This is a genomic window from Microbacterium sp. TPU 3598, from assembly GCF_002356155.1.
Classification (GTDB): domain Bacteria; phylum Actinomycetota; class Actinomycetes; order Actinomycetales; family Microbacteriaceae; genus Microbacterium; species Microbacterium maritypicum_A.
In genome coordinates, this window is record NZ_AP017975.1 from 742812 (window position 1) to 798303 (window position 55492).

Annotated in this window: 61 protein-coding genes and 2 tRNA genes (2 of these 63 only partly in view); 51 read left to right on the forward strand and 12 right to left on the reverse strand. The window is 68.2% G+C overall.

Going from position 1 to position 55492, the window contains the following annotated elements:
* The 4 genes from MST3598_RS03350 to MST3598_RS03365 all read left to right on the forward strand — a co-directional run.
* Positions 1 to 6, forward strand: partial view of a glycoside hydrolase family 13 protein gene (locus tag MST3598_RS03350; protein ID WP_036271684.1) — the 3' portion only. Its footprint begins 1638 nt before the window's first position; 6 of the gene's 1644 nt are visible here — the last part of the coding sequence; its start codon lies beyond the left edge, outside the window; the stop codon is at positions 4 to 6.
* Positions 7 to 114: 108 nt separating this feature from the next.
* The gene (locus tag MST3598_RS03355; protein WP_231924917.1) at positions 115 to 1416 is read left to right on the forward strand and encodes an extracellular solute-binding protein; all 1302 of its coding nucleotides are present in this window, start codon (positions 115 to 117) and stop codon (positions 1414 to 1416) included.
* A gap of 6 nt (positions 1417 to 1422) precedes the next feature.
* Entirely contained in the window at positions 1423 to 2388 is a 966-nt protein-coding gene (locus MST3598_RS03360) for a carbohydrate ABC transporter permease (RefSeq protein ID WP_029259677.1), read from the forward strand.
* Positions 2385 to 3332 carry a carbohydrate ABC transporter permease gene (locus MST3598_RS03365; RefSeq protein WP_029259678.1) on the forward strand — a complete coding sequence of 316 codons (948 nt, stop codon included), beginning with the start codon at positions 2385 to 2387 and terminating at the stop codon, positions 3330 to 3332. The genes MST3598_RS03360 and MST3598_RS03365 overlap by 4 nt, the downstream gene beginning before the upstream one ends.
* Here MST3598_RS03365 and MST3598_RS03370 read toward each other — a convergent pair.
* Positions 3329 to 3913 (reverse strand): TetR/AcrR family transcriptional regulator, encoded by a 585-nt coding sequence (locus MST3598_RS03370; RefSeq protein ID WP_029259679.1) that lies wholly within the window; start codon positions 3911 to 3913, stop codon positions 3329 to 3331. The two genes, MST3598_RS03365 and MST3598_RS03370, sit on opposite strands and share 4 nt — an antisense overlap.
* Before the next feature lie 94 nt (positions 3914 to 4007).
* Between MST3598_RS03370 and MST3598_RS03375 the strand changes: the two genes are divergently transcribed.
* Positions 4008 to 6293 carry a glycoside hydrolase family 3 C-terminal domain-containing protein gene (locus tag MST3598_RS03375; protein WP_029259680.1) on the forward strand — a complete coding sequence of 762 codons (2286 nt, stop codon included), beginning with the start codon at positions 4008 to 4010 and terminating at the stop codon, positions 6291 to 6293.
* Between the two features lie 4 nt (positions 6294 to 6297).
* On the opposite strand, the gene MST3598_RS03380 is transcribed toward MST3598_RS03375, so the two are convergent.
* The 3 genes from MST3598_RS03380 to MST3598_RS03390 form a co-directional block, all read right to left on the reverse strand.
* Entirely contained in the window at positions 6298 to 8892 is a 2595-nt protein-coding gene (locus tag MST3598_RS03380) for an alpha-L-rhamnosidase (protein ID WP_096359403.1), read from the reverse strand.
* A gap of 83 nt (positions 8893 to 8975) precedes the next feature.
* Complete coding sequence (locus MST3598_RS03385) at positions 8976 to 10628, reverse strand: MFS transporter (protein ID WP_231494463.1); 1653 nt, start codon at positions 10626 to 10628, stop codon at positions 8976 to 8978.
* Positions 10629 to 10711: 83 nt separating this feature from the next.
* Positions 10712 to 11422, reverse strand: coding sequence for a potassium channel family protein (locus tag MST3598_RS03390; RefSeq protein ID WP_021198176.1), 711 nt, complete (start codon positions 11420 to 11422; stop codon positions 10712 to 10714).
* Positions 11423 to 11611: 189 nt separating this feature from the next.
* Here MST3598_RS03390 and MST3598_RS03395 point away from each other — a divergent pair.
* The 7 genes from MST3598_RS03395 to MST3598_RS03425 all read left to right on the forward strand — a co-directional run bounded on the left by MST3598_RS03395 (position 11612) and on the right by MST3598_RS03425 (position 16895).
* Positions 11612 to 11700: transfer RNA gene (locus tag MST3598_RS03395), tRNA-Ser, on the forward strand.
* 75 nt (positions 11701 to 11775) lie between these two features.
* Positions 11776 to 12450: a haloacid dehalogenase type II gene (locus tag MST3598_RS03400; RefSeq protein WP_029259684.1), complete on the forward strand. Its 675-nt coding sequence runs from the start codon at positions 11776 to 11778 to the stop codon at positions 12448 to 12450.
* A gap of 69 nt (positions 12451 to 12519) precedes the next feature.
* Positions 12520 to 14139: a sodium-dependent transporter gene (locus tag MST3598_RS03405; RefSeq protein ID WP_021198174.1), complete on the forward strand. Its 1620-nt coding sequence runs from the start codon at positions 12520 to 12522 to the stop codon at positions 14137 to 14139.
* A complete protein-coding gene (locus MST3598_RS03410) occupies positions 14136 to 14270 on the forward strand; it encodes a methionine/alanine import family NSS transporter small subunit (RefSeq protein WP_021198173.1) in 135 nt (44 codons plus the stop codon). Before MST3598_RS03405 ends, MST3598_RS03410 begins: the two co-directional genes overlap by 4 nt.
* Positions 14271 to 14398: 128 nt before the next feature.
* Entirely contained in the window at positions 14399 to 15265 is an 867-nt protein-coding gene (locus tag MST3598_RS03415; RefSeq protein ID WP_029259685.1) for an AraC family transcriptional regulator, read from the forward strand.
* 131 nt (positions 15266 to 15396) lie between these two features.
* Positions 15397 to 16032, forward strand: coding sequence for a GyrI-like domain-containing protein (locus tag MST3598_RS03420; RefSeq protein ID WP_029259686.1), 636 nt, complete (start codon positions 15397 to 15399; stop codon positions 16030 to 16032).
* Between the two features lie 62 nt (positions 16033 to 16094).
* Positions 16095 to 16895 carry a DUF1206 domain-containing protein gene (locus MST3598_RS03425; RefSeq protein WP_029259687.1) on the forward strand — a complete coding sequence of 267 codons (801 nt, stop codon included), beginning with the start codon at positions 16095 to 16097 and terminating at the stop codon, positions 16893 to 16895.
* Between the two features lie 32 nt (positions 16896 to 16927).
* Here the strand turns inward: MST3598_RS03425 and MST3598_RS03430 are convergent, their stop codons facing one another.
* Entirely contained in the window at positions 16928 to 17575 is a 648-nt protein-coding gene (locus MST3598_RS03430) for a LysE family translocator (protein ID WP_029259688.1), read from the reverse strand.
* A gap of 105 nt (positions 17576 to 17680) precedes the next feature.
* Entirely contained in the window at positions 17681 to 18073 is a 393-nt protein-coding gene (locus MST3598_RS03435; protein ID WP_021198168.1) for a nuclear transport factor 2 family protein, read from the reverse strand.
* A 91-nt stretch (positions 18074 to 18164) separates the two neighbouring features.
* Here MST3598_RS03435 and MST3598_RS03440 point away from each other — a divergent pair, with 91 nt between their 5' ends.
* From MST3598_RS03440 to MST3598_RS03475, 8 genes are all read left to right on the forward strand, one after another.
* A complete protein-coding gene (locus MST3598_RS03440; RefSeq protein ID WP_021198167.1) occupies positions 18165 to 18545 on the forward strand; it encodes a winged helix-turn-helix transcriptional regulator in 381 nt (126 codons plus the stop codon).
* A gap of 42 nt (positions 18546 to 18587) precedes the next feature.
* Entirely contained in the window at positions 18588 to 19895 is a 1308-nt protein-coding gene (locus tag MST3598_RS03445; protein ID WP_021198166.1) for an aminotransferase class V-fold PLP-dependent enzyme, read from the forward strand.
* Entirely contained in the window at positions 19892 to 20326 is a 435-nt protein-coding gene (gene sufU / locus MST3598_RS03450; protein ID WP_021198165.1) for a Fe-S cluster assembly sulfur transfer protein SufU, read from the forward strand. The genes MST3598_RS03445 and sufU overlap by 4 nt, the downstream gene beginning before the upstream one ends.
* A 16-nt stretch (positions 20327 to 20342) precedes the next feature.
* Positions 20343 to 21320, forward strand: coding sequence for a GNAT family N-acetyltransferase (locus MST3598_RS03455; RefSeq protein WP_051671111.1), 978 nt, complete (start codon positions 20343 to 20345; stop codon positions 21318 to 21320).
* A 59-nt stretch (positions 21321 to 21379) separates the two neighbouring features.
* Complete coding sequence (locus tag MST3598_RS03460) at positions 21380 to 22021, forward strand: NADPH-dependent F420 reductase (protein ID WP_096359407.1); 642 nt, start codon at positions 21380 to 21382, stop codon at positions 22019 to 22021.
* Between the two features lie 111 nt (positions 22022 to 22132).
* A complete protein-coding gene (locus tag MST3598_RS03465) occupies positions 22133 to 22798 on the forward strand; it encodes a GntR family transcriptional regulator (protein WP_029266074.1) in 666 nt (221 codons plus the stop codon).
* 108 nt (positions 22799 to 22906) lie between these two features.
* Positions 22907 to 23152 carry a hypothetical protein gene (locus MST3598_RS03470; protein ID WP_021198161.1) on the forward strand — a complete coding sequence of 82 codons (246 nt, stop codon included), beginning with the start codon at positions 22907 to 22909 and terminating at the stop codon, positions 23150 to 23152.
* Positions 23149 to 24012 (forward strand): hypothetical protein, encoded by an 864-nt coding sequence (locus MST3598_RS03475; protein ID WP_029259692.1) that lies wholly within the window; start codon positions 23149 to 23151, stop codon positions 24010 to 24012. The genes MST3598_RS03470 and MST3598_RS03475 overlap by 4 nt, the downstream gene beginning before the upstream one ends.
* 63 nt (positions 24013 to 24075) lie before the next feature.
* Here the strand turns inward: MST3598_RS03475 and MST3598_RS03480 are convergent, their stop codons facing one another.
* On the reverse strand, positions 24076 to 24915 hold the full coding sequence (locus MST3598_RS03480; RefSeq protein WP_029259693.1) for an SDR family NAD(P)-dependent oxidoreductase: 840 nt from the start codon (positions 24913 to 24915) through the stop codon (positions 24076 to 24078).
* Positions 24916 to 25045: 130 nt separating this feature from the next.
* Here MST3598_RS03480 and MST3598_RS03485 point away from each other — a divergent pair, with 130 nt between their 5' ends.
* Together MST3598_RS03485 and MST3598_RS03490 are read left to right on the forward strand one after the other, a co-directional pair.
* Positions 25046 to 25630: a hypothetical protein gene (locus tag MST3598_RS03485; RefSeq protein WP_029259694.1), complete on the forward strand. Its 585-nt coding sequence runs from the start codon at positions 25046 to 25048 to the stop codon at positions 25628 to 25630.
* 64 nt (positions 25631 to 25694) lie between these two features.
* A tRNA-Arg gene (locus MST3598_RS03490) sits at positions 25695 to 25767 on the forward strand.
* Here the strand turns inward: MST3598_RS03490 and MST3598_RS03495 are convergent.
* Entirely contained in the window at positions 25733 to 26044 is a 312-nt protein-coding gene (locus tag MST3598_RS03495) for a helix-turn-helix domain-containing protein (protein ID WP_096359409.1), read from the reverse strand. The two genes, MST3598_RS03490 and MST3598_RS03495, sit on opposite strands and share 35 nt — an antisense overlap.
* 609 nt (positions 26045 to 26653) lie before the next feature.
* Here MST3598_RS03495 and MST3598_RS03500 point away from each other — a divergent pair.
* From MST3598_RS03500 to MST3598_RS03590, 18 genes are all read left to right on the forward strand, one after another.
* Complete coding sequence (locus MST3598_RS03500; RefSeq protein ID WP_096359411.1) at positions 26654 to 26944, forward strand: hypothetical protein; 291 nt, start codon at positions 26654 to 26656, stop codon at positions 26942 to 26944.
* The gene (locus tag MST3598_RS03505) at positions 26941 to 27219 is read left to right on the forward strand and encodes a hypothetical protein (protein ID WP_096359413.1); all 279 of its coding nucleotides are present in this window, start codon (positions 26941 to 26943) and stop codon (positions 27217 to 27219) included. The genes MST3598_RS03500 and MST3598_RS03505 overlap by 4 nt, the downstream gene beginning before the upstream one ends.
* A complete protein-coding gene (locus MST3598_RS03510; protein WP_096359415.1) occupies positions 27216 to 27515 on the forward strand; it encodes a hypothetical protein in 300 nt (99 codons plus the stop codon). Before MST3598_RS03505 ends, MST3598_RS03510 begins: the two co-directional genes overlap by 4 nt.
* On the forward strand, positions 27512 to 27874 hold the full coding sequence (locus MST3598_RS03515) for a hypothetical protein (RefSeq protein WP_096359417.1): 363 nt from the start codon (positions 27512 to 27514) through the stop codon (positions 27872 to 27874). The genes MST3598_RS03510 and MST3598_RS03515 overlap by 4 nt, the downstream gene beginning before the upstream one ends.
* 64 nt (positions 27875 to 27938) lie before the next feature.
* The gene (locus MST3598_RS03520; protein ID WP_096359419.1) at positions 27939 to 29507 is read left to right on the forward strand and encodes a hypothetical protein; all 1569 of its coding nucleotides are present in this window, start codon (positions 27939 to 27941) and stop codon (positions 29505 to 29507) included.
* Positions 29508 to 29777: 270 nt separating this feature from the next.
* A complete protein-coding gene (locus tag MST3598_RS03530; RefSeq protein ID WP_096359423.1) occupies positions 29778 to 30872 on the forward strand; it encodes a hypothetical protein in 1095 nt (364 codons plus the stop codon).
* A 4-nt stretch (positions 30873 to 30876) separates the two neighbouring features.
* Entirely contained in the window at positions 30877 to 32802 is a 1926-nt protein-coding gene (locus MST3598_RS03535; protein WP_096359425.1) for a hypothetical protein, read from the forward strand.
* A gap of 2 nt (positions 32803 to 32804) precedes the next feature.
* Positions 32805 to 33230: a hypothetical protein gene (locus MST3598_RS03540; RefSeq protein WP_096359427.1), complete on the forward strand. Its 426-nt coding sequence runs from the start codon at positions 32805 to 32807 to the stop codon at positions 33228 to 33230.
* Positions 33220 to 33672: a hypothetical protein gene (locus MST3598_RS03545; protein ID WP_157749851.1), complete on the forward strand. Its 453-nt coding sequence runs from the start codon at positions 33220 to 33222 to the stop codon at positions 33670 to 33672. The genes MST3598_RS03540 and MST3598_RS03545 overlap by 11 nt, the downstream gene beginning before the upstream one ends.
* A gap of 4 nt (positions 33673 to 33676) precedes the next feature.
* Entirely contained in the window at positions 33677 to 34075 is a 399-nt protein-coding gene (locus tag MST3598_RS03550) for a hypothetical protein (protein WP_096359431.1), read from the forward strand.
* 3 nt (positions 34076 to 34078) lie between these two features.
* A complete protein-coding gene (locus MST3598_RS03555) occupies positions 34079 to 34558 on the forward strand; it encodes a hypothetical protein (RefSeq protein ID WP_096359433.1) in 480 nt (159 codons plus the stop codon).
* Positions 34559 to 34564: 6 nt separating this feature from the next.
* Entirely contained in the window at positions 34565 to 36244 is a 1680-nt protein-coding gene (locus MST3598_RS03560) for a hypothetical protein (RefSeq protein WP_096359435.1), read from the forward strand.
* Positions 36235 to 36603 carry a hypothetical protein gene (locus MST3598_RS03565; RefSeq protein WP_157749852.1) on the forward strand — a complete coding sequence of 123 codons (369 nt, stop codon included), beginning with the start codon at positions 36235 to 36237 and terminating at the stop codon, positions 36601 to 36603. Before MST3598_RS03560 ends, MST3598_RS03565 begins: the two co-directional genes overlap by 10 nt.
* Positions 36600 to 38312: a hypothetical protein gene (locus MST3598_RS03570; protein WP_096359439.1), complete on the forward strand. Its 1713-nt coding sequence runs from the start codon at positions 36600 to 36602 to the stop codon at positions 38310 to 38312. The genes MST3598_RS03565 and MST3598_RS03570 overlap by 4 nt, the downstream gene beginning before the upstream one ends.
* Positions 38312 to 39121 carry a hypothetical protein gene (locus MST3598_RS03575; protein WP_096359441.1) on the forward strand — a complete coding sequence of 270 codons (810 nt, stop codon included), beginning with the start codon at positions 38312 to 38314 and terminating at the stop codon, positions 39119 to 39121. Before MST3598_RS03570 ends, MST3598_RS03575 begins: the two co-directional genes overlap by 1 nt.
* Positions 39108 to 39740 carry a hypothetical protein gene (locus MST3598_RS03580; RefSeq protein ID WP_096359443.1) on the forward strand — a complete coding sequence of 211 codons (633 nt, stop codon included), beginning with the start codon at positions 39108 to 39110 and terminating at the stop codon, positions 39738 to 39740. The genes MST3598_RS03575 and MST3598_RS03580 overlap by 14 nt, the downstream gene beginning before the upstream one ends.
* Positions 39737 to 39949 carry a hypothetical protein gene (locus MST3598_RS03585; protein ID WP_096359445.1) on the forward strand — a complete coding sequence of 71 codons (213 nt, stop codon included), beginning with the start codon at positions 39737 to 39739 and terminating at the stop codon, positions 39947 to 39949. The genes MST3598_RS03580 and MST3598_RS03585 overlap by 4 nt, the downstream gene beginning before the upstream one ends.
* Before the next feature lie 13 nt (positions 39950 to 39962).
* Positions 39963 to 40187, forward strand: a complete 225-nt coding sequence (locus tag MST3598_RS03590) for a hypothetical protein (protein WP_096359447.1) — start codon at positions 39963 to 39965, stop codon at positions 40185 to 40187.
* A 145-nt stretch (positions 40188 to 40332) separates the two neighbouring features.
* Here the strand turns inward: MST3598_RS03590 and MST3598_RS18355 are convergent, their stop codons facing one another.
* Both MST3598_RS18355 and MST3598_RS03595 read right to left on the reverse strand, forming a co-directional pair.
* Positions 40333 to 40482: a hypothetical protein gene (locus MST3598_RS18355; RefSeq protein ID WP_157749853.1), complete on the reverse strand. Its 150-nt coding sequence runs from the start codon at positions 40480 to 40482 to the stop codon at positions 40333 to 40335.
* A 16-nt stretch (positions 40483 to 40498) separates the two neighbouring features.
* Positions 40499 to 41362, reverse strand: a complete 864-nt coding sequence (locus MST3598_RS03595; protein WP_096359449.1) for a tyrosine-type recombinase/integrase — start codon at positions 41360 to 41362, stop codon at positions 40499 to 40501.
* Positions 41363 to 42332: 970 nt separating this feature from the next.
* On the opposite strand from MST3598_RS03595, the gene MST3598_RS03610 reads away from it, so the two are divergent.
* From MST3598_RS03610 to MST3598_RS03625, 4 genes are read left to right on the forward strand one after another with little or no spacing between them, the layout of a single operon-like run.
* Positions 42333 to 43793, forward strand: a complete 1461-nt coding sequence (locus tag MST3598_RS03610) for a pyridoxal phosphate-dependent decarboxylase family protein (protein ID WP_021198157.1) — start codon at positions 42333 to 42335, stop codon at positions 43791 to 43793.
* Entirely contained in the window at positions 43790 to 45115 is a 1326-nt protein-coding gene (locus tag MST3598_RS03615; protein WP_036271672.1) for a lysine N(6)-hydroxylase/L-ornithine N(5)-oxygenase family protein, read from the forward strand. The genes MST3598_RS03610 and MST3598_RS03615 overlap by 4 nt, the downstream gene beginning before the upstream one ends.
* Entirely contained in the window at positions 45112 to 45693 is a 582-nt protein-coding gene (locus tag MST3598_RS03620) for a GNAT family N-acetyltransferase (RefSeq protein ID WP_081860145.1), read from the forward strand. Before MST3598_RS03615 ends, MST3598_RS03620 begins: the two co-directional genes overlap by 4 nt.
* The gene (locus MST3598_RS03625; RefSeq protein WP_081860146.1) at positions 45690 to 47477 is read left to right on the forward strand and encodes an IucA/IucC family protein; all 1788 of its coding nucleotides are present in this window, start codon (positions 45690 to 45692) and stop codon (positions 47475 to 47477) included. The genes MST3598_RS03620 and MST3598_RS03625 overlap by 4 nt, the downstream gene beginning before the upstream one ends.
* Positions 47478 to 47573: 96 nt before the next feature.
* On the opposite strand, the gene MST3598_RS03630 is transcribed toward MST3598_RS03625, so the two are convergent.
* A complete protein-coding gene (locus MST3598_RS03630) occupies positions 47574 to 48509 on the reverse strand; it encodes a LysR family transcriptional regulator (protein WP_021198155.1) in 936 nt (311 codons plus the stop codon).
* 71 nt (positions 48510 to 48580) lie between these two features.
* Between MST3598_RS03630 and MST3598_RS03635 the strand changes: the two genes are divergently transcribed.
* Positions 48581 to 50311, forward strand: coding sequence for an L-aspartate oxidase (locus MST3598_RS03635; RefSeq protein WP_021198154.1), 1731 nt, complete (start codon positions 48581 to 48583; stop codon positions 50309 to 50311).
* A gap of 102 nt (positions 50312 to 50413) precedes the next feature.
* Complete coding sequence (locus tag MST3598_RS03640) at positions 50414 to 51208, forward strand: APH(3'') family aminoglycoside O-phosphotransferase (protein WP_029259697.1); 795 nt, start codon at positions 50414 to 50416, stop codon at positions 51206 to 51208.
* A 14-nt stretch (positions 51209 to 51222) separates the two neighbouring features.
* Here the strand turns inward: MST3598_RS03640 and MST3598_RS03645 are convergent, their stop codons facing one another.
* On the reverse strand, positions 51223 to 51519 hold the full coding sequence (locus tag MST3598_RS03645) for a hypothetical protein (protein ID WP_029259698.1): 297 nt from the start codon (positions 51517 to 51519) through the stop codon (positions 51223 to 51225).
* 127 nt (positions 51520 to 51646) lie between these two features.
* Here MST3598_RS03645 and MST3598_RS03650 point away from each other — a divergent pair, with 127 nt between their 5' ends.
* The 5 genes from MST3598_RS03650 to MST3598_RS03670 form a co-directional block, all read left to right on the forward strand.
* Entirely contained in the window at positions 51647 to 53143 is a 1497-nt protein-coding gene (locus MST3598_RS03650; protein WP_029259699.1) for an L-serine ammonia-lyase, iron-sulfur-dependent, subunit alpha, read from the forward strand.
* Positions 53144 to 53211: 68 nt separating this feature from the next.
* On the forward strand, positions 53212 to 53964 hold the full coding sequence (locus MST3598_RS03655; RefSeq protein WP_029259700.1) for an AAA family ATPase: 753 nt from the start codon (positions 53212 to 53214) through the stop codon (positions 53962 to 53964).
* A gap of 42 nt (positions 53965 to 54006) precedes the next feature.
* Positions 54007 to 54603 (forward strand): TetR/AcrR family transcriptional regulator, encoded by a 597-nt coding sequence (locus MST3598_RS03660; protein ID WP_029259701.1) that lies wholly within the window; start codon positions 54007 to 54009, stop codon positions 54601 to 54603.
* Between the two features lie 71 nt (positions 54604 to 54674).
* Complete coding sequence (locus MST3598_RS03665) at positions 54675 to 55460, forward strand: ABC transporter ATP-binding protein (protein ID WP_036271673.1); 786 nt, start codon at positions 54675 to 54677, stop codon at positions 55458 to 55460.
* On the forward strand, positions 55457 to 55492 hold the start of the coding sequence (locus MST3598_RS03670; RefSeq protein ID WP_029259703.1) for an ABC transporter permease. It continues 699 nt past the right edge of the window; the window shows 36 of its 735 coding nt (coding positions 1-36); its start codon is at positions 55457 to 55459; the stop codon falls past the right edge of the window. The genes MST3598_RS03665 and MST3598_RS03670 overlap by 4 nt, the downstream gene beginning before the upstream one ends.

The window sequence follows — 55492 nt, forward strand, 5'->3', positions numbered from 1 at the left end:
AAGTAGCCCTGCACCACCCGATCAGCACCACATGGAAGGACAGACAATGAAGTCATCAACGAAGGCCATGGTCGCCGGCATCGCCGTGCTCGCGACAGTCGGCGCGCTCGCCGGCTGCACGTCCAGCGGCGACGGCGACAGCGGCGACGGACGCCTCGAGCTGCGTGTCGCGACGTTCCCCCGGGAGCGGACGCTGCCGCCTACGATGCGTTCGCCGCTCAGGAGAAGCAGTTCGAGAAGGAACACCCCGACATCGACATCATCGGCGTCGAGTACGAGTGGGAAGGCCCGACCTTCGCCGTGCAGCTCGCCGGCGGAAGCCTGCCCGACGTCTTCACCGTGCCGTTCACCGACTCGAAGACGCTGCTCGAGAACGGGCAGCTGATGGACGTGACCGACGCGATCGAGAAGCTCGGCTACACCGACAAGTTCAACCCGATCATCCTCGACGGTGTCACCGGCGCCGACGGCAAGATCTACGGCTTCCCGCGCCAGGCGTACGCCGCCGCGCTGCACTACAACCGCGACCTGTTCGAGCAGGCCGGGCTCGACCCCGACAACCCGCCGGAGACGTGGGACGAGATCCGCGAGGCCGCCAAGAAGATCACGGATGCCACGGGCAAGGCCGGGTATGCGCAGATGGCCATCAACAACACCGGCGGGTGGCAGCTCACCTCGCAGACCGTCGCCCGCGGCGGGCGCACCCAGACCGACAACGGGGATGGCACGGCCGAGTCGACGATCGACAACGATGCGACGAAGGCGTCGCTGCAGTTCCTGCACGACGTGAAGTGGGAGGACGGCTCGTTCGGATCGAAGGTCGACCTCGACTGGGGAACGATCAACCAGGAGTTCGCCGCCGGCAACATCGGAATGTACACGTCGGGTTCCGACATCTACACCGCCCTCGTGCGCGACTTCGGCATGGATTCGGACATCTACGGCATGACCGTCGTGCCCATGGAAGGCGACGACCCCGGCACGCTCGGCGGCGGTGACATCGCGGTGATCAGCCCCACGGTCGACGACGCGACGAAGGCGGCGGCGGTCACGTGGATCGATTGGTACTACATGCAGAAGCTGATGGACAAGGACGCGGCGGTGCTCGATGCGAAGACCCTGAACGAGTCCGGCCAGGCGGTGGGCACCCCGCTGCTCCCGGTGCTCAGCCGTGAGCTGTACGACGAGTCGCAGGTGTGGATCGCCGACTACATCAACGTCCCGGTCGAGCAGATGGCCCCGTTCAGCGACCGCATCTGGGACCAGACGCCGGTGGGTGAGCCGAAGGTGAAGACGCAGGAGGTGTACGCGCTCCTCGACACCGTCGTGCAGAAGGTCCTGACCGACCAGAACGCCGACATCGATGCCCTCCTGGCCCAGGCGCAGACCGACGCGCAGGCGAAGCTCGACGAGTAACGCTTCATGACGATGACGCTCTCTGAGCAGCGGGCGGCGGTGGAGGACTCTCCGCCGCCCGCTGTGCGCCCCTCCCGCGGCCGCTCGCCCCTCACCTGGTTCCGCGGCGGCGGGCTCGCGAACCTCCTGTTCGTGCTCCCCATGCTGTTCGTGTTCGTGTTCTTCTCCTGGTCCCCGATCGTGCAGTCGGTGATCATGAGCCTGCAGAAGACGAACCTGATCGTCTCCGAGTGGGTCGGATTCGACAACTACCTCGCCGTGATCGGTGACCCCGAACTCGGCCGCGCCGTGATCAACACGCTGTGGTTCGCCGTGCTCGCCCTGCTCTTCGGGTTCCCGCTGCCGCTTCTGATGGCCGTGCTGATGAGCGAGGTGCGCCGCGGCAAGGGCATCTACTCGGCGCTCGCCTACCTGCCCGTCGTGATCCCGCCGGTCGTCGCGGTGCTGCTGTGGAAGTTCTTCTACAGCGCCGACCCCTCGGGGGTGTTCAACACCGTCCTCGGATTCGTCGGCATCCCTCCACAGCCGTGGATCCAGGACGCCGTGCAGGCGATGCCCTCGCTCGTGCTCGAGGCCACGTGGGCAGGCGCCGGTGGGTCGATCATCATCTACCTCGCCGCGCTTCTGGGCGTGCCGCCCGAGCTCTACGACGCCGCGGAGGTCGACGGCGCCGGCATCTGGAAGAAGGTCTGGCACGTCACGCTGCCCCAGCTGCGCGGCATCCTCTTCATCATGCTGATCCTGCAGGTGATCGCCACCGCGCAGGTCTTCCTCGAGCCGTTCCTGTTCACCGGCGGTGGACCGGCCGGAGCAACCAAGACCGTGCTGCTGTACATCTACGACAAGGCCTTCCGCAACAGCCTGGGCGGCGACTACGGCGAGGCGACGGCCGTCTCGGTGCTGCTCGCGATCGTCCTCGCCCTCCTCTCCTGGCTGTACTTCAAGCTGACCGACCGTTGGAGCACGACGTGAGCCTCACCACCCGCCTCTCGACCAGTGCCGCGGAGAAAGCGGCGGAGAAGGCCGCCGATCGCGTCGGCGACCGCACCGTCATCTCCGACTCCGAACGTCGGCGGCCCGGCATCCGCATCGGGATGTCGCTCACACATGTCTTCCTCGCCGTCGGACTGGTGGTCGCCGGGCTCGGGCCGATCCTGTGGCTCGCGAAGTCGGCGATCACCCCCACCCAGGACACGCTGCAGCAGCCGTTCGCCCTGTGGCCGAACGGCATGGATTGGGAGAACCTGTCGACCGCGTGGAACGACATCCACATCGACCAGTACTTCTTCAACACGGTGATCATCGCCCTCGGCGCCTGGTTCGTGCAGCTGCTCATCGCGACGACCGGGGGCTACGCGCTGTCGGTGCTGCGCCCGAAGTACGCGCCGATCCTGAACGCCCTGGTGCTGGCGACGCTGTTCATCCCGGGCATCGTGCTGCTGGTGCCGCTCTACCTGACGATCGTGCATCCGCCGCTGCTCGGAGACGTGAGCCTGCTCAACAACTACCTCGCGGTCTGGTTGCCGATGGGCGCGAACGCGTTCAACATCCTGCTCGTGAAGCGGTTCTTCGATTCGCTCCCGCGGGAGGTGTTCGAGGCAGCGCGCACCGATGGCGCCGGACCTTTCCGGCTGTTCTGGTCGATCGTGCTGCCGATGTCGAAGCCGATCCTCGGCGTGGTCTCGGTGTTCGCGATCATCGCCGCGTGGAAGGACTACCTGTGGCCGATGCTCGTGCTGCCCGACCCTGCGGTGCAACCGTTGTCGGTGCGTCTCCCCGCCGTGCAGTCGCAGACCGAGCTCGACGTGTTCCTGGCGGCGCTGGCGATCGCGACCCTGATCCCGATCGCGATGTTCCTGATCTTCCAGTCGGTGTTCCTGCGCTCGGCCGGACTCGGGGGTGCCGTGAAGGGCTAGTCGACGGTCGGCGGCACTGGCGGATGCAGGGCGTCGATCAGGGCACCCATGATGCCGGGCATATCGACGGTCGGGTCGATCATCCATTGCAGCTGGAGCCCGTCGGACGCCGCCTGGATCACCCGCGCGAGCGTGTCCGGGTCGAGAGTGGAGCGTCTGCCGTCGGCGCCGAAGTTGTCGGCGATGGAGTCGCGCAGGCGCGCGCTCCGATCCAGGAAGTAGTCGTGGGCGGGGTGTTCCGGGTCGGCGGCGTCCACGGAGAGGCGTGAGAACAGGGCGACGAGACCCGGGACCTCGGTGTTGTGGCGGATCACGCCGATGAACGCGGCTCTGGCCTCGGCGTCGCTGAGCCCGGCGGGATCGAGGCCGTCGTGCTCGTCGCGCTTGCGGAGCACCTCGGTGAACAGCTCCTCCTTCGATCCGAAATAGTGCAGGAGAGCAGCGGGGGTGACGCCGACGACTTCGGCGATCTCCTTGAGGGACGCGTTCTGGTAACCCTTGCGTCCGATCACGTCGAGGGCGCTCTCGAGGATCTCCTCGCGTCGCGCCACGCCCTTCGCATACGAACCCCGTCGTGCCATGCTTCGACCCTAATCCTGAATGCCGTTTGAAATCTAATACTGAAGGGCATATGGTTTTCGCAAGGACATCGACGTCGCCCGCGAAAGGAACACCATGACCGAGATCTCGGCTTCCGACCTCACCCTCGAGGAGAAGGCGTCGCTCACCAGCGGTGCGGACTTCTGGACCACGAAGGCCATCGACCGCGCGGGCATCCCGTCGGTGATGATGACCGACGGTCCGCACGGCCTGCGCAAGCAGTCCGGTGCCACCGACCACCTCGGTCTCGCGAGCAGCGTCCCCGCCACCTGCTTCCCACCCGCCGTCGGCATCGGCTCGTCGTGGGATCCGGAGATCATTGAGCGCGTGGGCGCGGCGATCGGCGTCGAAGCCGCGATCGAGAACGTCGCCGTCGTGCTCGGCCCCGGCATCAACATCAAGCGCTCGCCGCTGTGCGGCCGCAACTTCGAGTACTTCTCGGAGGACCCGATCGTGTCCGGCGTCCTCGGCGCCGCCTCGGTCCGCGGTATCCAGTCGAAGGGCGTCGGCACCTCGCTCAAGCACTTCGCCGCGAACAACCAGGAGTTCGACCGCATGCGTGCGAGCTCCGACGTCGACCCCCGCCCGCTGCGTGAGATCTACCTGCGCGGGTTCGAACGCGTCGTGAAGGACGCCTCTCCGTGGACCGTCATGTGCTCGTACAACAAGCTCAACGGCGTCTGGACCTCGGAGGACCCGTGGCTGCTCACCAGCGTGCTGCGCGACGACTGGGGCTTCGACGGCCTTGTCGTCTCCGACTGGGGCGCCGTCAACGACCGCGTCGCCGGCGTCGCCGCAGGCCTCGACCTGGAGATGCCGGCGTCGGGAGGGCGCACGGATGCGCAGCTCGTCGCCGCCGTGCGTGCGGGTACGCTCGAGGAGAGCGTGCTCGACACCGCCGCGGGCCGCGCCACCGAGCTCGTGCGCAAGGCCGGGGAGCGCCCGGCCGTGGCAGGCCCGCTCGATGTCGATGCCCACCACGCACTCGCCCGCGAGGCGGCCGGTCGTTCCATCGTGCTGCTGAAGAACGAGGGTGCCCTGCTCCCGCTCGCCGTCGACCAGAAGATCGCCGTGATCGGCGCGTTCGCGACCGAGCCGCGGTTCCAGGGCGCGGGGTCTTCGCTGATCAACCCCACCCGCGTCGACAAGGCGCTCGATGAACTGCGTGCCGTGGTCGGCGAGAACGTCTCCTACGCCGCGGGCTTCGCCGTCGAAGGCGGCGCCATCGCGACATCCGGTCGGACTGCCGACGACCTGCGGGCAGAGGCCGTCGGCGTCGCCGAGGCGGCAGACGTGGCCGTGGTCTTCCTCGGCCTCCCCGCTGCCGAGGAGTCGGAGGGCTTCGACCGCGATCACATCGACCTGCCGGCGCCGCAGCTCGCCGTGCTCGACGCCGTGCTCGAGGTCAATCCCCGCGTCGTGGTCGTGCTGTCCAACGGCGGCGTGGTGGCCCTGCCCTTCGCCGACCGCGTGCCGGCCATCGTCGAGAGCTGGCTGCTCGGTCAGGCCGGCGGCAGCGCGGTGGCCGACGTGCTCTACGGCGCGGTGAACCCCTCGGGCAAGCTCACCGAGACCGTGCCGGTGCGGCTCGAGGACAACCCGTCATTCGGCAATTTCCCCGGCGAGTTCGGCCACGTGCGCTACGGCGAGGGTCTGCTGGTCGGCTACCGCTGGTACGACGCGAAGGGTCTCGAGGTGACCTTCCCGTTCGGCCACGGACTCTCTTACACGACGTTCGAGTACGGTCGTGCGACGGCCGAGGTCGGTGCTGACGGCGACATCGTCGTGCGCGTCGACGTCACCAACACCGGTGACCGTGACGGTCGCGAGGTCGTACAGGTCTACGTCGCCCCGGCTGCGTCGAGCGTGCAGCGCGCACCTCGTGAGCTCAAGGCCTTCTCCTCGGTCGCGCTCGCTGCCGGGGAGACCCGCACGGTCGAGCTCGTCGTGCGGCGCGAAGACCTCGCCTACTGGGACATCCGCGTCGACCGCTGGGTGGTCGAGGGCGGCGCCTATGCCGTCGATGTGGCCGCCTCCAGTCGCGACATCCGCTCGACCGCGTCGGTCGAGGTCTCGGGTGACGAGGTGCACCAGGAACTGACCATGAACTCCTCGATCGGCGACCTGATCTCGCACCCCGTCGCCGGCCCCATCGTGCAGCAGGCGCTGGGTGGCCTGATGGGCGGGCTCGGTGGCGACGCGGCCGCGGCGTCGATGATGCCGAACGACGAGGCGATGCAGAAGATGATGGCCTCCTTCCCGATCGGACGCCTGGCCGGATTCCCCGGGCTCCCTGTCGACTTCGAGCAGATCGAGCAGCTGATCGACGCGGCGAACGCAGGCGGTCCCGCCGCCGGCTGACGCGTCACGGATGCAGGGGCACGGTGCGCGTGTGCGCGCCGTGCCCGAGCTCCTCACGGACCGCGCCGGGCAGGTCGAGCTCGGCCGTCGCGCCGACCGGGACCACGAGGTCGACATGCAGCTCGTCCTCGCCCACGCGCCACGCGATCGAGGCGTCACCGTAGGACGTGCGCTGCATCGCCGCGGCATGGGTGAGCCCGCCACCGGGACGCGGTGCGAAGCGGATGCGACGGTATCCGGGCTCTGCGGGTGCGAGCCCGGCGACGCTGCGGTGCAACCAGTCGGCGACCGCTCCCAGCGCGTAGTGGTTGAACGAGGTCATGGTCCCGGGGTTCACGGTGCTGTCGGGGAGCATCGCATCCCACCGCTCCCAGACCGTGGTCGCGCCCTGCACGACCTGGTACAGCCAGGACGGGCATCCCTGCTCGAGAAGAAGGTCGTAGGCGGTATCCGCGTGGCCGGTCAGGGTGAGCGCGTCGCAGACGAGCGGCGTGCCCGCGAAGCCGGTCGCGATGCGGTTGTCCGCGGCATGCACGAGCGCGGCGAGGCGTGCCCCCGCGATCGCACGCTGCGTCTCGTCGGCGAGCAGGTCGAAGACGATGGCCAGGGCGTACGCAGTCTGGGCGTCGGAGGTCATCGTGCCGTCGGGTTTCACATACGCACCCCGGAAAGCGGCAGCGACCTCGGTGGCGAGCGTGCCGTAACGAGCCGCGTCCGCGGAGCGTCCGAGCACACGAGCCATATCGGCGACCGCTCGCGCCGACCGGGCGAAGTACGCCGTGGCGACGAGATACCGATCGGTGCGGGCATCGCCCGGATCCTGCGGGGGCGCCGCGGGATCGAGCCAGTCGCCGAGCTGGAACCCCTCGTTCCACAGGCGGTCGGGTCCGGCCAGTGATTCCACCTTGTCGACCCATCGGCGTGCGCTCTCGAACTGCGTCGCCAGAACGCCCTCGTCTCCGAAGCGCTGGTACAGGGTCCACGGCAGCAGCGTCGCCACATCTCCCCAGGCGGCGCCGGCGCGGATCGGAGACCACACCCTGTGCGACGGGATCACGGGCACGAACCACGGGACCGTGCCGTCGGGCAGCTGGTCGGCCTCCACGTCACGGAGCCATCCCGACAGCATCCCCGAGACGTCGAACAGCGTCGACGCGGTCGGGCCGAACACCTGCACATCGCCCGTCCACCCCACGCGCTCATCTCGCTGCGGGCAATCGGTGGGGATGTCGACGAAGTTGCCGCGCATGCCCCAGACCACGTTGCGGTGCAACTGCTCGACCAGGGGATCGGAGCACCTGAACCACCCGGTGCGCTCGAGGTCGGTGTGCAGCACACGGGCGATCAGAGCGCCGGCCGCGACATCCGCATCGAGGTCGCCCGGCCAGCCGGAGACCTCGGCGTATCGGAAGCCGTGGAATGTGAACCGCGGCTCCCACTCCTCGCCGCCGGGGCGTCCGGCGAGTGTGTAGGAGTCGCTGGAGCGTGCGCTGCGCAGCGGCCGCGTGTAGATCTCGCCTTCCTGCAGAACCTCCGCAGTGCGCAGCGTGACGGTCGTGCCGCGCGGACCGGTCACGCGGATGCGCACCCTTCCCACGAGGTTCTGCCCGAAGTCGAGGATGCGGGCGCCGCCGGGTGACGTGAGCACGGCGACGGGGGCGACCTCTTCGGTCACCCGGACGGGTGGCGCCGTCGGCGCGACCAGGGTGCGCGGATCGCGATCGCGCACCGCGACAGGCAGCCACTGCGCGTCGTCGAAGGCGGCGGTCGTCCACTCCGAGAGCTCCTCGCGCGCGTCGTAGTCCTCGCCGTCGTAGATGCCGGAGCGGAGGATGGGGGAGAGTGCGCCCTTCCATGAGTCGTCGGTCACGATCGTCTCGCGTCGTCCGTCGACATAGGTGATCTCCAGCTGGCCGAGGAACGAGAGATCGCTTCCGAACACGTTGCGGTACCCGCCGCGCCAGCCGAGACGTCCGCGGTACCAGCCGTCGCCGAGCCAGGCGCCGAGCGCGTTCTCTCCGTCGACGAGCAGGGCGGTCACGTCGTAGGTGTAGTACCGCAGCCGTTCGCGATAGACCGTCCACCCCGGCGACAGCGTGTCGGCGCCGACGCGCTCGCCGTTGATCTCGGGTTCGTACAGCCCGTGCGCGGTGGCGTAGAGCCGGGCGCGGGAGATCTCCCCGTCGAGCCGGAAGCTCCGCCGCACCAGGGTGGCGCGGCGGGCGTCGCTCTCCGGGTCCTCATCGAGGTCGAGCCCGACCGGCCGCGCCGACCAGTCGTCGGGGTGGAGGAGGCCGGCTTCCACCCAGGTCTGCGGGCTCTCGGCCGACCAGCGGCCGTCCGCACCCTGCACCGCCACGCGCACACCCACCCGCTCGCGGGAGTCGAGCGCACGAGTCGGCCAGGGAACCAGGACCTGCTCGGCGGACGTGACCTCGACGGTCTCCTCGGCGTCGTCGCGCACCACCGTGACGGCGTAGCGCTCCTGGCGCCAGCCGGCAGGTGCATCCGTGGTGGTCCAACTCAGGCGTGGTGCGCTCTCGCCGATGCCGAACGGTTCCCGGTGGTGCTCGATGCGGGGTGCGGAGACGGTCGTCATGGTCCTCATCCTCGCCGATCCCGATGACGATGGCGACGGCGACGGCGACGTTCGGACCGGCGTCTCCGCCGGGTCCGCACTGGTCAGCCGGCCTCCTGGTCGGCCGTCTCCTGGCCGTGCCGTCTGCGGACGGCGTTCGCGTGGGGTATCCCCTTCGAGAAGAAGAGCGACAGCAGACTGATGAGGATGAGCCCGAAGAACGCGATGCGCAGCGACGACAGCTGCGAATCGCGGTAGACCGTGGCGAGAGTGTCGGCGTCGGCATCGTCCAGCCCGGCCTTCTCCGCGATGGCGGCGACGTCGGCTGCGGGCACGATGGTGACTCCGTGCTGCGTGGCGCTCGCCACGGTCGCCTGGGTGGTGTCGGGCAGGTCGCTCGCCGCGACTCCCGAGGCGAACGAGGTCGACAGCGCACCGATGAGGATCGACCCGATCAGGGCCGTTCCGAGCGACGAGCCGAGGTTCTGGAACACGCCCTGAAGCCCGCCGACCTCGCTCGTCTCCTTCTCGGTCACGCTCGACATGTTCACGTTCCCGAGCTGCGAGGCGAGGAGTCCGAGGGCCGCTCCGGCGAGGAACATCCCGGTCGCGAAGAAGCCGCTGCGCAGGTCGCTGGTGGCGGAGCCGAGAAGGATGAGGGCGCTGACGACGAGTGTCAGCTGTCCGATGCGCACGATCGTCCGCGGAGACAAGAGGCGCGAGAGTCGGGTGCCCACGATCGAGAACAGCACGAGAGCGATGGAGAGGGGGAAGATCCGGATCCCGGTCTCCAGGGCATCGAGGCCGAGGGTCATCTGCAGATACACCGGCACCATGAAGAAGAGCCCGGCGGTCACGGTGTACTGCGCCCCGAGGACGGTGAGTCCGCTGCGGAGCGAGGTGATCGAGAACATCCCCACGTGGATGAGCGGCGACCGGCCGAGGCGTTCGAGCAGGCGCTGACGCGAGAAGAACAGGGCCAGGAGCACGACGCCGAGCACGATGAACCAGGCGGCGGGAGAGATGCCGAGAGGGGCGACCACGACGCCGCCGATCGTGGGCGGGTTCAGCGGCAGCACCCACCCCCACGTCTTGCTCTGCAGCATCCCGAACACCACCGCGACCAGCCCGACCGACGAGAGCGCGACGCTGAGGACGTCGATGCGCACGCTCTGCCGTGGCGTCGGGTCGGTGACGATCCGGGCGCACAGCACCACGCCGATCATGATGAGCACCTCGGCGGCGAACACGTAGCGCCAGTCGAAGTAGGTCGTGACGAATCCGCCGATCAGTGGTCCAGCCGCGACGGCGGCCCCGGAGACGGCACCGATGATCGCGAACGCCGTGATGCGCTCACGGCCGTGGTAGTTGTCGGCGACGAGGGCGGCGATCGCCGGGATGACGAGCACGGCACCCAGACCTTCGACGACCGACCAGCCGAGGAACAGGAACTGCACGTTCGGACTCACCGCCGTGATCAGCGACCCCACGGCATAGATGCACGATCCGATGACGAACGCCCTGCGGCGGCCCCACACGTCACCCAGCCTCGCCCCGAGCAGCATGAACGCCGCCATCGTGAGGGTGTAGAACGTGATGGCGCCCTGCATCGCGGCGACGGTGGTGTCGAGGTCGGACACCACCGTCGATATCGACACGTTCATCACGGTGCCGTCCAGCACCATCACGAACTGCGCGGAGCCGAGGACGGCGATGACGCCCCATCTCTTCATGGTGACTCCTTCGAGCCTGTTCATCGTGGCATCCGACGGGGCGATCTCCGTGCGGGCGTCACCCCTTCCGGATGAGGTCGGCGGGCGGCGGGCACGCCGTAAGGCACTCAGGCGGGCGTGCTCGATCTGCCTTTCGCGCTCGCGCCGCGCATGATCCGTGCGACCGCCGTGATCAGGAACAGCTGCCCGGTGATGCCCTCGGCGATGGCGATCCCCTGTCCGGTGGTGCCGACGGGGACCAGATTGCCGTATCCGGTCGTGGTCAGTGCGGTGAACGAGAAGAACAGCTGGTTGCCGAGCGAGTCGAGGCTCTCCTCGCCGAACATCGGGGTGGGGGAGATCTGCGAGATCAGGTTGTAGACGAAGGCGAAGAACATCCCGACCAGGATGTAGGCCGTGATCGCCGCCAGCAGCGCCTCCAGGTCGAGGCCCCGCCGGTTGACCTGATGCGCGATGATGGCCCACGGAGCGACCAGCAGAGCGAGCATCGATGCGGCCGACAGCGGAATCGCGAGCACCGGGCCGTCGACGCCGAAGAGCGCGGCGATGACGGCGGCGGCACCGGCGACCGAGAGCACCACCCACCACACACGCTGCACGAGGTGTCGCGCACGGGTCACGTAGAACACCATCGCCACCGTCGCCAGCATGGCGAGGAAGGCCCAGGGGCTCGGGTCCGTGCTGGGCTGCGCCGCGCAGAAGCCGTACGAGACGATGAGCAGACCGAGGATGATCGCGTAACCGCGCGCCTGGCCGTCCCGCTCGCGATGCGAGGGGGTGTGGGCGTTCTCCGCGTTCACGGTGTCGGTGCGGGGCATGATCGGTCCTCTTCCGCGCGGTGGACGTCGGGTGCCCACGATGTGCGGCAAGTATCCCAGCGCGAGTGCGCATCCCCGCTCAGCCCGCGTGCGCGTCGGTCGGAAGCGAGTTCGGGGGTGCCGGTTCGTCACGGCTCGTCCGACCCGTTATGATGGCTAGGTGCATCCGTGCTTTCGGGTCGGATGCCTGGAGACGTCGCATAGTCCGGCCGAGTGCACCACCCTGCTAAGGTGGAGTCCCCTCACGGGGACCAGGGGTTCAAATCCCCTCGTCTCCGCAGAAGAACCCCCGCTCAGGCGGGGGTTTTCTCGTTCCCGGCCCCTGCGCTCCCGCGTCGGGGCAGACTCGAACCATGCTGCGCGACATCACCACGATCGTCTTCGACGTGCTGGGCACCCTGGTCGATGAACCCGGAGGGCTCCGCATCGCCATCGAGGAGGCGGGCGGCTCTCCCCGTGATGCCGATGAACTCCTCGGCGTCTGGCAACGTCATATCGAAGGGGAGCAGCGCCGGATCGCACGGGGTGAGCGCGACTATGTCGACTCCGGAATCCTTGATCGCGAGGCGGCGACTCGGGTGGCGCAGACCGCGGGGATCACGGATGCCGCGACGATCGATCGCCTCGCCACCGCGACGAAGCGTCTTCCCGCCTGGCCGGATTCGTGCGAGGGCGTCGCGCGGCTTGCCGCCCGCTTCCATGTTCTCGGGCTGTCGAATGCGAACCCGGAGTCGCTGCGCGCGCTGGGGGAGCACGCCGGACTGCGATGGCACGGGGCGCTCTCCGCGAATGCCGTCGAGGCCTATAAGCCCTCACCGCGGGTCTACCGGCTCGCGGTGGAGGAGGCAGGGGGCGACCCGGAGAGAGTGCTCATGGTCGCCGCTCACGCCTGGGACCTCAGAGGCGCCGGAGATGCAGGGATGAGGACCGCGTACGTGCCGCGTCCGGTGGGTGATCCGCCCGCGGAGACCGACGCCTTCGACGGTCGCTTCTCCACCCTGGCCGGGCTGGCGGATGCGTTGGACTGAAGCGGCGGGATCGGCTCGTGTCTGTGTCCGACCCGACGTTCGGCTCGACCCTCAGGTAGCCTCGTCCGCATGGCCACCGCAGCGACGCAGACCCACAAACGTGAAGCCTTCGGCTCGCGCAATGTGTTCATCCTCTCGGCGATCGGCTCCGCGGTCGGCCTCGGGAACATCTGGCGGTTCCCCTACGTCGCCTACGAAGGCGGTGGCGGAGCCTTCCTGATCCCGTACCTGTGTGCTCTGCTCACGGCCGGTATCCCGCTGCTGTTCTTCGACTACGCGATCGGTCACCGATTCCGTGGGTCGGCGCCGCTGGCGTTCCGTCGCATGCACCGTGCGGCCGAGCCTCTCGGCTGGTGGCAGGTGCTCATCTGCGTCGTGATCGCGGTCTACTACGCGGTGATCATCGCCTGGGCGGCGATGTACACGTGGTTCTCGGCCCAGCTCACCTGGGGCGCGGGCAACGAGAACGACTTCTTCTTCATCGACTTCCTGCGATCGGCGGACGTCGCCGAGGTCGGTGTATCGACCGATTTCGTCCCGCAGGTCGGCATCCCGCTCGTCGTGGTCTGGCTGATCGTGATCGTCATCATGGCGCTGGGCGTCAAGCGCGGCATCGGCCGGGCGAACATGATCCTGATGCCGCTGCTCACCGTGATGTTCGCGATCCTCGTGGTGCAGTCCCTGTTCCTCCCGGGAGCCATGGACGGCCTCAACGCCTTCTTCACCCCGAACTGGGAGGCACTGGCCGACCCCGGCGTCTGGGCATCCGCCTACGGACACATCTTCTTCTCGCTCTCCGTCGCCTTCGGCATCATGGTGACCTACTCGTCCTACCTGAAGCGGAAGACCGATCTGACCGGTTCCGGGCTCGTGGTGGCCTTCGCCAACTCCGGTTTCGAGATCCTCGCCGGCATCGGCGTCTTCGCGGCGCTGGGATTCATGGCGCAGGCGCAGGGAACGGAGGTGGCCGGTGTCGCGTCCTCCGGAATCGGTCTCGCCTTCATCGCCTTCCCCACGATCGTCTCGCAGGCCACGGGAGGGTCGATCATCGGTGTGCTGTTCTTCGGAGCCCTGGTGTTCGCCGGCGTCACCTCCCTCATCTCGATCCTCGAGGTGATCGTGGCCGCACTGCAGGACAAGCTGGGATGGGCGCGCGTGCGCACGACCCTCACGGTCGCGATCCCGTTGGCGATCATCTCGATGGCGCTCTTCTCGACGACCACGGCCCTGTCGGTGCTCGACACGGCCGATGCTTTCGTCAACTCCTTCGGCATCATGGCGGTCGCGCTGGTGGCGGTCATCATCGTGGCCTGGCTGCTGCACAAGCTGCCGGTGCTGGTCGAGCACCTCAACCGGCGTTCGAGTTTCCGGGTGGGCACCGTCTGGAAGGTGCTCGTCGGGGTTCTCGCGCCGGTCGTTCTCGGATACCTCTTCGTCAGCGAGCTCATCGCGAAGACTTCCGAACCGTACAGCGGCTATCCCGCCTGGTTCCTCGCCATCTTCGGCTGGGGGATGGTCATCGCCCTGGTCGTCCTGGCGCTGATCCTGTCGGCGCTGCCCTGGAGCACGCGCTCGCATGCGAAGGACGACCCCGAGTACGACGAGTTCCTCTCCGAGGAGCACTACGAACCGGATACCGAGACCTCGGCGATACCGGCAGTCGGCACGACGAAGGGAGCCGGCGCATGACTCCGATCGCGATCGTCATGATGATCGTCGCCATGGTCACGGTGTGGGGTGGCCTGATCGCCGGGATCGTCAACCTGGCGCGTCATCCCGAGGAATCGGAGACCGAACCGGCGCCGCCCGTCGAACTCTGACGTCGATCGAGCGCTGACGTCGATCGAGCTCTGGCGCCGATCGAGTGCGGGCACTGATCGCATCGGACCGCAGAAGTCGGGTCGCGAGGGGTGCGCGACGGTGACGATGGTGAGGAAAGGAGGACCTCATGATCGGCACGCTGAACGCCTTGATCGACATGGTCGACGCGGGAGACCCGGGTCAGGAGATCGACGTGGCCTCGTTCTCGCATGAGCACGGGACCACCGAGTATCACCTGCGCCGGATGTTCTCGGCACTCGCGGGCATGCCGTTCTCGGAATACGTGCGTCGTCGTCGGATGACCCTCGCCGGGGCGGAGCTCGCTGCGGGTGCCGCGAGTCTGCTCGACGTGGCCGTGCGCCACGGGTACGGGTCGGTCGAGGCATTCGGACGCGCGTTCCGGGCTGTGCACGGCATCAGCCCGGCCGATGCGCGCCGTGACGGGGGTCCTCTCCGCACTCAACCCACGCTCCGGTTCCGCCTGAGCGTCGAAGGGAGAATCCCCGTGGACGTCACCATCACCACCCGGCCCGCGTTCGTCCTCGCCGGTCATGCCGCCGAGGTCCCGTTGATCCACGAGGGCGTCAATCCGCACATCCAGGAGCACATCGCCGCGATCCCGTCCGAGGAACACGCGCGCCTCAAGGGTCTCGGCGACGCCGAGCCGTCGGGGATCCTGGCCGTCACGGCCGATATCGAACCGGACGCACCGGAGGGCACGCTGCTCACGTATCTGCACGGCGTCGCCCTGCAGAGCACCACTCCCGTTCCGGACGACCTCGACTCCCTTCCCCTCGAAGCCGGTTCCTGGGCGGTCTTCGCCGCCCAGGGCCCGTTCCCCGAGACGCTGCAGGATCTGTGGGCCGCCACAGCGACCGAGTGGTTCCCGTCGAACCCCTGGAGGCTTCGTCCCGGTCCCTCGATCGTGCGCTACCTCGAGTTCCGGGGTGACTCCGCGTCGTGTGAGCTCTGGCTTCCGGTCGAGCACGGCTGACGCAGGCCCGAGGGCGGGTGGGCGTCCGCGCACCACCCGCCCTCGCCTCGCCTTGCCGCGCCTCGTCTCGCCTCGCCGCACCGTGTCCGACGCCCGTGCGACACTGGGCGCACGAGCAAGGAGGGCGCATCATGGCGGCGATCGATCCCAAGAAGACGCTCGACGTGTATCGCGCGAAGAGGGGAGAGTTCCGCATCGTCGAGGTGCCGCCCCTGCAGTATCTGATGATCGACGGGGCAGGCGACCCGAACACCGCACCCGCGTACCGGGAGGCCGTGTCCGCCCTGTTCCCGGTGGCCTATGCGCTGAAGTTCGCGAGTCGGAACGAGCTCGGCGTCGACACGGTGGTGATGCCGCTCGAAGGACTCTGGCATGCACCGGACATGGAGTCCTTCACCTCGCGCCGCGACAAGTCGGCGTGGATGTGGACGATGATGATCATGGTCGGCGACCACATCACCGGGGCGATGTGCGCGGCTGCGGTGGAAGCCGTCGCGCAGAAGGCGGCGAAGAAGAAGGAGTCGATTCCGGCACTGGAGTCCGTGCGGTTGGAGACGCTCGACGAGGCCACCTGCGTGCAGACGCTGCATGTCGGCCCGTTCGACGACGAAGGTCCGGTGCTCGACGATCTGCATCACCGCTTCATCCCCGAGAACGGGCTGCAGATGCGAGGACTCCATCACGAGATCTACCTGAGCGATTTGCGTCGCGTCGATCCGGCGAAGCTGCGCACGATTCTCCGGCAGCCGGTCATGCCGCGCGCCTGAGCGGTGGATACCGGGAAAGCAAGCCCCTCCTCGGCTTCCGGTGCGACGGATACGCTTCAACGATGAGCACGGTCAAGAATGCGGCACGCGTCGCCAAGAGGTCGTCGACGTTCCGACGGATCGCCCGTGCCGGGTTCGTCGTCCTGGGTCTCATCCACGTCATCATCGGCTCGGTGGCGATCTCCATCGCGGCGGGCGCCTCCGGTGACGCCGACCAGGACGGGGCGATGGAGCAGATCCGCCAGAGCCCGATCGGAGGGCTGCTCCTCGTGCTCGTGGCCACCGGGCTGATCGCGCTTGCCGTATGGCAGATCGCCAGTGCCTTCCTCGCCGCCGACCCGGCCGAGACGAAGAAGTGGGGTCAGCGCGTCAAGCTCTTCGGCATCGCCGCCGCGTACCTCGTCGTCGGAGGCATGGCCCTGATCTACGCGGTGGGTGGCAACGCCGACTCGGAGACGGCCTCGAAGACCTTGAGCGCGGTGCTGCTCTCGGCGCCGGGCGGCGTGGCCCTGCTGGTCGTCGTGGGGCTCTCGGTCGTCGGGGTGGGGGTCGGGTTCGTCGTCGGCGGTTTCACCCGCGGCTTCGAGAAGCTGCTCGACCTGCCATCGGGGGTCGCTCGCGGGGGCATCGTGACGCTGGGAGTGATCGGCTACTTCGGCAAGGGCATCGCGGTGGCCGTGACCGGGGTGCTGTTCGTGGTCGCCGCCGTGACACAGGACCCGGAGAAGGGCGCAGGGCTCGACGCTGCTCTGCACAGCCTGCTCGAGCTGCCCCTGGGAGGACTCGTCCTGGGGCTGGTCGGCGCAGGCTTCGCGGTCTACGGCGTCTTCTGCATCGCTCGGGCCCGCTTCGCTCGCATGTGACCTCCAGGCACGTGTGAGCGTTCAGGCCGCACTCAGGCGGTCGCGGGCTTCTCGCTCCACACCAGAAGGAACGCTCCGAGAGCGATCATCAGTCCGCCGCCTGTCGCGCCCATCGCCTCGATGCGTCGTGGGGAGCGACCGAACCAGTCGCGGGCGGCACTCGCGAGGAGCACCCACACCGCGTCGCACGTCACACCGATGGTGACGACGATCGCCCCGAGCAGGAAGAGCTGCGCGGGGACGGAACCGGCATGCAGATCGACGAACTGGGGCAGGATCGCGAGGAAGAAGGCGATGGACTTCGGGTTGGTCACGCCGACGACGAAGCCTTCGCTGAGGAGTCGCCACCCCGAGCGCCGTGCCGGTGCCGAGAACATGGCGCGCGCCGCATCCTTCCGGTGCCTGATCGCCTGGATGCCGAGGAAGATCAGGTAACCGGCGCCGAGCACCTTGACGATCGTGAACAGCACGATCGACTGTGCGATCACGGTGCCGACGCCGAGCGCGACGGCCACGACGAGGACGATCGACCCGACGGCCGTGCCGAGGATGCTGAGGAACCCGCCCCAGCGCCCCAGCACCATGGCCCGGCCGATCGTGAACAGCACCGTCGGCCCGGGAATCACGACCATGACGAACGCGGCGACGACGAAGGCGAGCAGCGTGTCCGGGGCGATCATGGGATGAGCCTAGAGGCGCGGGCGCCGGGCGGTCGAGGCCCGGCCACCCGGCGCTGCCGGATCAGGTGCTGCCGGAGACGGTGCTGCCGGATCCGGTGCCCTCGATCAGACGGTGCCCCAGAAGCGGTCCTCCGCGTCCTGGTCCTCGCTGATCAACCAGACCTCGACGATGCGGTCATCGGCGACGCGGAAGACGTCGACGCCGTGCTGGTCGAGGTCGTCGCGCCCTTCGCGCTGGGCACGGAAGCGCACGGTCGCTGAGACGAGTGCGCCGCTCTCGGTCGCCGATTCGGTCTCGAGGGCGAAGGTTCCGCCGCTCAGTTGCATGAACCGGCCGAGGTGCGCGAGGATCGCGTCGGGACCGACATGGTCCCCCGAGACCTGGCTCTCTCCGGGCTGGTGCCAGACGGCGTCCGCGTGGAAGGTCGCGGCCAGCGCCTCCATGTCTCCGGCGGCCATGGCCGCACCATACTGTCCTACGACGTCGATTGCCGACATGATGCTCCTCCTGGATGGGTCGGTACTGTGGAGCATCCAGCGTCTCGACCGGGACGCGGTTACTTCAACGTCACCGGGGAAGGAGCGGCGGATGTCGCGCACATGGACGGTGTTCTCCGCCAGTTGCCCGTCGCGCGCGTCCCTCGCCCGCATCGCGAACAAGTGGACCGCGATGATCGTCGTCCTCCTGCACGAGCAGCCGCTGCGCTTCGGCGAGCTGCACAGCCGGATGGACGGGATCACGAAGAAGGTGCTCGTCGACACACTCCGCGCCCTCGAACGCGATGGGATGCTCGAGCGGGCGGTCGGTGACGACGGTCATCCCCGGTACCGACTCACCCCGCTCGGGCGGACCCTGCACGAGCCGCTCCAGGCGCTGCAGGTCTGGGCGGAGTCGCACGTGGAGGATGTCCGCGATGCGCAGGACCGCTACGACGAGGCCGCCGACGCGAAGACGCTCGACGGGCGCTGACGCCTGCGCCCACCCCCTGCTCACAGGTGGGAAACTGGAACGATGAGCGTTTCTCCCGGTGTCGACCTGATCGCCCCCTTGAACGAGGCCGAGGTGCGGCGCATCCGCGGGGACTTCCCGATCCTGGGAGCGCAGGTGCACGGGCATCCGCTCGTGTATCTCGACTCGGGGGCGACGTCGCAGCGCCCGACCGCGGTGCTCGACGCCGAGCGTGACTTCGCGACCTCCATGAACTCCGCGGTGCACCGTGGCGCGCACACGCTCGCCGCCGAGGCGACCGAGCTCTTCGAAGACGCGCGCGCCGCCGTCGCCCGATTCGTGGGCGCCGCCGACGACGAGATCGTCTGGACCTCGAACGCGACCGAGGCGATCAACCTCGTCGCGTACTCGCTGTCGAACGCGTCGCTCGGGCGCGGGGGAGCGGCCGCCGAGGGGCTCCGTCTCCGCGAAGGCGACGAGATCGTGACCACAGAGATGGAGCACCACGCGAACCTCATCCCGTGGCAGGAGCTGGCGGCGCGCACCGGCGCGACGCTGAAGGTCATACCCCTCGACGACCACGGGGGCCTGCGGCTCGACGTCGCGGCGGAGCTGATCACCGCCCGTACGAAGCTCGTCGCGTTCACCCATGTCTCCAATGTGCTCGGTGTCGTCAACCCCGTCGATCAGCTCGTCTCGCTCGCGCGCGAGGTCGGCGCACTGACGCTGCTCGACGCCTGCCAGTCGGCACCCCACCTCCCGCTCGACGTGCGTGCCCTCGGGGTCGACTTCGCCGTGCTGTCCGGTCACAAGATGCTCGGACCGACCGGCATCGGCGCCCTCTACGGTCGGCGCGAGGTGCTGGCAGCGATGCCCCCGTTCCTGACGGGCGGTTCGATGATCACCACGGTGACCACGACCGAGGCCGAATACCTGCCGCCGCCCCAGCGCTTCGAAGCGGGAACGCAGCGCGTCTCGCAGGCGATCGCGCTCGCCGCGGCCGTGGGATACCTGACCGAGGTGGGGATGCCGCGCATCGCCGCGCACGAGGCCGCGTTCGGCCGCCGTCTCGTCGACGGGCTGAGCGCGATCGACGGCGTGCGTGTGCTCGGCGCCGGTATCGACCTGCCCCGCGTCGGCCTCGCGAGCTTCGACGTCGAGGGCATCCACTCGCACGACGTGGGTCAGTTCCTCGACGACCGCGGCATCGCCGTTCGCGTCGGCCACCATTGCGCGCAACCGCTGCACCGCCGCCTGGGTGTGACCTCCTCCACCAGGGCGAGCACCTACCTGTACACGACCGAGGCCGAGGTGGACGCCGTGATCGAGGGCGTCGCCGGAGCGATCGACTTCTTCCGGAGGGGCGCATGAGCGACCTGCAGAACCTGTACCAGGAGCTGATCCTGGACCACTCGCGCACGCCGCACGGCTATGGACTCCGCGACGAGATCCCCGCGCAGTCCCACCAGTTGAACCCGACCTGCGGTGACGAGATCACCCTGCAGGTGCACCGCGATGCCGACGGCAGCGTCGAGGCGATCGCCTGGGAGGGGCACGGCTGCGCGATCTCGCAGGCATCGGCCTCTCTGCTGGCGGAGCTCGCGGAAGGACTCAGCGTCGAAGACCTCGAGGTGCGCATCGCGGCCTTCCGCGAGGCGATGCGATCCCGCGGCACGATCGAACCGGATGAAGAGCTCCTCGGTGATGCCGCTGCCCTCGGTGGGGTGTCGAAGTACGTCGCGCGCGTCAAGTGCGCCATGCTCGCCTGGGTCGCCGCGGAAGACGCGCTCACGCGCAGCTGAGGTGCAGGATGGACGCATGTCCCTGCACCTGACGCCCCTCCCCTCCACCCGCTTCGAGGCGTGGGCGACAACCGCACGGCAGCGCCTGATCGACCGGAACAGGGAGTCGGGGCGACGCCTCGGCGCGGACGCTGTCGGGCACGTCGAGCAGGTGTTCGGCGACCTGTTCCCGGAGGGCGGTGCGACCTCGACGACGCGGGTCATGCGCATCGTCGACGATGCGGACGGCGAACTCGGAACACTCGTGCTGGCCCTGAGCGGACAGAAGATGCTCCTGCTCGACCTCGACCTCGACGTCGGCCTCGACCTCGACGTCGACCTCGGCGGTGCCGAGACGCTGAGCGATGCCCAGAACGAAGGGCTGCTCGCGCTCCTGCTCCCGATCGCGCGCGACATGGGCGCCACCCAGATCGGGGCGCAGCTCTTTCCGCAGGACACGGCCGGACGGGTATTCGCCGAACAGGGCGGATTCGAGGTGGCCTCGATCCAGATGGTGCTCGAACCGCTTCCGGTGCGCGACCCCGCTTCCCGCGTCGAGGTGTCGCCGATGACCGCGGAACGCTTCCCCCGCTTCGCGGCAGCGTCGGAGGAAGGGTTCGCGCACGACCTCGTCGCGTCGGGGCGCTACACGTCCGAGGAGGCGATCGCCGAGTCGCATCGCCAGATGGTCGAGGAGCTTCCCGACGGGCTCGATACCGAAGGACAGGAATTCTTCACCGCTGCTGTCGACGGAACCGAGGTCGGCATCCTGTGGTTCGGGATGCGGCGGCGCGACGGTCGTCCGCAGGCGTTCATCCTCGACATCGAGGTGGCCGCGGATCAGCGCCGGAAGGGATACGGACGCGCGTTGATGCACGCCGCCGAGAGAGAAGCCCGCAGGCTCGGCGCGGACTCGATCGGGCTGCATGTCTTCGGCTTCAACACGGGGGCCGTCGACCTGTATGAGCAGCTCGGCTACCGCCGCACCGAGGAGAGCCTGCTGCGCGAGGTCTGAGCCACGGTCACGCGAGCACTCGACGGGAATAGCCCTGAGCGCGAGGCGTTGGGGCCAACATGACAACTCTCGGAATCATCGGTGCAGGACACATCGGCAGCCAGGTCGCGCGCGTCGCGGTCGCGAACGGCTACGACGTGGTGATCGCCAACTCGCGTGGACCGGAGACACTCGCCGACCTGGTCGCCGAGCTCGGGCCCAGGGCTCGGGCCGCGACGGCGCAGGACGCGGCCGCTGCCGCAGACGTGGCCGTCGTCACTGTGCCCCTCGGCGCGATCGACCAGCTCCCGGCCGAGCAGGTCGCGGGCAAGATCGTCCTCGACACCAACAACTACTACTTCGAGCGGGACGGACACATCGAAGCCCTCGACAAGGGGGAGACCACGACGTCCGAGCTGGTGCAGCGTGCGCTCCCCGGCGCGAAGATCGCGAAGGCGTTCAACCACATCTTCGCCTCGGAGATCACGTCCGACGGAACGCCGGCCGGCACCCCCGACCGTCGCGCGCTGGCCACGGCCGGCGATGACGTGGAAGCCGTGGCCTTCGTGACGCGCTTCTACGACGAGGCCGGCTTCGACACCGTCAACGTGGGTCCGCTCAGTGAGTCCTGGAGGGTCGAGCGCGACCGCCCGGCGTATGTGGTGCGGCAGACTGCCGAAGAGCTCACGGCGAACCTCGCGATCGCGAACCGCCTGCCCTGAGCGTCGTCGGGGGCGAGGGAGGAGCCCTCGTCCCCGCCCGGGCCGCCGCCGCTGCGAGGGCTTGGGATACCAAAAGTTGAGGAACACCGCCGGGAGTGCGAGAATGCCCAGATGGCGGGGGCTATAGCAGGAGGCGGCGAACTCGAGTCGGTGAGGGTCACGCGCATCCTTCGCGATGACATCATCCTCGGGCGGCGGATGCCGGGGTCGCGCCTGGTGGAGCGCGACATCGCGGCAGAGCTCAATGTGTCGCGACTTCCGGTCCGGGAGGCCATCCGCACGCTCGTCGCGGAGGGGATCGTCGTCGCCCGTCCCCGCACCTGGGCAGTCGTGCGGGAGTTCACCCATCGGGACATCCAGGACTTCGCCGAGGTGCGCGAGGCCATCGAGACGCTGATCTTCGTGTTCGCCGCCGAGCGGCACGACGAGGCCGGTATCGCCCGGATCCGCGAGGTCTACGAGCGTGAGCTCGCGGCCGCGAAGGCGCAGGATTCCGAGGCTGCGAGGGTGGCCGCAGCGGAGTTCCACGAGGTCGCCGTCGAACTCGCGGCGAACGAGATGCTCGGAGAGCTCATCGCCGTGTTCCTCACGCGTCTGCGCTGGTTGTTCGGTCAGCACGACGATCTGCTCGCGATGGCGGACGAGCATCGCATCATCCTCGAGGCGATGACTGCGCGTGACACCGAGGCATTGCGCCGGATCGTCCCCGCGCACCTCGCCAGTGGTCAGTCCGCAGCCGAGCGACGCCTCGCCGAGAACAGTGACCTGACGGCCTGAGCTGCCGGTTCGCCCTGACGCAGGTCGGGGGACCGCAGAGTCGGCTCCGGTTGTATATTGGGGCGATCGGAGTCGGTCCGGAACTGTTGCGCTGTCCTGGGGAGCGAGATGCGGAGTCTTGCTGTCGCGGTCGGATGCCTGTTGCTCGTCGGCGGGATCACGCTCGTCGCGATCGCGGATCAGGAGCGCATGGCGTCGATCGCCGCGGTCAAAGCGGAGATCGCACGCGTCGAAGGCGCGCTGGACACGTCGCGCGGCGAGAACCGGGAACTCGCCGAGAAGCTCACCGCCCTGCGGTCGAAGCTCGCTGAGCAGGACGCGCAGATCGCCGACACGACGGGGTTCCTGCCGTGATCCGCCGGGTGCTGGCCGTCACCCTCGCCGCCGCGGTGCTACTCATCTCGGGGATGATCGGCAGAGCTGACGCCCTCGAGCACGAGAGAACGACCGCTGTCGCACAGCTCGTCGCACTGAACGGCCAGTATCGCGACGCCGGCCAGCGCACCGACTACCTCGACGGGGCCGTCGAACGCGCAGAGCAGGAGACCGCCGATCGCGCCGCCGTCCTCGCGCTGCGGCCCGCCTTCCTCGCCGAGGTAGAAGCCCTGACCGCCGCACTCCAGGGGGCCGAAGGTCGGGTGGACACGGCCGCGCACCGCGCCGCCGCCCTGTCGGCACAGCAGGCCGTCGCCGCCGAGAAGGAGAACCCCGATACCGTCGCGGCGGCCACGGCGACCCTGCACGCGCTCACGGAGAAGGTGGGCACAGAGGTCGCGTCCTGGCAGGCGGCACAGAGCTCGGGTCCCGGAGGGCCGATGTGGTCGTCGAGCGGTCCGGAGGGATACGCGCGGGTGCGGGCAGCCCTCGACCTCGTCGGTGGTGGGGGCGTGGGACTCTACGAGTCCTCGTCGTGTGCGGGCGGGAACGCCCCGGCATGCGCGAACAGCAACGGATACATCAAGTACCGCGCCGACATCGCGACCTGGAGTGCCGGCCGGTTGAACTGGGCGATGGCGCATGAGCTCGCGCACATCTACCAGTTCCGCGTATGGGGCGCGCTCACCTCATCCGGGGCGTACGGGGCGCTGTTCGGCGGTGACCCGGAGTTCCTCGCGAACTGCATGGCCGTGGTGCGGGGCTATCCCGGATCGGTCGGCTGCAACGGCGACCAGCAGGCGTGGGCCTCGGCCATCTGGGTGGGCACCGTCCGCTGAGCGGGAGCCTGTCGCCGGCGTCCCCTCAGGTCGCCGGCGTCGCCTCAGGTCGCCGGCGTCGCCTCAGGTCGCCGGCGTCGTGGTGTCGATCGCCGCGCGCAACGGGCGACGCATCACTCGCCAGTAGGAGGCGGGAGCGATGCGGGTGAGCACGTCGATCAGGCGGGCTTCTCGCCCGACCATCGTGCGCGCAGCCCGTCGTTCGGTCGCCCGCACGATCCGGGCCGCGGCATCGGTGGGCTCGGTGTGGTACATCGCGGCCTGCGCGGCGGCGGCCCGGGCCGCCACCTCCGGGTCGATCGCCGCGGCGTAGCGACCGTGCAGGATGATCCCGGTGCGCACCCCCGCAGGGTAGACGGCTCCGACGCTCACCGAGGTGCCCTCGAGCTCGTGCCGCAGAGCCTCGGAGAACGCGCGTACCGCGAACTTGCTGACCGCGTACGGGATGCGGCCGGCGGGGGCGGCGAGTGCGTAGACGCTCGCCAGGTGCGTGATGTGCGCGGCCGGCGCGGCGCGGAGCGCGGGGAGAAGGGCTTTGGTGACCGAGACCGTTCCCCAGAGGTTCACGTCGGTGAGCCAGCGCATCTCCTCCATGGTGAGCTGGTCGATGTCGCCGAGCATCGACGAGCCGGCGCACGTGATCAGGGCGTTGATGCGCGGGTGGGCCTCGGTGATGTCGGCGGCGGTCGCGAACACGGCCTCGTCGTGGCGGAGGTCGACGACATGCGTCGTCACGCGCACGCCCTGCAGTTCGGCCGCGATCGTCGCGAGTGACGCGGCGTCGTGGTCGATGAGCGCGAGGTGCACTCCCCGAGCCGCCAGCAGGCGTGCGATACCCGCGCCCATCCCGTTCGCCGCTCCGGTGATCACGGTGGTGCTGCCGGTGAGTTCGAGGTGCTTCATTGCTCTCCTGCACGGCGCGATCCTGGTGCGAACCCGCGGATGTCGGATGGGTGGGGCAAGCTGATTCCGAACCATTCTGGCCGACACCGGGCTGCAGTGATACCGGTACGCTCAAGGAGAGGAGGTACCGGTGGGACGGACAGCGGATGCCATCGCCGAGGGCGTTGCGATCGCGACCGCTGCGGCGCGCCTCGCCGTGAAGAACCACATCCTCATCGGCACCATCGCCGAAGACGGCGTCTTCGACACGGACAAGTACATCGACGACGCGCGTGAGGAGCTTCGTGCCATGGCCGAGGAGTCGGAAGAGGCGGCCGCCACCGTCACCGCGTTGCGCAAGAGGGCGAGGGGCCGGCACTCCGATCCGGTGGGGACGCACGACTACCGCGACCGCGATGTGCGCAACCTCCGCCGACGTGCCAAGCAGTCCACCGGCGTTGCCGTGCGCCTGCGAGAGATCATGCAGGACCGCGATCGGCTCGCCGAGATCGTCGAGGAGGCGCGTGACGCCGCCTGGGCGGATGTGCGCCACAACCTCGACCGCCGACTGCGGGTCGAAGGCATGCGCCCGGATCAGGATCCCGACTACAACCGCATGCGCGAAGCGCGGATGCAGGCCCTTCGACTCGTCGATCTGCAGGCGCTCTCGTCGGAGCAGAGGGCCAAGGCCAAGCGCCGGAAGAAGCAGCAGAAGGCCGCGTCGGTGGAGGACTGAGGCCTCGTTTCGCTTTCGCGTCGGGACTGTTGTAGGCTGTTCTACGGCCCGCTGAGCGGGCTGGGCGCCCGTAGCTCAATGGATAGAGCATCTGACTACGGATCAGAAGGTTAGGGGTTCGAGTCCCTTCGGGCGCACACTGTGTTGAGACAGTGACGAAACGGCTTCCACTTCGGTGGGGGCCGTTTCTGCGTTAACGCCCTCTGCGAGCCAATCGAGGGTTACGCCGGTCGCGTGCGCCCACCGAACGAAGTAGGTCGCGGACGGCTCCGAGCGTCCCCGCTCCCAGTTGCTCACAGTGTTGCGAGCAACGCCGAGGGCGTCGGCAATCTGTGCCTGTTCGAGGCCAGCCAAGAGGCGTGACTTCCGGAGTCGGTCCACCAGGGTCCACGTCGGGTTGTCCATGAGTGTCATGCGACCACTTTAGCGTTAGCCGCACCCAAAAACGCGACACGCCGCCCACAATCCACAGACTTGTTCACATGTGCATAACCGTATGAGTCATGCACAAAACTGCGACGCCACGCACACGACCACCACCATGCTCCCCGCCGAGGGGAGACCACACGATGCAGGACGCGACGCCACGACCGGGCGGGACACGCGGGAGGCGCTCCGCGAAATCGAACAAGATGCCACCCGAGAACTACGGGAGTCGCGGTCAAGGCATGACCGGGCGCGACAACCTCCCCAGGCCCGTCCCTGTAGTTCATATCCCGTCCGTGACGACCTAACCCGTCGTGCCGCGTCGACCGGCTCCAGGCTCCGCCCTGGCTCCGTCGAGCAGGCCCCTCCGAATCGCCCTCCGGGGTGAGTAGGGGGGCCATATCTCCCAACTCCTCACCTTCCCTTCACCATCGAGCAGGCCGAAGTCATGGAACACATCTACCTCCCCTCCGGGTGGTGCTCCTGTGGTCATCACCGAGCGGACGGACGTAACGAACGCGATCCGATCACCGCTCCGACCCGAGCAGAGATACGCGCGATCCTCGGCCCGACCTACGAACCCAAGGACCTCAGAGCATGCACGACGCCCAGACCACCAAGCCCGCAACCGACGCCCTCACCGACCTCGTCAACACCGCCCGCTCCCGTGCGTACCTGGCCCGTCGCGCCGGTAAGGCCATGACGGCCAAGGCGCTCGACGACATCGCCAAGACCCTCGACGGCGCACGGACCCGACTCGTCGAAGATGGACCGGACTACCTCGACGCGGCGTGGGCATTCGTCGACGCCGGACGCAAGACCCTCGCCGGGATGCACGAGGCCGCGCCCATGCTCGCGCTCATCGAGAAGGCCGGACGCGGCGCATGAACGACTGCATCGAGCCGGTGGCCCTCCTCGTCGCCCTCGCCCTCCTCGTCGCCTGGTGGCTCGCCCTCGGCATCCGCGACCGCCGACGCAATCGACACATCGACCTTGAGGTCCTCGCCCGCTGGGACGCGCTCAAGCGATCCGACGAACTCGTCATCGCAGACCGAGCATGCGGAGACATCTGGACCGAGGGCGAGACCTGGTGCGTCTGCACCCGACCGCACGAACACACCGGCCCGTGCCTCGACGACAAGCACGGCGTGATCCGGCGATGAGCCTCATAGGCGAGGCGTTCGCAGAGTGGCGTGAGTGTCGAGCCGCGTACGACGACAGCCTCTACGCGCAGTACGAAGTGGCCGAAGAAGCCACACGCGGGGCCATGCTGAACGCACGCGGACGTGCGAAGGGAATTGACCCGCTCTCACTGTTCATGGGCAACAAGGCCCGAGCGCTCGCGTACGCCTCCGAGGAGTTGGTCGAGCACTGGGCACGTCACCCTCGCGTCACGTTCGCCATGTTCGAGAGGCAGTGGCAACGCGACCGGGCGGACGAGCGGGAGCACGCCGCATGAGCGCCAAGCACCGCGACCCTGAGTACCTCAAGAACGCCCGCATCATCCGCGCTCAGGTCGCGGTCAAGCGACGGGCCGGGATCGAGGTGACGTGCTGGAGATGCGGCCACCCCATCGACCCAGAGCAGAGGTTCGATGTCGGGCATCGCGACCCGAACGGCGGGCCTGGCCTCGACAACCTCGCACCCGAGCACCGCTACAAGACGGCCCGATGCATCGGCAATCGAGCAGACGGCGGCCGACTCGGCGCGGCCCGACAACGCGAAGCCAAGTCTCGGCGCGCTCCGGCCGCGACCGTCTCGCCTGGCTCCCTCAACTGGATGACAAAACCCCTGACCATCGGATCTTTTTATGTCTAGCAATGCAACCCCCGCCTACGGCTCTACAGGCGTGTTTTTCCCCGAGTTGGAGTACCACTGGCTCATGAACGCCGAGGCATGGGTTGCGCTCCGGGACACCGCCCTCGAACCTGATCAGGTCACGCGCCTCGTCACCACCGAGCGCGACCGCCGCGAGTTCCTCACCGGCATGAAGGTCATGGGTGAACTCACCGACCGATACGGCGCGCCCCAAGACCCCGTGCCACAGCAACTCCTCGCCGTCGACATGCTCGCCGCCGGGCAGACCATCAACGGCATCATCATGCCGCGCCGATCCACCAAGACGACGAGCATCCTCGCCGTCATCATCGGCCGGTGCGCGTGCCGCCCTCGACAGAACTCCGCGTTCACCTTGGCGACCACGGGACAGAAGGCGCGTGAGAAGTTCTCCGAGCAGGTGCTCGACGTCATCGAGGACGTCTACCCGATCAAGAAGACACGCCCTATCAAGGTCTCGCGTCAGGCTGGAGCCGAGTCGATCACGTTCCCGAACGGGTCCATCTTCGCCGTCCATGCTCCGATCGGTGACAACTTCCGCGCGTCCGCCTACGACGTGGTCCTCGTCGACGAGTCAGGACGCGCCAAGCCTGAGACGACAGAAGACCTCCTCGCCGCGATCCCGCCGACGTTCGACACCACCGGCGGTCAATTCATGGTTGCCGGGACCGCCGACAAGATCAGAACGGGGAACCTCCTCTACGAAGTCGTTTTCGAGAAGGCCGAGGAACTCGACGCGGGCATCCTCCGATACAACGCGCCTGACTCCACCAGCGAGGAAGAGCTCGCGGACTGGGAACCCACCGAAGCGCACCCGCGCGCCAACGTCCGAGGCCTCATCGAGAAGCACCACCCCGGCATCGGCAACCTCACCACTCTCGAAGCCGTTCGCAAGAACTTTCGCCTCCAACCGCGACACAAGTTCATCTTCGAGTACCTCGGCATCTTCGGAGACGAGGGCACCGCAAATACCCTTATCGCGCCCGCGCTGTGGGACAAGACCACCGTGCCCGGTTCCCTGCCGGAGAATCCCGGCCGGTTCTCGCTCGCCATCGCCATCCACCCGGACGGCCTGTGGTCCTCCGTGTCCGTGGCCTGGCACCACGTCCTGGAACCCCTCGACCTCGTCGCCGTGGCCGAGGACCTCGACGGGCAGGAGCGCGAGACCCGAACGGCCATCGGTCTCCTCCACCACCAGCAGGGCACCAAGGGATTCTGGGAGTCAGTCCTCCTCCTCGCCCGCACGCACAAGGTCCCCATCGTCTACGACTCCGCATCCCAGGCGGTCGCCGTCGAGGTGTCGTCGCTTGAGAAGGCCATGCCCCGGCCGGACCTCAGACCGGCGAAGACGCTCGACGTCCGCCAGGGTGCGACCAAGCTCCTCAAACTCCTGGAGGAGAACGCCCTCGCGCACTGGCGTCAGGACCGCCTGGACGCGGCCGCCGCCATCGCGACTAAGCGCGCCATCGGCACATACGGAGGGTTCGGAATCGGCCGGCCAAAGGACCAGGCCGACGCCGACATCACGCCGATGGAAGCCGCCACCCTCGCCCTCCAGTTCCTCGACGACGTCACCGAACCCGTCGACCCGTCCGATCTCTTCGACTTCAGCTAGGAGACCACCATGGCCGCTCCCGGACAGACCACCAGTCCCATCACGTTCGACACGTCCGCGTCCCTCATCGTCATCGTGTGCTCTGAGCACCCGTGGTGGCGGCCCTGCCGCTTCCACATGGACGAGGCGCAGGACGCGGCGTGCGCGCACGAGGAACGCGAGCATCCCGGCGACAACCGACACCGCGACGCGCGCCGCCTCCGCAAAGTTCGGCGTGTCGCTTCTGCGTCGACCCCCTCGGTGTCGGAAACGGGATCGAGGGTCTAGAACGTGGGAATCTTCAAGAAGCGCATTCGCGAGGCGTACGATACGCCGTCCGCCGTCCTCCAGATCACGTCGCCGTGGACGCCGCAGGACTCCCTGCAGAGCTTCACCGCTGACGCTCTCAAGGGGGTTCTCGGTGACGGAGTGAACCAGCAACTCACACGCGAGATTGCCCTCCGCATCCCCGGTGTCAAGCGCGCTCACGGCATCGTCTGTACACAGCTTGCGGGCATCCCGTTCTTCCAGATGGACGGCGACGCGCGCGACGAGGGACAGCCCAAGTGGCTCACCACCTCGGCCTCCGGCGTCTCGCCCTACCACCGCACCTACGGCGCGGCGTCCGACTGGTTCTTCTACGGCTGGGCGTGCTTCGGATTCACCGCCCGCCCGGCCGACGACCCGGAGGCCGACTGCCTCCACATCCCGATGGGCCTGTGGTGGATGGATAACAACGGCGACGTGCACTGCGACTCCGACCTCGTCGACGACGCCTACAAGACCTACCTCGTCGCCGTCCAGCTTGGGTACGGCGAGAACGGTCTCCTCGTCGACGGCAAGGACACCCTCAACCAGGCCCGCAAGATCGAGGAGGCCTACCTCAACCGGCTCGACAACCCCATCCCACTCACAGTCCTCCGCATCAAGGACGACCTCTACTTCAGCTACTCGAAGGCCCAGCGCGCCACGATCCGCGATGAGTGGAACGAGGGCCGCCGCAAGAACTCCACCGGCCTCCTCCCGAAGGACGCCATGGACGTCGACCTCCCCGGCGCGAACGTCGCCACCGACCTCTACGAGACCGGCCGCAACGCCGTCCGCCTCGACATCGCGAACCACGCCTCGCTCCCGGCCTCGCTCCTGGAGGGCGTCCGCCAGGGCGGCTCCGGCGGTGGCACGGAGATGCGCTACCAGGGCAAGGGCGAGAACGGCGCGGAGCGCAGCGAGCTATGGGACTACGGCCCCGCCAAGCGCATGCTCCTCGCGTTCGAGGCCCGCATGTCCCTCGACGACGTCGTCCCGTCCGGCAAGTCCATCCGTGGCGACCTGTCCAACATGTTCGCCACGCCCGACCCCACCACCACACCGACAAGCGAGGACTAACCACATGAACGAACTTGACATCCAGATCGAGGGCGGGGAGGTGCTCGCCAGCCTCGACGACCGCACCGTCACCGGACTCGTTGTCCCCTACGGGGAGAAGGGCCGAACCAACGTCGGTCAGTTCGAGGTACCGGCGGGAACTATCCGCATCCCCGAGGACCCCGGCGTCGTCGGCATGAACGTCGATCACGACCGCTACGACCCGCGCGGATACGCCACACGCATTTGGGACACCGCCGCCGGGATCATGGCATCCCTCACGTTCGCCAAGACGCCCGAAGGCGACGCGGCCCTCGCGGATGCCCGCAACCCCAAGGGCAAGCGTCGTCGCCTTTCCGGCGAGTTCCGCACCGGCATCCGGGGCGGCAAGGCCACCGGCGGCATGCTCTCCGGCGTCGCCCTCGTCGAGCGCGGCGCGTTCCCCTCTGCCATGGTCCTCGCCGCCGACACACCCGGTGTCGAAGACGAGGAGGACACCGACGAGACCAGCGGCGACACCGTCGCGGAGTCCCACACCGACGACACCTACACCGACTCCGAGGGCAACACCTGGACCCGTGTCTACGACTCGGAGACCGTCGAGACCTCGACCGGCACCCAGACCACCACCACCATCACCGAGACATACACCGACCCCGCCGCCGAGACGGCATCAGACCAGGAGGAATCCGAAGTGACCGCATCCGCCACCATCCCCGCCACGGCGCGCGCCGGGGCACCCACCGCCCCTGCGAAGAAGGAGCCGTCCAAGGACGCCGACTACGCCGGTCCCTCGGCCGTCGAGGTCCTCGCCGCCTTCGCCGCGACCAAGCGCCCGGTTCTCGACCAGGCGGGGAAGGACGCCAAGGACGCCGCCGTCGAGGTCCTCGCCGCGCTCCAGGACGTCACCGACGACCTGATCGCGGGAGGGGACGTCGCTCGTCCCACCTGGCTCGGACAGCTCTACCAGGGCATCCCCTACGAGCGCGAGTACATCGTCCTCGGCACGCTCGGAACCGGCATCACCTACGCCGGTAAGCAGGGCTACACCCTGCACCGTGGCACCGAGGCCGCACCCGTCAACCACCTGGGCGAGCGCTACCGAGGGAACAAGGCCCCCATCGGCTCCGGTGTCGGCTTCACCAAGGGGCAGAGTTCCGACCTGTTCGAGTGGGCGTTCGGTGCCGACATTGCCCGCAAGTTCTTCGACCTCCCCGGCGCGGAGGAGGCCGTCGACGCGTTCTTCCGCCTCGTGCTGGAGGACCACCTCATCTGGTCCGACACGGTCGCACTGGAGACCTGGCGACTCGTCGCCGGTGCCCCCATCGCGTCGGAGACGTACCCCGGCGTCGACGGCCACGACTACGGCGACGCGCTCGGCATGGTCATCCAGGGCATCCTGGCGGTCACGGCCAAGAAGGCGGACGGGCGTCGCGACAAGCCCACGTTCATCATCGCCAACGAGATCGCGTACAAGCAGCTGATCTACACGCCCAAGGACCTGATCCCCGAGTTCGTGAACTTCACGGCCTCGACTGACTGGGAAGGGTCCGGCGACGGCCTGGTCCTGGTCGTCGGTGACACCGGCATCACCTCGACGCCGTCCGTCATCGTGGGGTCCGGCAAGGCCGTCGAGTTCGACGAGCTCCCCGGCGGGCCGCTCAAGATCGACGCCCTCGACCTCGCGAACGGTGGTGTCGACAAGGCGATCCACGGATACCTCCAGGTGTTCATCGTCCGCGCCGACGCCGTCGTCCACATCGGCGCGGCGGACAACCGCGCCAACTCCACCCAGTACGAGGTGGGTGACCTCGCCAAGGCGGCCGCCGTGATCTACCAGGCGGTGCGCGGCGGCAAGTCCGGCACGTCCGCCCCGGAGGCCCCTGCGCTCGGTGAGGAAGTCACGGACGGCACGGAGGAAGCGGGCGTCATCTGGAAGCGCCTGGTCTGACTGTGTCCACCTGGTACAGCGCCGTCGACGGCCCCGCCCAGGCTCGCCTCAAGGCGGCCTGGGCGGGGGCACCAATCTCGAACGCTGAACTCTGCGAGTTCATCGTCGACACGGCGCGCCTCCAGGTGGTCGAGTACGCACCCGAGGCCACGACCGTCGAGGCCGCCGTCGCCACGGTCCTCCTCCAGTTCGGTCTGTCTGACCGGCTGGAGGAGGTCCTCGCGATCCTCGACGTCGACCAGGACGAGCCGACGTTCAACCTCGTCTACGCGCAACTCCAGCAAGCCACAAACCTGTGGGCCGCTGGTCGCGCTGACGAGAACGGGGACGTCGGAAGCGAGGGATTCTCGTTCGTCCCGCGCCCGCTCGACAAGACCATCCGGAGCATCATCCGTCCCACCAACGCGGAGGTGTCCGGTGGCTTCTGAGCCGATGCTCGACGCCCTCACGGAGGAGCTCGTCGCGTCACTCACGGCGGCACTCCCGTCCGAGTGGAGCCTCCGCGATGCCGAGGACAAGGCCGAACGCTCCCTCAGCGTCATCCTCTACTACGAGCAGGGCGATGTGGTCACGACGATCAACGGCGGACCGGTCCCGGTCAACCATGTCGGCGTCGAGTACACACTCACCCTCGCCGCGCCCGAGGAAGACCCCACGCAAGGGCGGGCGAGGGTGACCAGCGAACTTCTCCACCTCCTACCCATCCTCGACCTCATGCCTCTCCTGGCATGGGACACCGCTACGAAGATTCGACTTCCGACCGGCGAGACGTGCTACCGGCTGGAGGTCGTCCACCTCAGTCGCTACGCGAACCCCACACCCACCACCGAACCGGACACCGTGCCGGACCCGATGCCCGAGGAGGCATAGCACCATGGCAGAAATCCCGGCGAACCTTCGCCTCGTCACCGCAACCATCAAGATCGGCGCGGACTCCTACACCGAGCACATCCAGGACTTCTCCTACGACCCCACCACGGTCGCCGTCGAGGTGACGGATGTGTCCGGCAAGGTCCATAAGTTCGCCGGGGAGTCCGGCTACACGCTCACCCTCAACGTCTTCCAGGACTTCACCGCGACCGGCTTCGCGCGCAAGTGCCTCGACGACGAAGGCGAAGACGTCGAGATCACCGTCGTCGACGGGCCGACCACCTGGACGTCGACGATCACCCTCGTCGCGCCCAAGATCGGCGGCGCGACGAAGGCGGTCGGCGTGTCCACCATCGCCTTCCCGTCGACTCGCCCCGTCCCCACGGCGACACAGGCGGGCTGACCCATGACGCAGGGGCGAATCAGTCTCCTCATTGACTCGCCCCTGCGTGACCTCGCCATCGCCTACAGGACCGTTCCGGCCGAGATTCGGAAGCAGAACAACCGGGCGCTCAAATCCGAGGCACAGCCGATCTGGAAGGGCGAGACAGCCGAGCGGGCTACCACGCGCATCCAACAGCGCACGCTGGTCGACACCTCCAAGGTCGGCGTCACCAACCGCAACGTCTTCCTCCGCGCCGGAGGAGGCAAGTACGCGGCACTGAACTCGGCCGCTGAATTCGGCCGGCCAGCGGCCGCACCCATCAAATCCCGCTCCAAGAAGGGCAAGGCGTACACGCGCTCGACCGGCTCCCTCTTCGGGGATCGCAATCGACGCGGCAACGTCGTCTTCCCCGCCGCGCGCGACTCCATCCGCCGCTTCGCCTCGCTCCAAATTCAGACCACCCTCCGGACCCTCCACGAGGCCGGGGAGAAGGTGAGATAGCCCACCATGGCACGCAAGAACCAGTACGAAATCGGCGTCGCGATGGACACCGACGGCGTCGAGAAGTCCATCGTCAACGGCATCGTCAAGCCGCTCGACGACGCGGCCGACGCATTCGCCGACCTGGAGAAGGCGGCCAACAGCGCCGACCTCGACAAGGAACTCACCAAGGCCCAGAAGGCCACCGACAAACTCGACGACGAACTCGACGACACCCGCGACGCGCTCAAGCGACTCGGCTACGCCGCACGCGATGCCGGAGACGACAGCAAGCGCGGCATGGACCGCGCAGAGGAAGGCGTCAAAGAGTTCGGAGATGAGGCGAACAGCACCGCCAAGGAGGCGGCCGCATCCTTTGACGGGTCCGCCGAGAGCATCCTCGACATGTTCCAAGAGGTGGCCGCGAACGCCTTCGCCGGGTTCGGTCCCGCCGGTGCCCTCGCAGGGCTCGCCATCGCCGCCGGTATCGGCATCGCCGTAGGCAAGTTCCAGGAGGCCGCCGAGGCCGCCGAGGAACTCCGCATGAAGGCCGTTGAGTATGCCCAGGAATCCCGCGATGCCGGTGTGTCTACTGAGGCGTGGTTCACCGGCGCATCTCGGATGATCGAGCGCATCAAGGAGCTTGAGGAACTCAAGTCGACGGACGCCCGTTGGTTCTGGGAGAAGGACCCGTCCCAGCTAGAGGACTGGGAGGACGCCCTCCAGAGGATGAATCGGTCGACCTCCGAAATCGGGGACGTCCTCTCTAGCTCCACCGAGGAGGTAGAGAAATACCGCAAAGCCGTCGAGCGGTCGAAAGACGCCACCTATGACGATATCCAGGCCCTGGTAGAGCGAAACAAGAAAGACCCCGTTGACGGCTACGTCGACAAGGTCAATGCGCTGAACGATCAGTACAAGGCACACGACGAACTCCTCTCCCAGCTCGACGAAGAGATCTCGCTCCGGGACCAGACGACCGACTCGTACGAACGCCAGAAAGCGGCGGGACTGGACGCGGCCACCGCCGAAGCCGCCGCCGCGGAGGAGAAGGCCGAACGCATCGCATCAGCCGAGGAGGCTGTCAAAGCCTCCGTGACGAGCGCGTACGACAGCATGCGCCAGGCGGCCGCCGACTACGCCACCAACGAGGACGGCGCGCTCGACATCAATCGATGGCTCGAATACGTCAACCAGCAATCCGGCGCGATTGCCGCCTACCAGGCAAACCTGGAGACAATGCGTCTCAGCCCCGATCAGTGGCAGAACCTCCTGGAGATGCCCGAGGGCCAGCGCACGCAATGGGTCGCCCAGTTCGCCGCGCTCCCCGAGGATGCGCGCGCACCTTTTGCGGCCGCCCTCAACGACGTCGGCTCGACCGGCGGATCGGAAGCCGCCGTCGCTTTCGATGACTCCTTCAACCCGGAGGCATCCGTGGACGTCGACGTGAGCGTCGACACCGGGGACGCAGCGGCCGAACTCGACGAGGCCGCCGAGGACCGCGACGTCACCATCAAGGCCAACCTCACCGGCGAGGGCACCGTCCGCGACGGCCTCGACACCCTCACGAAGAGGCGCACCGTCCACGTCGAGGCCGTTCTCGATACCTCTCAAGCGGCCCGCGACCTCGCCGCCTGGCGACGCTCCGAAGCCAACAGGCCCATCACCATCACCGCGAAACTCGTCAAGGAAGGGGCGTGGCAGTAATGACCACGATCACCTACAGCGCGGGCACCATCACGCCCACCGCCGTCGAGGGTTTCAGAGCATCCCGGCCCATCCGCAACCTCGTCCAGGAAGTCCTGGACCGGGCGGAACCCGACATCGACTTCCGCCCCGCCGGACTCCGCACCGGCACATTCCGCCTGGTCTTCGACAGCGAGGCCGCCGCGCTTACGGCCTTCGACGCCCTCGCCCGCGAGGAACTCTTCACCATCGCGAACGGCGACGTCGACGGACTGAACATGAAGTTCGCCATCCCCGAGGGAGACCTTGACCTCGAGCAAGACGACACCGTCGTCACCATGTGGCGTATCCAGGTCCCGTTCCAAGAGGTGACCGCGTGACCACCGCCAAGCACACCTACACCGTCACCGGCGCGGGGCACGTCCTCGGCCTCCGTGAAGGAGATATCACCTTCGACGTCGGACGCGCCCCGCACATCGAGAGCACCCTCCGCATCGCCATGCCGACCGCCGACATCCTCGCCGCCCTCGACCCGCGTCTCACTCGCCGCGTCCTCATCGCGGCCGCGTCCACCTTCTCGACCATTCCCGCACAAACCCGCACCTTCGACCTCGGCCTCCGCACCCGCCGCGTCGCCCAGGACGGACGCACAGTTACCCTCACGCTCGCTAGCGACGAGGCCCTTCTCGACGACTACGCGCCCCTCAGCGACGACACAGGCGCGTTCGCTCACCAATCGAGTCTCCGCGCGGTCATCAACTACGTGCTTGGGAAGGCGCTCGGCGCCGCGCTGGAAACATCGCCCGCGCACGACGAGGACGTGACCGTGTTGACCGATGCGACGAACCTCTCGCCCAACGGTGGTTTCCGTTCCACAACCGCCGGATGGGTCGGCGGCGCGAGCGCGGCTCTCGTGCGCACAGCGGGCGGTCCTCCCGGGGCCGGAGTCGACTTCTTCGGACGGGCCGCGATGGGCGGTCTCAACGGCGGCGGCGTCTTCAACATCGGCGGTGAATCCGCCGGATCGACGGCCGTCACCGTCGGGGCGGGGAGGCAGTACCGCACGACGCTGTGGGTGCGGTCGTCGGCCGCGGTCACTGTCTCCCTCAACATCGAGTGGGTAACCGCCGCCGGTGCAGGCGTAGGCGCAACCACCGGCACCCCGGTCTCGCTCACCGCGAACGTGTGGAAGCGCGTCGAGGTCGTCGGCATCGCCCCGGCAACCGCAACCCGCGCGGGAACATACTGCTACCGCACCGCCGGAACCTGGCCCGCCGGTGCGACGTTCGACGCGGCCGCTCACCGCTTCTCCGAGGTCGACAACGTCCTCGACGACCTGCCGTTCTTGTTCTTCGACGGTGACACCACGGACACCGTGCAGTACGGATATGGCTGGTCGGGCGTCGCGTCGGCCAGCGCGGCGACCCGCAAGGCGCTCATCAGCCGATCCCCGGACATGCTCCGCTGGCAGGCGGGTCGATCTGCGCTCGACTTCCTCCGGCCCATCGTCCAGGCATACGGCTACCGGCTGGTGTGCGACGAGCACCGCAAGTGGACCCTCCGCGACGAAAACTACAACCCTGGCGGGGCGCTCAACCTTCGCCAGGGTGTCAACCTCCGCGACGTCGAAGACACCCTCACGCGCGACTCCGATACGTGGTTCGACGCCGCCGTCACCATCTACACCTGGAAGGACTCGGACGGCGTCGAGCACACCGAGGTGGACAGCTTCGCGGCCGTCGACCCGCCCACACAGGTCCGCGTCTTCGAGCGCCCCGGCGTCCCTTACCCCGGCCCCGGATTCAGCGCCTACGCCGTGCGCCGCGCCCAAGGCCGAGGCCGCATGCTCAGCGCCGAGACCGGCATCGACTGGCGCGCGCAACCCGAGCAATTCCTCTCGGCGCGCGTCGACGGCGCACCGATCCTTGCGGGCACCATTCAGGCGCTGGGATACGACCTCAAGACCGGCGACATGTCCATCACGACACGCACAGCCGACATACCCCCGTCCGCTTGGGTGCTCATCCCGGCGGGCGAAACCTGGCTCGACTCGCCCGTAGGCGAGTCCTGGAAAGAGGAGATCATCTAATGGCAAACGGAGACGACGCCCTCGCCGCGGGCATGGACATCCTGACCGGCAACGAAGACCGCCGCGACGGCTGGGACGAGGACAACAAGACTCGCGACTACATCGCCCAGCGTACGAGCGCGGTGACCCCGCTGGATAAGGGTGGGACGGGCGCGACAACCGCCGCCGGTGCCCGCACTGCGCTCGGCGTCCCCGCGACGGGTGACGTCGCGCTGCGCAACGCGCTCGGGTTCCTCTACGGGGTCGCACAGCTATCCGCCCACAACATCGGCTTCTACCGCAACGACGGCGCGAACCGAACCGTCGTCCGCGTCTCCAGCGGCGCGGGACAGTTCGACGAGGCCATCGTCACCGAGGCCACCCTCCCCGGCCTCATGGGCGACACCGTCAAGACCAGCGGCGGCACCATCACGGGAAGCCTGTACCTGCCGAACTCGTCGCCCGCCACCGCCGGATACGCCGTTGCCTACATCAACAACGACGGCCGCGTCAGTCGAGGTGCGTCCTCCGAGCGCTACAAGAAGTACATCAGCGCCATCGACCCGGCCGCCCTCGGTGACATCTTCCCCGACCTCCACCGCTTCCAGATGCGACAGGGCGAACCCGGAGCGTGGAAGTACGGATGGATCGCAGAGCGCCTCGCAGAGAACCCCGACACTGAACCTTTCGTCGTCTACAACGAGCAGGGCGCGCCCGAAACCATCGACTTCATCGCGCTCCTCATCGCCCAGAACGCACAACACCACCAGGCGATGGACCTCATGGCCCAGCGCATCGCGGCCCTGGAGGCGCGCCATGCAGAGGGTTGAGCTCAGCGGCGGTCGGGGCTGGCTCGACGCCCCGGCCGCCGCCTCTGTCCACCGGATCGACGAGCAGTTAGGTCGCCTCGCTGACGTCAACGACGCGGGCCGTTCGCCCGAGCAGGCCGACAAGAACTATGCGGCGTGGATCGCGTACCTCGCGGGTGGCCCGAAGGCTCCCTACGCGCTCCCGGCGAGCAAGTCCGTCCACTGTCAGGGCCTGGCCGTCGACTCCGACGACTGGTACAACGCCCGCGCCGCCGCGATTTGGCGAGAGAACGGCTGGAAGCAAACAGCGCGCTACCCGAACAACCCGAAGAAGGACGAACCCTGGCACGGCGAGTACTTCCCCGCAATCGACCAACACCGCAACAAGCCCGCGTCATCCGGCGCGAACATCACACCTGATCCCGAGGAGGACATCACCATGAAGAGACTGTTCCAGATCGACGAGAAGAGGGACGGGCGGTGGTTCGTCGTCGACTACTTGGCGGGCACGGCCGTCCGACAGTGGAACTCGTTCCAGCTCGCACGTTGCCGCGAGGACATCGACCGAGGCGAAGCAATCGAGTTGGTTGGCCCTCAGCCTCTGCTTGCCATCGAGGGCCTAACGATTGTCAACGGATGACCGCCGATGCCGTCGTGCTCGCGATCCTCGCGTTCGCGGGGGTCGTCGTCGCCGCACTGGTCGCGGGAGGCATCACCCTCGCGGTCCAGCTGACCAAGTGGTACGCGCAGAACCAGCGCCTCTGGTTTTGGAATCGCCAACTCGTCGACCACATCTACCGAGGGCTTGGCCCGCCCGCCCCGCAACCTCCCGCCGACCTCTTCGACTGAAAGGACAACGCACATGACCACGAACTACAAGACCCGAGCCGAACGGAGGGCCGCCCTCCGGTCCAAGTCTGAGACGGTGCTCCGGCCCGCTTTCCGACGTTGGGCCTACGGAGTCGCGGCGGCCGCCGTGGGCGTTGCCGTGTTCGCCGGTTGGCTTCCGCCCGCCGCCGCACCCGTCATCGCTCCGCTCCTCATGGCCGTCTTCTATGTCGACGAGACTGGAATGCCCCGAGCATGAGTTTCGAACATAACCTACGGTTTCGGGTCGAGCTCGGCCGCCGGCGACCGGGTGCAAACACACCAAACCGCTAGGTATGTTCGAAAGTGGCCTAGACGCGACGATGCCCCCTCACGGACTCCGGAGGGGGCATCGTCGCGTCTGGTCAGAGGTTGGCCGCGATAGTCACCAATTGCATCCAGCACGCCGCCAGGAGCACCACGGCGGCCGCGCCATAGATGTGCGCCCAGAGCGGGAGACGGGGGCGGGGCGTCTCGGCCGTCGACGGGGCTGGGGGAGTCGTGGGGTTGGTCATGATGGGATCTCCTGGGTTAGACCGCGACGAGGCGCGCGGTGGGCTTATCGGGGGCGGCGAGACCGGCGGCCGCGTAGACCACGCTACGGCCACGAGCATCCGAGAGGCGGACGTACCGGCCGGTCGTGTCGGCCGAGGCATGGCCCATCAAATTCCGGAGCGTGAGGACGTCGCCGCCGGACGCCTCGTGCGCGTTCGTAGCGAATGAGTGCCGGAGGTTGTGGAGCGACCACGGGCCAGGGAGGACCTCGTCTACGAGTTCGTACACCCGACGCGGGGACAGATGGCCGTCGATAGCACCGGGGAACGCATATCCCTCGGGGAGCGCTCGGAGGTCCAGCGCGAGCCGAGGCGTGAGGGGGATGATGCGGAGCTTTCGACCCTTGCCGTGGACGAGGAGCGACCAGCCGAGCAGGTCGGGACGGAGGTCCTCAGAGTGGATGAGGGCAATCTCTCCGCGCCTCAGGCCCGCGTCATGAGCCAGGCGCATGATGAGCCGGGTTCGCTCATCGGATCGCTTCATCGCGTCGGCGTAGACCTGTTCAGGAACCGGGTCGGGGTTCGGTGCGGATGCGCTCACGCGGGGCAGGTGTTTGGCCGGGTTGCGGTCGATGCGCTTGGTCCGCTTCGCCCACTTCCAGAACTCTCGAAAGCACGCGTATCGATTCCGGCGCGTCTCCTGCATCCACTCCTGCGAGCCGACGAAGGCGAGGAGGGCATCGGCGCTGACCTCCCATGGCCCCACTCCGATGCGGCGGGCCAGGTGCTGGAGTTGCTCACGTCGGGCGCGGATGGTCGCCGGGGTGCGGCTGTCGCCACGGAGTTTCAGGGCGTAGTCGTCTAGGGCCTCCGTCCAGGAGGCCGAGAGTGGGAGTGCCACGCGCGCTACAGAGTCGGGTGGTTCGACGGGATACGGCAACGCACGGCGGGGGTCCTCTCGCTACGACACATGCCCCCCAGCCGCATCATTCGCGACCAGTCTATTCCGGCGATTCGACTAACCCCGTTCATGGCGTGCCCCTGCCGTAGCGCTCATAGGCGCTCTGCCTCTTGATCCCGAGCGCGTCCCCGATGTACTGCCACGAGTGACCCTGAGCGCGAAGCCCGTCCACTGCCCGCTGAATGGCGTCCTCGACCTCATCCCGGAGGGAGAGGAGTTCGCCAAGCTCCCAGTCATCAGCGGTCGCCACACGCTTACCAGCGCCGCGAATGATCCGCCGCGCGAACGCGATGTACGAGGACGTTTCGACCGTCCGAGACCCCATCACTCCACCACCGACGAGTGAGCGATTTCGGTGTCAGGCTCAACCTGACACGCTCCGACGGACTCCCGACATCCGCACTCGCACTCGGGATCGTCGGTGGTCAACCAGCATTCGTCCCACGTGACGACCGGTCCCTCGTGGTACTCGCGGCTCGCCTCGGTGCACTCCTCGCACACGTCCCAGACGGACTCCGGGCACTCCCCGCTCCCGAGGGGCGACCAGTGCTCACAGTCTCGCTCTGAGCACTCGAAGGGGACGACGGTCATCTGAACCTTGTGGTGCACGCTCACGCGGTCACCGCCTCAGCCATGCTCCAGAGCGCCCACTCGTCATCGAGTCCAAGGCCCTCCTCGACTACCAACCAGAAGGTTAGGGGTTCGAGTCCCTTCGGGCGCACACTGTGTTGAGACAGTGAAGGAACGGCTTCCACTTCGGCGGGGGCCGTTTCTGCGTTTCTGCCCGCTGTCATCGGTCCTCGATGCTGCCGCATCCGCCCACGTCCGCATCCGCCCACGTCGCGAGTTTTTCTATACAGTCCAAAAATCATATGTAGGATAGGCAAACCTAACTTAGGAGTTGTCCATCGTGACTGAGTTGCTCACTTCCTCGACCGTCGACGTCTACCGCTCCCAGATCGCACGCACGGCGTCTCGGGTGGCCGCAAGGTTCACCGAAACCACACAACCCACGTCCGGCGCCTCGCTCGCAGAACTGCAGAAACTCGTCGATCGGGTCGACCTCGCCGGCTCCGGCATCGGCACCGCGTCGGCCATCCGTGAGATCGATGATCTCTTCCTCGCCCACGCCGTGTGGTTTCACCACCCCCTGTATGCGGCGCACCTGAACTGCCCGGTGGCGCTCCCCGCCGTCGCGGCCGAGACGATCCTCGCCGCGGTCAACACCTCGGTCGACACCTACGATCAGTCGACGGTGGGCACGCTGATGGAGCGTCGGCTGATCGAGGCCGTGACGGGATGGGTGGGGTTCGCCTCGGGCGACGGCATCTTCACCTCTGGGGGCACGCAGTCGAACCTCCATGCGCTGTTCCTCGCCAGAGAGGCGGCACTGGCGGCGGTCGGCGGCTCGCGTACGACGTCGATGTCTCGCTTGGTCGTCTTCGCCACGGCATCCAGTCATTTCAGCGTCGGCAAGTCGTCGCTGCTGCTCGGCCTCGCCGACGATGCGGTCATCGAGGTGGCCGACGACAGCGCAGGGCGGATGCTTCCGGCTGACCTCGATGCGGCGGTCTCTGCGGCTGTGGCGGAGGGACGGGTGCCCATCGCCGTCGTCGCCACCGCAGGCACGACCGACCGCGGCGTGATCGACCCGCTCGCGAGCATCGCCGCGGTGTGCGACGCCCGCGGTCTGTGGCTGCACGTCGACGCTGCCTACGGAGGAGGACTCCTGGTCTCGTCCCGGCGCCGGCACCTTCTTGCAGGCATCGAACGGGCACGGTCCGTCACCGTCGATTTCCACAAGAGCTTCTTCCAGCCCGTCTCCTCCAGCGCCCTGCTCGTGCGCGACCCCCGGGATCTGGTTGCGGGCGCCTGGCACGCCGATTACCTCAACCCGCGGGAGAATGACGAACCCAATCAGGTGGACAAGTCGCTGCAGACCACGCGCCGTTTCGACGCGCTGAAGCTGTGGGCGACGCTCCGATCGATGGGGACGGCGCAGGTCGGCGAGCTGTTCGACGCGGTCATCGATCTCGCCACGGCCGCCGGCGATCTGGTCGACGCCGATCCCGAACTCGAGCTGGTGGGTCGCACCCAGCTCAGCACCGTGCTCTTCCGCGCGCGTCCCGGGGATGTGCCGCCCGCAGTGCAGGATGAGCTCGTCGCGGGGGTCCGGCGCGTGCTCTTCGAATCCGGCCGTGCACTCGTCGCGAAGACGGTGATCGACGGACGGCCCTGCCTGAAACTGACTCTCCTCAACCCGGAAGCCACCCTCGACGACGTCCGAACGATCCTGGACATCGTGAAGGACGCGGCGACTGCTCTCGCGGGCATATCGCCGGATCTCGTCGCCGCGGAGGCGACGGCATGACCGCGCACGTGCACGACGTCGTCGGCATCGGCATCGGCCCGTTCAACCTGGGGCTCGCCTGTCTCGCGGATCCGCTCGGGGTGGACGCGGTGTTCCTCGACCGTGCGGAATGCTTCCGATGGCACCCCGGGATGATGATCGAGGGCTCGACCATCCAGGTGCCGTTCCTGGCCGACCTGGTCACCATGGCCGATCCCACCTCGCGCTTCTCCTTCCTCAACTGGTTGAAGCAATCGGGGCGGCTCTACCCGTTCTACATCCGTGAGAGCTTCTATGCGCTGCGTACCGAATATGACGCGTACTGCCGCTGGGCGGCCGAGCAGCTGCACCAGCTGCACTGGAATCACGAGGTCGTGCGGGTCGAGCATGACCCTGTCGACGACGTCTACATCGTGCAGGCGATGCGCACCGACACCGGCGAGGAGCGCACACTGCGCGCCCGACACGTCGTCGTCGGGGTCGGCACGAGCCCCACGATCCCGACGGCTCTCCGCGACATCTCCGGCCGTGCCGTGCACAGCTCGGCATACCTGGAGAATCGTGATGCGCTTCGTGCGACGGATTCGATCACGGTGGTCGGCAGCGGCCAGTCGGCGGCCGAGATCTACCGCGATCTCCTCGAGGGTGCGCGCGACGGCGGCTATCGTCTCGACTGGATCACCCGGTCGCCGCGGTTCTTCCCCATGGAGTACACGAAGCTCACCCTGGAGATGACCTCACCGGAGTACACCGATCACTTCCATGGCCTTCCCCTCGCGCTGCGGCAGCACCTGAGTCGGGAGCAGCGGAGCCTCTACAAGGGTGTCTCCGCCGACCTCATCGACGACATCTACGACACCCTCTATCGGCTCAGCGCCGAAGGTGCAGTGCCCACGACGCTCCTCGCCGACACCGAGGTCACCGCCGCCGAGTGGGACGGCGTGCGCTTCCGGCTCTCGTTGCGGCACGGCCAGCTCGGAGAGCAGCACGACAGGGAGACGGCCTCGCTCATCCTCGCCACGGGGTACTCTGCCCAGACGCCGCCTTTCCTGCAGGGCATCGCCGACCGTCTGGACTGGGATGCCCTGGGCAGGATGGACGTCGCGCGCGACTACAGCGTCGACGGCGGACGGGCGCGGGTCTTCGTGCAGAACGGTGAAGAGCACACCCATGGGTTGACCGCCCCGGACCTCGGCTTCGGCGCCTGGCGCAACTCGTCGATCCTCTCGTCGATCCTCGGTCGAGACGTCTACCCGATCGAGCGCCGCATCGCGTTCCAGGACTTCGGTGTCCCCGCCGATGCCCTCCGGGAGTCCACCGTGCCCGGGGCGGTCGTGCGATGACGACGACGACCGGGATCGGAGTATCGCTCACCGTCGCCAGCCCCCTTCGGGACGCGGCTATCCTGCACCGCTGGCTGGCCGATCCCCATTCGGCGTACTGGGGCATGACCGACCTGGATGTCCCCGCCGTCGCGGCCTATCTCGCCGCTGTCGATGCTGATCCCGCCCAGCAGGCGTGGCTCGGGCTGGTCGACGAGGTCCCGCTGTTCTACGCCGAGACCTATGACCCGGCGCAGGTGCTGCTGACAGAGGTCCACGACGCGGTGCCGGGCGACATCGGCATACACGTCCTGGTGTCGCCTCCGGGCGAGGACCCCCGACACGGGCTGACCGATGCGGTGTTCGCCGCCGTGATGTCGTGGTGCTTCGATGAGCTCGGCGCGGAGCGCGTGGTCGTCGAACCGGATGTGCGCAACGCGCGCATCCGCGCGAAGAACGTGCGCGCCGGCTTCGAAGAGGTGCGCCACGTCGTCATCGACGAGGGCGGGCACCTCAAGACCGCGATGCTCTCGGTGTGCACCCGCGCCGGCTTCGCGGCGTCCGAACTGATCCGCCTCGACCGAGAGGGACGCGCATGATCGCCCCCGCCGCCCACCTGACGATCGATTCGCTGGAGCGCGCACAGCGTCACCTGGTGGCCAAGGCTCTCGCGGAGTTCAGCCACGAACGGCTGATCGCCCCGGAGCCCTCCGGCGATGGTTGGCGCGTCGGTGTGCCTTCCTCCGCCGTCGAGTACCGGTTCCGCGCCATGCGTACCGAGCTGGAGCACTGGATCATCGAGGAGAGCAGCGTCCGTCGCCTCATCGACGGTGCGGATGCCGTGCTGGACGCGCAGCAGCTGATCCTCGAGCTGCAGCCGACCCTCGGCCTGTCGGATGAGCTTCTCCCGTTGTACCTGGAAGAGATCGCCTCCACGCTCGCCGGCTCGATGTTCAAGATCGCGCGGGGTGGGCCGTCGGCGCGGGAGCTGGCCGGCGCCGACTTCCAGACGATCGAGGCGGCGATGACCGAGGGGCACCCTGGTTTCGTCGCGAACAACGGGCGCATCGGCTTCGGTGTCTCGGATCATGCCACCTTCGCTCCCGAGTCCGCCCGGTCGTTCCGCCTGGTGTGGGTCGCCGCGCGGCGGTCAGCATCGCATCTGGCCCTCGGCGCCGATCTCACCGAGGAGACCCTGCTTTCGGGCGAGTTGAGTCCGACCGAACGCGATCGCTTCGCCACCCGTCTTCGCGACCTCGGCGAGGAGCCGGCCGACTTCCACCTGCTGCCGGTGCACCCGTGGCAGTGGGAGAACCGCGTGACCATCACCTTCGCTCCCGACCTCGCCCGACGCGACCTCGTCTACATCGGCGAGAGCGAAGACGACTACCGCGCCCAGCAATCGGTGCGCACCATGTTCAACGTCTCGCATCCGCATCGGCACTACGTGAAGACGGCTCTCGCTGTGCAGAACATGGGGTTCCTTCGGGGGCTCTCTCCGGCGTACATGCGCGTCACACCCGCGATCAACGACTGGGTGGCCGAGCTCGTGGCCGCCGACCCGACATTCGCGGATGCCGGCTTCCGAGTGCTCCGGGAGCGCGCGTCGATCGGCTACACGGGCGACGTGTACCACCGCACCGCACAGCCGTCCGCCCACCGCAAGATGCTGGCCGCCCTCTGGCGTGAGAGCCCTGTGCCGTTGGCAGCCGGGGCTGAGCGACTGGCGACTCTGGCGTCGCTCCTGCATCGCGACAGCGAGGGTGTCTCGGTGGTCACCACGCTCATCCGTGCTTCCGGTATCCCCGCGACCGCGTGGGTCCACCGGTTCCTTCGCGCGTATCTCCGGCCGATCGTGCACAGCCTGCTGGCCCACGATCTCGCGTTCATGCCGCACGGCGAGAACCTCATCCTCATCCTCGAGGGGAACGTGCCGACCGGTGTGTTCATGAAGGACATCGGTGAGGAAGTCGCGCTCCTGTCCGAGCGCACGCTGCCGGAGGAGGTGCGACGCATCGTCGCCCCCGTCGGCGACGAGGAGAAGGCGCTCGCCGTCTTCACCGACGTCTTCGATGGGGTGCTCCGGCACCTGGCGGGCATCCTCCACATCGACGGCACCCTGACTGAGGGGGACTTCTGGCGCCTGGTCGGGGAGACGGTCGATGAGCATGCCGATGGGCATCCCGACCTCGAGTCACTCGTCGACCTGCGGGCCGATGCATTCGCCCATTCGTGCCTGAATCGTCTGCAACTGCGCAACACGCTGCGCATGGTGGACCTCGCGGACCAGTCCGCTTCTCTGATGTACGCCGGAACGCTCGACAATCCCATCGGTCGGGCGCGCAGCTCGTCGCCGATTCCGCTGTCGCCCCAGGGAGGGTGAGCGGATGACCAGCGGTGGTTCGCGATGCCCTCGGCATTCCGCGCATCCGGGTGATGGATGGGCGGGACCGTGGATGTGCGGTCTCGCGGAGCGCGATCAGAGCAGGCTGGTGATCGCCGGGTCGCGGTCGGCGACGTCTGCGGCGGTGGCGACGATCACCTGGCGGATCGCGGCGACGGCGACGGCCGGCGTGACGTCTGCACGGTGGGCGAGGCTCACCGTGCGGGTCATCATGGGGTGCGTCAGTCGCACCGAACGAAGTGCGGGGCGATCGAGCAGAACCATGGCCGGCACCACCGCGACGCCGACGCCGCGCTCGACGAAACGCAGCACCGCATCCATCTCGGCGCCCTCGAGCACATGGGTGGGTCGGAGTCCCTCGGCGCGGAAAGCCGCATCGGTGGTGGCTCGAAGCTCGTAGGTCTCGTCGAGGGCGATCAGGGGGAGGGTGGCGAGGTGGTGAAGCGTCATCGACGCCGAACTCGACACCGGTGGCTCGCTCGCGGCCGAGACGACGACCAGCTCCTCGGTGAGGAGCGGGGTCCGCGTCAGGCTGAATCCAGAGGGAGGAGGTCCTTCGGACTCGGTGATGAGGGCGATGTCGACGGCGCCGACCGCGAGCTCCTCGACGAGCCGGCGAGAGCCGCTCTCCGTCAGGTGCAGATCGATGCCGGGATGCGCGGAATGGAAAGCGCGGATGGCCTCGGCGACCAGGCTGATGCAGAGTGTCGGAGGGGCGCCCAGGCGCACGCGTCCACGGCGGAGTCCGGCCAGCTCGCCCATCTCGTCACGGATGGCGTCGGCCTCGGCGAGCATGCGCTGCGCGCGGGGGAGGAGGGTCTCGCCGGCGGCCGTGAGAGCGATGTGGCCGCGTGCGCGGTGGAACAGTTCCGCGCCCAGTTCGCGCTCGAGCGTGGAGATCTGCCGGCTCAACGACGGCTGCGCCAGATGCAGGTGCTCGGAGGCGCGGGTGAAGTGTCCGAGACGCGCGACCTCGACGAACCCGCGGAGTTGCTCGAGGTTCATGACCATAGCCTACCCGCATCGTTTCAACTCGAACTATGCATTGGAGTTATTAGGATCCCCTAACTAGCGTGGATCGCATGGCTACGCGCGAACGACAGATATCCACCACGGTCCTCGTCATCGGCACTGGAGGGTCGGGTCTGCGGGCGGCGATCGAGATCGCCGAACACGGCGTGGACGTGCTCGCCGTGGGGAAACGACCGCGGCAGGATGCGCACACGTCGCTCGCCGCCGGCGGCATCAACGCGGCACTCGGCACGATGGATGCCGACGACAGCTGGCAGCAGCACGCAGCCGACACCATCAAGGAGAGCTACCTTCTCGCCAACCCGCACACCGTCGAGATCGTGACGCAGGGTGCCGAGCGTGGCATCCGCGACCTCGAGCGCTGGGGCATGGACTTCGCCCGCGAAGACGACGGCCGCATCTCGCAGCGCTTCTTCGGCGCCCACACCTTCCGCCGCACCGCGTTCGCCGGCGACTACACGGGCCTCGAGATCCAGCGCACCCTCGTGCGCAAGGCCGAGCAGCTCGAGGTCCCGATCCTCGACCACGTCTACATCACGCGCCTGCTCGTGCGCGACAACGTCGTGTTCGGCGCCTACGGCTTCGACCAGGCCGACGGCACCCGCTACCTCATCCACGCGGACGCCGTGATCCTCGCGGCGGGCGGACACAACCGCATCTGGCGCCGCACCTCGTCCCGCCGCGACGAGAACACCGGCGACTCCTTCCGTCTCGCGGTGGACGCCGGCGCGCGGCTCCGCGACCCCGAACTCGTGCAGTTCCATCCGTCGGGCATCATCGAGCCGGAGAGCGCAGCGGGAACCCTGATCTCCGAGGCCGCACGCGGTGAAGGCGGAATCCTCCGCAACGCCCTCGGCGAGCGATTCATGGCGAAGTACGACCCCGAGCGCATGGAGCTCTCGACCCGTGACCGCGTCGCGCTCGCCGCATACACCGAGATCCAGGAAGGGCGCGGCACCGAGAACGGCGGCGTCTGGCTCGACGTCTCGCACCTGCCGCGCGAGACGATCATGACCCGTCTGCCGCGCGTCTATCAGACGATGATGGAGCTGCAGATGCTCGACATCACGACCGATCCGATCGAGATCGCGCCGACCGCGCACTACTCGATGGGCGGCGTCTGGGTGCGTCCGGAAGACCACCAGACCGACGTCGACGGCCTCTATGCGATCGGCGAGGCGTCGAGCGGTCTGCACGGCGCGAATCGTCTCGGCGGCAACTCGCTCATCGAACTCCTCGTCTACGGACGCATCGTCGGTCAGGCGGCAATGGAGCATGCGGCGGGGCTCGACGCGCAGCGCCGGTCGGCGACCGCGGTGGCGGAAGCGCGGGCCGAGATCGACCATCTGCTGGCGGCGGAGGGGCGCGAGAACGTCCGTGCCCTGCAGCGCGCGATCCGCAACCTCATGACCGAGTACGCCGGTGTGGTGCGCTCGGAGGAGGGGCTGCGCGCCGGTCTCGCCGACCTCGACATGATCGAGGGGCGCATGGAGGACATCGGCATCCACCCCGACATCGCCGGGTTCCAGGATCTCGCGCATGCGTTCGACCTCAAGGCATCGGCACTCGCCGCCCGGGCCACCCTCGAGGCCGCGCTGGAGCGGCGGGAGACCCGCGGATGCCACAACCGCAGCGACTTCCCCGACACCGATCCCACGTTGCAGGTGAACCTGGTGTGGTCGCCGAAGGACGGCGTGACCCGTGAGGCGATCCCAGAGATCTCGCCGGAGATCGCGGAGCTCATGCGCGAGGTCGACACCGCGGGCAAGCTCGTCGAGTAAGAGCACACAGCGGCTGCTTCCGGTCGCACCTGCTGTCGTCCCGTCGACGATCGGGCAGCATCAGGTGCGACCGGAGCGGATCCGGTGCGGGAGGATGAGCAGATGCACATTCCCGCAGAACTGCTCCCCGATGGTGCGGACTGGCTGCCCGTGGAGAGTGGCGAGTCGGGCGCGGCCGTGCTTCGCGATGAGGCCGGTGGGCGATACGTCAAGGCGGTCCCCTCGTCGCAGGTGGACGAACTGGCGGCCGAGCGCGACCGGATCGCATGGCTCGCGAGCGTCGGCATCCCCGGTCCGTCGGTGATCGAGTGGCGTCTCACCGCGCACGGCGGTGCCCTCGTGACCTCTGCGGTGGAGGGAGTCCCCGCCGACCGGCTCGATGCGGCCGGTCTGCGTGCGGCGTGGCCGGCGATCGCCGACATCTTGCGGCGTCTCCACGCCGTCCCGGTGTCCGACTGCCCCTACGGCCGGGGAGTGGACGGGATGATGACGGCAGCCAGAGCGACGGTCGCCGAGGACCGGGTGCAGACCGAGTTCCTGCCCGTCGCGCTGCAGGATGTGCCGCCGTCGCGGATCCTCGCCGGCCTCGAGAGCGAGCTCCCGCGACGGATCGTCCAGGAGCAGGCAGAAGCGGTGGTCTGCCACGGCGACTTCTGCCTGCCGAACATCCTGATCGCGCCCGACGGCTCGCACGTCGCCGGACTCATCGATGTCGGCCGGCTCGGGCGTGCCGACCCCTACGCCGACATCGCCCTGCTCCTGGCGAACGCCCGCGAGACGTGGCCCGACGAGAGCACCGCCCGTCGGGCGGACGAGGACTTCGCTGCGCGGTACGGGATCGATCTCGACTCTGCCCGTCAGGACTTCTACCTGCGGCTCGACCCGCTGACCTGGTAGCGCGGTCGCGGGTCTCAGCCGGCCTGCGGCTCTTCCGTGTCGACCACGCCGATGCCGACCGCCTCGTGATCGGGCTCGGGCTCGTCGCGCTTCGGGGCCTTGGGTTCCTCGCCCGGGGCCTTCTCGGTGCTGGGCTCTTCGAGCTCATCGGTGCTGGGCACTTCACTCGGGTCGGCGTCTTCGGGGGAGTCGGCTTGTGCCGGTGTCGTGACCTCGCCGTCGCTCGTGTCGGAGGTCGGGGTGGGAGTCGGAGTCTGCGCCTCGGCGGAGAGCTCGTCGGTGGGCTCGGGCTCGGGAGTGCTGTCGGTCATGGGGGACCCCTTTCGATGATGTCGTCCGCTCAGGATGCCTCGGCGGCGGATGGGGCTGTAGGGGGTTGACGGGACGGCGAGTTAACCTCGGTGAACCGAAGTCGCCGATCCGGCGTAGCCTGGAGGGGTGACTGCGTACGTCTCGGCCTTCGACCTCTTCTCCATCGGAGTGGGGCCTTCGAGCTCCCATACGGTCGGACCGATGCGAGCGGCTCTCGACTTCGCACGACGACTCACTGCGACGGGCGTCCTGCCGCAGGTCACCCGCATCGGAAGCACACTGTACGGATCGCTCGGCGCGACGGGAATCGGGCACGGGACGCCGGATGCCGTCGTCGCCGGCCTCCGCGGACTCGCGCCGGAGACCTGCGACCCCGCCGAGGTGCGCTCGGCCTGGACCGACCTGCCGGCACAAGCCGTGATCCGCATCGACGGCGCGCACGACGTGCCCTTCGCGAAGGAGGACATCGTCTTCGCGCCGCGCACCCGGCTTCCCGGTCACCCGAACGCCATGACCATCACCGCCTGGGACTCCGCGGAGCAGGTCGTCGCCGAGGAGACCTACTACTCGGTGGGCGGCGGGTTCATCCGGCGCGATGGCGAGGAGGCGAAGCTCACGACCTCGGGATTCCCGTACTCGTACGCGGATGCCGCGTCGCTGCTCGCGCTCTGTGACGAGAACGGGCTCTCGATCGCCGAGGTGGCCCGACTCAACGAGACCTCGCTGCGCAGCGAGGAAGAGGTCGCGGCCGGCCTCGACGCGATCTGGGACGCGATGTCGGGGTGCGTGGATGCGGGTCTCCACGCCGACGGCACGCTTCCCGGCATCCTCAAGGTCAAGCGGCGGGCCGGAGTGATCCGCGGCCAGCTCGAAGAGGTCGAGGCCGACGGCCATCGTGAGCTTCCGGGTGAGTGGCTCGGCGCGTTCGCGCTCGCCGTCAACGAGGAGAACGCCGCGGGTGGCCGCGTAGTCACGGCGCCGACGAACGGTGCCGCCGGAATCCTCCCGGCCGTCGCGATGTACTGGTGGCGGTTCCTCGCCGACTCCGGACTCGGGGCGGGCAACGCGGTCACGCCCTACGGCGAGCTGGTCGGCAGCGCACTCCTCGGGTTCGAGTCGGACGTGCGCGCGGTGAGCGACGGGAGCGACCTCGACGAAGAGCAGACCGCCGAGGCGAACCGTCGCCGTGGCATCCGCCGCTTCCTGCTGACCGCGACGGCCCTCGGGTCGTTGTTCAAGGCCAACGCGTCGATCTCCGGCGCGGAGGGCGGATGCCAGGCCGAGGTCGGCTCCGCCTGCGCCATGGCAGCCGGCGGCCTGACGGCGGTGATGGGCGGCACGAACCGCCAGATCGAGAACGCCGCCGAGATCGCGATGGAGCACCACCTCGGTCTCACCTGCGACCCCATCGGCGGACTCGTGCAGATCCCGTGCATCGAGCGCAACGCGATCGCCGCGTCGACGGCCGTGACCGCCGCCCGCCTCGCCCTGCGCGGCGACGGCAGCCATTACGTCTCCCTGGATGCGGTCGTCGAGACCATGCGCCAGACCGGGGCCGACATGTCGACGAAGTACAAGGAGACCAGCGAGGGCGGCCTCGCGGTCAACGTCATCGAGTGCTGACGGTCCTCGGTCGCGCGGGTGTCCCCGGATGCCGGTAGCCTCCACGAGACGACACGCGGAGGAGCACGATGGATGAATTCTGGGAGCCGGCCTCCCTCCGTCGACGTCAGCAGCCCGTCGTGGCGGTGCGCCCGAACGACGACGCCCCCACACTCGGCGCAGGATGGCCGACGAGCATCCCCGCCGTCGCCCAGGTGCTGAGGGAGGGGATCGAACTCGACCCCGGCGTCACGTTCCTGGTCGGCGAGAACGGCAGCGGCAAGTCGACACTGGTCGAGGGGATCGCGATCGCCTATGGGCTCTCTCCCGAGGGCGGTTCCCGCCAGGCCAGGCACACCACGCGCGCGACCGAGTCGCCGTTGTCGGACTGGCTGCGGCTGCAGCGGGGCGTGGGGGCGAATCGGTGGGGTTTCTTCCTCCGCGCCGAGACGATGCACTCGTTCTACACCTACCTGGAGGAGAACCCCTCGGCCCGCGGCGACGTCCCGTTCCACGAGATGAGTCACGGCGAATCGTTCCTCGCCCTGCTGGAGAGCCGATTCGACGAGCCGGGCTTCTACTGCCTCGACGAGCCGGAGGCGGCGCTGTCCTTCAACTCGACGCTCGCGCTCATCGCCGTGCTCCGTCGCATCGCCGATGAGGGCGGCCAGGTGCTGTGCGCGACGCATTCGCCGGTGCTCGCTGCTCTTCCCGGCGCGAAGATCCTCGAAGTGGGGGAGTGGGGTGTGCGGCCGGCGGAGTGGGACGACCTCGAGATCGTGAACCACTGGCGCTCGTTCCTCGAGCATCCGACCCGCTACCTCCGCCATCTGCTCGACTGACTTGCGCGCCGTGCCCTCGTCGCGCGTCATAGGCTGACGGACATGACCGAGCAGAAGCCCGCGCGGCGGCGTGGCCGCCCCCGGGGCGTCTCCGACTCGCGAGCGCGCATCATCGCGGCTGCGGTCGACGACTTCGGTGAAAAAGGATACGACGGCGCGACGATCCGCTCCATCGCCGCCAGGGCCGGTGTGGATTCTGCCCTCGTGCATCACTACTTCGGCACCAAGGCCGATCTCTTCGCAGAAGCCGTGGGCATTCCGCTGCGACCGGATGTCGATGTGCCGGGGATCCTCGCGGGTCCGCGTGACGAGATCGGCGACCGGCTGATCCGGTACGTCCTCGAGGCGTTCGAGCAGCCCGAGGTGCGCCGTCGGGGAGTCATGCTGCTGCGCACCGCGATCGGCAGTCGGCTCACGACCCCGCTGCTGGCGGGCTTCCTGTCGCGCGAACTTCTCTCCCGGGTGGCTCGGCGCCTCGACGTCGACGACGCCGATCTGCGTGCCTCGCTCGTCGCCTCGCAGATCGCCGGGCTGCTGATCGCACGCTATGTGCTTCGGCTGCCGGCGCTTGCGGCGGCATCGATCGATGAACTCGTCTCCCGTCTCGGCCCGACCGTTCAGCGCTACCTCTTCGACTGACGCCGAACGTCGGCATCGGGTATGTGCGGATCCCGTTGACGCGGACGACGGGCGGGCGCATAATTCATCACATGATGAATAACTCCGCCGTCGAGATCGCGCAGCTGCGTGTGCGTCGCGGGGCGGTGCACGTGTTCGACGGGATCGACCTCGCGATCCCCCGCGGCCAGATCACGGGCCTGCTGGGCCCTTCCGGATGCGGCAAGACCACGCTCATGCGCTCGATCGTCGGCGTGCAGAGGATCGCCTCGGGCGAGGTGACGGTACTGGGCGAGCCGGGAGGGTCGCGACGGCTGCGGCACCGGGTCGCGTACGGCACGCAGGGGGCCTCGGTCTACGGCGATCTGAGTGTGCGTCAGAACCTCTTGTACTTCGCCTCGCTGCTCAAGGCGCCCAAGGGCGACGTCGATCGGGTCATCGACGAGGTGGGTCTCGGCCCGCAGGCGGGGCAACTCGTGGACTCTCTGAGCGGAGGGCAGGCGACGCGGGTGTCGCTCGCGGTGGCCCTCATCGGTGCGCCCGAGCTCGTCGTGTTGGACGAGCCGACGGTGGGACTCGACCCCGTGCTGCGCGCCGAGCTCTGGACCCTCTTCCGCGCCCTCGCGGATCGAGGGGTGACGCTCATCGTGTCGAGTCACGTGATGGACGAGGCCGTGCGCTGCGACCGGCTGCTGCTGATGCGCGAGGGGCGGATCATCGCCGACACGACTCCGACCTCGCTCCTCGCCGACACCGGCACGACCGACGCCGAGGCCGCGTTCCTCGTGCTGATCGAGCGCGACCGCGCGGCTGGTGTCGGCGACACGAGGCGATCGCGCCGAGAAGCGCGCGACCAGCAGGAGGGGGCCGGAGAATGAACGGCCGCCGGACGTTCGCCACCGCCGGACGC

Bases quoted from the DNA above. Each gene is read 5' to 3' on its own strand.
- MST3598_RS03360 (WP_029259677.1), top strand. From the start codon at position 1,423: ATGACGATGACGCTCTCTGAGCAGCGGGCGGCGGTGGAGGACTCTCCG.
- MST3598_RS03370 (WP_029259679.1), bottom strand. From the start codon at position 3,913: ATGGCACGACGGGGTTCGTATGCGAAGGGCGTGGCGCGACGCGAGGAG.
- MST3598_RS03375 (WP_029259680.1), top strand. From the start codon at position 4,008: ATGACCGAGATCTCGGCTTCCGACCTCACCCTCGAGGAGAAGGCGTCG.
- MST3598_RS03380 (WP_096359403.1), bottom strand. From the start codon at position 8,892: ATGACGACCGTCTCCGCACCCCGCATCGAGCACCACCGGGAACCGTTC.
- MST3598_RS03385 (WP_231494463.1), bottom strand. From the start codon at position 10,628: ATGAACAGGCTCGAAGGAGTCACCATGAAGAGATGGGGCGTCATCGCC.
- MST3598_RS03390 (WP_021198176.1), bottom strand. From the start codon at position 11,422: ATGCCCCGCACCGACACCGTGAACGCGGAGAACGCCCACACCCCCTCG.
- MST3598_RS03400 (WP_029259684.1), top strand. From the start codon at position 11,776: ATGCTGCGCGACATCACCACGATCGTCTTCGACGTGCTGGGCACCCTG.
- MST3598_RS03405 (WP_021198174.1), top strand. From the start codon at position 12,520: ATGGCCACCGCAGCGACGCAGACCCACAAACGTGAAGCCTTCGGCTCG.
- MST3598_RS03410 (WP_021198173.1), top strand. From the start codon at position 14,136: ATGACTCCGATCGCGATCGTCATGATGATCGTCGCCATGGTCACGGTG.
- MST3598_RS03415 (WP_029259685.1), top strand. From the start codon at position 14,399: ATGATCGGCACGCTGAACGCCTTGATCGACATGGTCGACGCGGGAGAC.
- MST3598_RS03420 (WP_029259686.1), top strand. From the start codon at position 15,397: ATGGCGGCGATCGATCCCAAGAAGACGCTCGACGTGTATCGCGCGAAG.
- MST3598_RS03425 (WP_029259687.1), top strand. From the start codon at position 16,095: ATGAGCACGGTCAAGAATGCGGCACGCGTCGCCAAGAGGTCGTCGACG.
- MST3598_RS03430 (WP_029259688.1), bottom strand. From the start codon at position 17,575: ATGATCGCCCCGGACACGCTGCTCGCCTTCGTCGTCGCCGCGTTCGTC.
- MST3598_RS03435 (WP_021198168.1), bottom strand. From the start codon at position 18,073: ATGTCGGCAATCGACGTCGTAGGACAGTATGGTGCGGCCATGGCCGCC.
- MST3598_RS03440 (WP_021198167.1), top strand. From the start codon at position 18,165: ATGTCGCGCACATGGACGGTGTTCTCCGCCAGTTGCCCGTCGCGCGCG.
- MST3598_RS03445 (WP_021198166.1), top strand. From the start codon at position 18,588: ATGAGCGTTTCTCCCGGTGTCGACCTGATCGCCCCCTTGAACGAGGCC.
- sufU (WP_021198165.1), top strand. From the start codon at position 19,892: ATGAGCGACCTGCAGAACCTGTACCAGGAGCTGATCCTGGACCACTCG.
- MST3598_RS03455 (WP_051671111.1), top strand. From the start codon at position 20,343: ATGTCCCTGCACCTGACGCCCCTCCCCTCCACCCGCTTCGAGGCGTGG.
- MST3598_RS03460 (WP_096359407.1), top strand. From the start codon at position 21,380: ATGACAACTCTCGGAATCATCGGTGCAGGACACATCGGCAGCCAGGTC.
- MST3598_RS03465 (WP_029266074.1), top strand. From the start codon at position 22,133: ATGGCGGGGGCTATAGCAGGAGGCGGCGAACTCGAGTCGGTGAGGGTC.
- MST3598_RS03470 (WP_021198161.1), top strand. From the start codon at position 22,907: ATGCGGAGTCTTGCTGTCGCGGTCGGATGCCTGTTGCTCGTCGGCGGG.
- MST3598_RS03480 (WP_029259693.1), bottom strand. From the start codon at position 24,915: ATGAAGCACCTCGAACTCACCGGCAGCACCACCGTGATCACCGGAGCG.
- MST3598_RS03495 (WP_096359409.1), bottom strand. From the start codon at position 26,044: ATGACACTCATGGACAACCCGACGTGGACCCTGGTGGACCGACTCCGG.
- MST3598_RS03500 (WP_096359411.1), top strand. From the start codon at position 26,654: ATGCACGACGCCCAGACCACCAAGCCCGCAACCGACGCCCTCACCGAC.
- MST3598_RS03505 (WP_096359413.1), top strand. From the start codon at position 26,941: ATGAACGACTGCATCGAGCCGGTGGCCCTCCTCGTCGCCCTCGCCCTC.
- MST3598_RS03510 (WP_096359415.1), top strand. From the start codon at position 27,216: ATGAGCCTCATAGGCGAGGCGTTCGCAGAGTGGCGTGAGTGTCGAGCC.
- MST3598_RS03515 (WP_096359417.1), top strand. From the start codon at position 27,512: ATGAGCGCCAAGCACCGCGACCCTGAGTACCTCAAGAACGCCCGCATC.
- MST3598_RS03520 (WP_096359419.1), top strand. From the start codon at position 27,939: ATGAACGCCGAGGCATGGGTTGCGCTCCGGGACACCGCCCTCGAACCT.
- MST3598_RS03535 (WP_096359425.1), top strand. From the start codon at position 30,877: ATGAACGAACTTGACATCCAGATCGAGGGCGGGGAGGTGCTCGCCAGC.
- MST3598_RS03550 (WP_096359431.1), top strand. From the start codon at position 33,677: ATGGCAGAAATCCCGGCGAACCTTCGCCTCGTCACCGCAACCATCAAG.
- MST3598_RS03555 (WP_096359433.1), top strand. From the start codon at position 34,079: ATGACGCAGGGGCGAATCAGTCTCCTCATTGACTCGCCCCTGCGTGAC.
- MST3598_RS03560 (WP_096359435.1), top strand. From the start codon at position 34,565: ATGGCACGCAAGAACCAGTACGAAATCGGCGTCGCGATGGACACCGAC.
- MST3598_RS03575 (WP_096359441.1), top strand. From the start codon at position 38,312: ATGGCAAACGGAGACGACGCCCTCGCCGCGGGCATGGACATCCTGACC.
- MST3598_RS03580 (WP_096359443.1), top strand. From the start codon at position 39,108: ATGCAGAGGGTTGAGCTCAGCGGCGGTCGGGGCTGGCTCGACGCCCCG.
- MST3598_RS03585 (WP_096359445.1), top strand. From the start codon at position 39,737: ATGACCGCCGATGCCGTCGTGCTCGCGATCCTCGCGTTCGCGGGGGTC.
- MST3598_RS03590 (WP_096359447.1), top strand. From the start codon at position 39,963: ATGACCACGAACTACAAGACCCGAGCCGAACGGAGGGCCGCCCTCCGG.
- MST3598_RS18355 (WP_157749853.1), bottom strand. From the start codon at position 40,482: ATGACCAACCCCACGACTCCCCCAGCCCCGTCGACGGCCGAGACGCCC.
- MST3598_RS03615 (WP_036271672.1), top strand. From the start codon at position 43,790: ATGACCGCGCACGTGCACGACGTCGTCGGCATCGGCATCGGCCCGTTC.
- MST3598_RS03620 (WP_081860145.1), top strand. From the start codon at position 45,112: ATGACGACGACGACCGGGATCGGAGTATCGCTCACCGTCGCCAGCCCC.
- MST3598_RS03625 (WP_081860146.1), top strand. From the start codon at position 45,690: ATGATCGCCCCCGCCGCCCACCTGACGATCGATTCGCTGGAGCGCGCA.
- MST3598_RS03630 (WP_021198155.1), bottom strand. From the start codon at position 48,509: ATGGTCATGAACCTCGAGCAACTCCGCGGGTTCGTCGAGGTCGCGCGT.
- MST3598_RS03635 (WP_021198154.1), top strand. From the start codon at position 48,581: ATGGCTACGCGCGAACGACAGATATCCACCACGGTCCTCGTCATCGGC.
- MST3598_RS03640 (WP_029259697.1), top strand. From the start codon at position 50,414: ATGCACATTCCCGCAGAACTGCTCCCCGATGGTGCGGACTGGCTGCCC.
- MST3598_RS03645 (WP_029259698.1), bottom strand. From the start codon at position 51,519: ATGACCGACAGCACTCCCGAGCCCGAGCCCACCGACGAGCTCTCCGCC.
- MST3598_RS03655 (WP_029259700.1), top strand. From the start codon at position 53,212: ATGGATGAATTCTGGGAGCCGGCCTCCCTCCGTCGACGTCAGCAGCCC.
- MST3598_RS03660 (WP_029259701.1), top strand. From the start codon at position 54,007: ATGACCGAGCAGAAGCCCGCGCGGCGGCGTGGCCGCCCCCGGGGCGTC.
- MST3598_RS03665 (WP_036271673.1), top strand. From the start codon at position 54,675: ATGATGAATAACTCCGCCGTCGAGATCGCGCAGCTGCGTGTGCGTCGC.